This window comes from Pseudomonas sp. zfem003, from assembly GCF_032621675.1.
Lineage (GTDB): Bacteria > Pseudomonadota > Gammaproteobacteria > Pseudomonadales > Pseudomonadaceae > Metapseudomonas > Metapseudomonas otitidis.
The window spans coordinates 225,139-281,853 of sequence record NZ_JAVYJG010000008.1 but is presented as its reverse complement, the minus strand read 5'-3'; the positions used below and the strand labels follow the sequence as shown (position 1 = coordinate 281,853).

The following is a 56,715-nucleotide window of genomic DNA, read 5'->3' as shown; positions in this document are numbered from 1 at the left end:
GGCAACCAGGGCCAGGCGGGCTTCTTCGCGGGAGGCGACCAGCGGAGCAGCGTCGGTCAGCTTCTCGTTGTAGGCCTGCTCGACGGAGGCGGCAACGAAGGCCTTGAAGTCGTCCTGCAGAGCCAGGAAGTCGGTCTGGGAGTTGACTTCGATGATGACGGCAGCCTTGTTGTCGTCGGCAACCTTGACCGCGATGGAGCCTTCGGCAGCGATGTTGCCGGACTTCTTGGCGGCCTTGATGGCGCCAGCGGCGCGCATGTCGTCGATGGCCTTCTCAATGTCGCCGTCAGCGGCGGTCAGGGCCTTCTTGCAATCCATCATGCCCAGGCCGGTACGCTCACGCAGTTCTTTCACCAGGGCTGCAGTAATCTCTGCCATGTCGCAATCCTCTTGAATAGGTTTTCAACCATTCAGCCCGGCAACCCGGGCAAACAATTCTGTGAGGTGGCAAAAAGGGGGCCTAGCCCCCTTCCTGCGCACCGGGTAACGCTGGAGCGCTCCGAAATCAGCCTTCGGCTGCCTCGGAAGCGGCTTCCTCGACGAACTCGTCCGGACCGCCAGCGGCGTTCTGACGGCCGCGAATGACGGCGTCGGCCATGGCAGCCAGGTACAGCTGAACGGCGCGGATGGCGTCGTCGTTACCGGGGATGACGTAGTCAACGCCTTCCGGGCTGCTGTTGGTATCGACAACGCCGATGACCGGGATGCCCAGCTTGTTGGCTTCGGTGATGGCGATGCGCTCGTGGTCGACGTCGATCACGAACAGAGCATCCGGCAGACCGCCCATGTCCTTGATACCACCCAGGCTGCGCTCGAGTTTCTCGAGGTCGCGGGTGCGCATCAGGGCTTCTTTCTTGGTCAGCTTGGCGAAGGTGCCGTCCTGGGCCTGGGTTTCCAGGTCGCGCAGGCGCTTGATGGACTGACGGATGGTCTTGTAGTTGGTCAGCATGCCGCCCAGCCAGCGGTGATCGACGTACGGGGAGCCGCAGCGAGCAGCTTCTTCGCGGACGATCTTGCCAGCGGAACGCTTGGTGCCGACGAACAGGATCTTGTTCTTGCCTGCAGCCAGCTTCTCAACGAAGGACAGGGCCTCGTTGAACATCGGCAGGGTTTTTTCCAGGTTGATGATGTGGATCTTGTTGCGCGCGCCGAAAATGTACTTGCCCATTTTCGGGTTCCAGTAACGGGTCTGGTGGCCGAAGTGCACACCGGCCTTCAGCATGTCGCGCATGTTGACTTGGGACATCTCAATTCCTCGATAAGTCGGGTTAGGCCTCCACGTATCCCGATATCCAACCCTTGCGGGCACCCAGGAGACCGTGTCGATACGTGTGTGGGTTTGAGCCTTGCGGGCACCACTGCCCGTAAAGCGGCGCGTTTTATAGCATAAAAAGTGGCGGCAAGCTACATGAAACCGGCAAGCCGGACAGGGCACGCAGCGCCCTCGCGGCTTCTGGCTTGCCGCTCGAAGCTGATAAGATTGCCGCCTTCATACGGATACGCCTGAGAACCGCCATGACCGTCACCATCAAGACCGCCGACGAAATCGAGAAAATGCGCGTGGCAGGCCGCCTGGCCGCCGAAGTGCTGGAGATGATCGGCGAGCACGTCAAGCCCGGGGTGACCACCGAAGAGCTCGACCGCATCTGCCACGACTACATCGTCAACGTCCAGAAGGCGATTCCCGCCCCGCTGAACTACAAGGGCTTCCCCAAGTCCATCTGCACCTCCATCAACCACGTCGTCTGCCACGGCATTCCCAACGAGAAGCCGCTGAAGGATGGTGACACCCTGAACATCGACGTGACCGTCATCAAGGACGGCTACCACGGCGACACCAGCCGCATGTTCCACGTCGGCAAGGTGCCGGTCTGGGCCGAGCGCCTGTCCCAGGTGACCCAGGAGTGCATGTACAAGGCCATCGAACTGGTCAAGCCGGGCTGCCGCCTGGGCGACATCGGCGAGGTGATCCAGAAGCACGCCGAGAAGAACGGCTTCTCGGTGGTCCGCGAGTTCTGCGGCCATGGCATCGGCGCCGTGTTCCACGAAGAGCCCCAGGTCCTGCACTACGGCCGTGCCGGCACCGGCATGGAGCTGAAGGAAGGCATGACCTTCACCATCGAGCCGATGATCAACCAGGGCCGCCCCGAGACCAAGGTGCTGGGCGACGGCTGGACCGCCATCACCAAGGACCGCAAGCTCTCCGCCCAGTGGGAGCACACCATCCTGGTGACCGCCGACGGCTACGAGATCCTCACCCTGCGCAGCGACGACACCCTGCCGCGCACCGCCCCCTGATCGTTCCCTCTATATAAGGAAGGCCGTAGATGCCGCAGGTTGATCCCGAGCTTTTCGACCGCGGCCAGTTCCAGGCCGAACTGGCGCTGAAGTCCAGCCCCATCGCCGCGTTCAAGAAAGCCATCCGCCAGGCCAAGGATGTACTCGACGCCCGTTTCGCCAACGGCCGGGACATCCGCCGCCTGGTCGAGGACCGCGCCTGGTTCGTCGACCAGATCCTGCGTGAGGCCTGGGCCCGCTTCGACTGGAGCGAAGACGCCGACATCGCCCTGCTGGCGGTCGGTGGCTACGGCCGTGGCGAACTGCACCCCTACTCCGACATCGACCTGCTGATCCTGCTGGACAGCGCCGACCACGAGACCTTCCGCGAACCGATCGAAGGCTTCCTCACCCTGCTCTGGGACATCGGCCTGGAAGTCGGCCAGAGCGTGCGCTCCGTCGACGAATGCGCCGAAGAGGCCCGTGCCGACCTCACCGTCGTCACCAACCTGATGGAAAGCCGCACCATCGCCGGGCCGGAATCCCTGCGCCGGCGCATGCAGGAGGTCACCAGCCCGGAACGGATGTGGCCCAGCAAGGACTTCTTCCTCGCCAAGCGCCAGGAGCAGAAGGCCCGCCACGCCAAGTACAACGACACCGAGTACAACCTCGAGCCCAACGTGAAGGGCTCCCCCGGCGGCCTGCGCGACATCCAGACCATCCTCTGGGTCGCCCGCCGCCAGTTCGGCAGCCTCAACCTGCACGCCCTGGTCAAGGAAGGGTTCCTCGTGGAGAGCGAATGCAGCATGCTCGCCTCCAGCCAGGAGTTCCTCTGGAAGGTCCGCTACGCCCTGCACATGCTCGCCGGCCGCGCCGAAGACCGCCTGCTGTTCGACCACCAGCGCAAGCTCGCCGGGCTGCTCGGCTTCCACGGTAGCGACGCCAAGCAGGCCATCGAACACTTCATGCAGAAGTACTACCGCGTGGTCATGGCCGTCGCCGAACTCAGCGACCTGATCAACCAGCACTTCGAAGAGGTCATCCTGCGCAGCGGCGAGAACGCCGTCGCCCAGCCGCTCAACAGCCGCTTCCAGCTGCGTGACGGCTACATCGAGGTGGCCCACCCCAACGTCTTCAAGCGCACCCCCTTCGCCCTCATGGAGATCTTCGTGCTGATGGCCCAGCACCCGGAGATCAAGGGCGTGCGCGCAGACACCATCCGCCTGCTGCGTGACAGCCGCCACCTGATCGACGACGACTTCCGCAGCGACATCCGCAACACCAGCCTGTTCATCGAGCTGTGCAAGTCCCCCCAGGGCATCCACCGCAACCTGCGCCGCATGAACCGCTACGGCATCCTCGGGCGCTACCTGCCCGAGTTCGGCCACATCATCGGGCAGATGCAGCACGACCTCTTCCACATCTATACGGTCGACGCCCACACCCTCAATCTCATCAAGCACCTGCGCAAGCTCAAGTGGCCGGAGCTGGCGGAGAAGTTCCCCCTCGCCAGCAAGGTCGTCGACAAGCTGCCCAAGCCCGAGCTGATCTACATCGCCGGGCTCTACCACGACATCGGCAAGGGCCGCGGTGGCGACCACTCCGAACTGGGCGCCATCGACGCCGAGGCCTTCTGCGCCCGCCACCAGCTACCGGCCTGGGACTCGCGCCTGGTGGCCTGGCTGGTGCAGAACCACCTGGTGATGTCCACCACCGCCCAACGCAAGGACCTCTCCGACCCGCAGGTGATCCTCGACTTCGCCCGCCTGGTGGGCGACCAGACCCATCTCGACTACCTCTACGTGCTCACCGTGGCCGACATCAACGCCACCAACCCGAGCCTGTGGAACTCCTGGCGCGCCAGCCTGCTGCGCCAGCTCTACACCGAGACCAAGCGCGCCCTGCGCCGCGGCCTGGAGAACCCGCTGGACCGCGAAGAGCAGATCCGCCAGACCCAGGTCGCCGCCATCGACATCCTCGTGCGCAACGGCATCGACCAGGACGACGCCGAGCAGCTCTGGGCCCAGCTCGGCGATGACTACTTCCTGCGCCATACCGCCAGCGACGTGGCCTGGCACACCGAAGCCATCCTCCAGCATCCGGACGGCAACGACCCGCTGGTGCTGATCAAGGAAACCGCCCAGCGCGAGTTCGAAGGCGCCACCCAGATCTTCATCTACGCCCCCGACCAGCACGACTTCTTCGCCGTGACCGTGGCCGCGATGAGCCAGCTCAACCTGAACATCCACGACGCGCGGATCATCACCTCCACCAGCCAGTTCACCCTCGACACCTACATCGTGCTGGACACTGCCGGCGGCTCCATCGGCAACGATCCGGCGCGCATCCAGGAGATCCGCGAGGGCCTGATCGACGCGTTGAAGAACCCCGACGAGTACCCGGCCATCATCCAGCGCCGCGTCCCGCGCCAGCTCAAGCACTTCGCCTTCCCGCCGGAGGTCACCATCTCCAACGACGCCCAGCGTCCGGTGACCGTGCTGGAAGTGATCGCCCCTGACCGCCCCGGCCTGCTGGCGCGCATCGGGCGCATCTTCCTCGACTTCGACCTGTCGCTGCAGAACGCCAAGATCGCCACCCTCGGCGAACGGGTGGAGGACGTCTTCTTCATCACCGATGCCGACAACCAGCCGCTGTCCGACCCCGAGCTCTGCCAGCGCCTGCAGGCGGCCATCGTCTCCCAGCTCTCCGAGGCCAGTGGCCAGAACGCCCAGCTCGGTCGCATCAGCATCTGACGCGCCCGACCGCACCACCAGGAACCGCACATGAACGACGCCCTGAACCAGCTGCAGCCCTACCCCTTCGAAAAGCTCCGCGCCCTGCTCGCCGGCGCCCAGCCCCCGGCCGACCACGCGCCCATCGCCCTCTCCATCGGCGAGCCCAAGCACCGCTCCCCGGACTTCGTCGCCAAGGCCCTGGCCGACAACCTCGACCAGCTCGCCGTCTATCCCACCACCCTGGGCATCCCCGCCCTGCGCGAAGCCATCGCCGCCTGGTGCGAGCGCCGCTTCAAGGTGCCTGCCGGCTGGCTCGATGCCACGCGCCACGTGCTGCCGGTCAACGGCACCCGCGAAGCGCTGTTCGCCTTCACCCAAGCCGTGGTCAACCGCGCCGACAACGGCCTGGTGGTCAGCCCGAACCCCTTCTATCAGATCTACGAAGGCGCAGCCCTGCTGGCCGGAGCCGAACCCCACTACCTGCCCTGCGAGGCGGAAAACGGCTTCAACCCCGACTTCGACGCCGTGCCGGTCGAGGTGTGGAAACGCTGCCAGATCCTCTTCCTCTGCTCCCCGGGCAACCCCACCGGTGCCCTGGTACCGGTGGAGCAACTGAAGAAGCTGATCGCCCTGGCTGACGAGCATGACTTCGTCATCGCCGCCGACGAGTGCTACAGCGAGCTGTACTTCGACGAAGCCAACCCGCCAGCCGGCCTGCTCACCGCCTGCGCCGAGCTGGGCCGCAACGACTTCGCCCGCTGCGTGGTGTTCCACAGCCTGTCCAAGCGCTCCAACCTGCCGGGCCTACGCTCCGGCTTCGTCGCCGGTGACGCCGCCATCCTCAAGGCCTTCCTGCTGTACCGCACCTACCACGGTTGCGCCATGCCCGTGCAGACCCAGCTGGCCAGCGTCGCCGCCTGGAACGACGAGGCCCACGTGCGCGCCAACCGCGACCTGTACCGCGAGAAGTACGACGCCGTGCTCGACATCCTCGGCGGCGTGCTCGACGTGCAGCGCCCGGATGGCGGCTTCTACCTCTGGGCCAAGACCCCGGTGGACGACACGACCTTCACCCGCGAACTCTTCGCCCGCGAGCACGTCACCGTGGTGCCCGGCTCCTACCTCTCCCGCGAAGTGAATGGCGTCAACCCGGGCGCCGGCCGCGTGCGCATGGCCCTGGTCGCCCCGCTGGCCGAGTGCGTCGAAGCCGCCGAACGCATCCGCCGCTTCGTCCGCAGCCTCTGACCGGACTGCCCGGTCATCAACCGGGCCAGTGTCACAAAGCGGGACATCCGGGCTTGCCTCCAGGCGCCCGGCCCCCGACTATCCGAGCGTTCATCCAGGGACGGATGGGCAAGCAGCCCCGGCAGGTACCGGGTGCAGCCACCATGGAACGGGAGTCAGCATGAAAGTCTTCGAAGTCACCATCACCGTCGGCGGCGCCGTCGGCCACATCATCATCGGCGGCGGCATCTTCAACGCCAAGGTTCGCGACACCAGCAACAACCGCACCTCGCTCTACACCATCTACATGGCCGGCATCGGCGTTGGCCTGCCCGCCTTCCGCGCCACCTCCAGCACCTTCCGTTTCACCGATGACGACAGCAAGTCCTCCGACAGCTTCGAGGGCTACGGCTACATGGGCGGCGTCTCCGTGGAGGCCGGTGCCGGCGTCAAGATCGGCGGCGGCATCAAGATCCCCAACGGCCCGCTGATCCCCACCACCGTTTCCACCGACTACGGCGGCGTCGACATCAGCGTGTCCCACAACGTCACCCGCTGGGCGCTGTGAAGGAGGCTGCATGGACCTCGCACTCAGACTGATCATCGCCGCGCTGTTACTGGCCCTGGCGCTCTACCTGCTGCTGCGCCCGGCCCAGGCCGGCGCCGCGCTGGCACGGTTCTACGGGCGCTACCCGCTGGTGCGCATGGCACCGACCGAGCAGCTCGCCTCGCGCCCCGCCCTGCTGCGCCTGCTGGGGCTGGGTCTGGCTGTGCTGGGCGCCGCTGCCCTGCTCCTGTAGCACGCTCCCACGCGGCGCCGGGCGTGGCATAATCGCCGACCGACGCCGCGCGGCCCCTCGCCGCGCGCCCCATGGCCCACCGCGAACCGAGCTGCTCAATGACCATTACCCTCTATGGCATCAAGGCCTGCGACACCATGAAGAAAGCCCGCACCTGGCTCGACGAGCAGGGTGTGAGCTACGCCTTCCACGACTACAAGACCGCCGCCATCGACCGCGCCAGCCTGAAGAAATGGTGCGATGAACACGGCTGGGAAACCGTGCTGAACCGCGCCGGCACCACCTTCCGCAAGCTCGACGACGCGCAGAAGGCCGATCTCGACCAGGCCAAGGCCATCGACCTGATGCTGGCCCAGCCCTCGATGATCAAGCGCCCGGTGCTCGACCTCGGTGACCGCACCCTGGTCGGCTTCAAGCCGGACCTCTACGCCGCCGCGCTCAAGTAACCCCGAACACCGAACGGACGTCCGACAGCCAGGCACGCGACCGGCAGCGGGCGTCCGAACCACCCTTTCAGAACGAGGAATGTCCATGTCCCACGCACTCTTCAGCATCGCTTTCGGCGTTGGCACCCAGAACCGCCAGGGCAACTGGCTGGAAGTCTTCTACGCACAGCCGCTGCTCAAGCCCACCGAAGCACTGGTCGCCGCCGTGGCCCCGCTGCTCGGCTACACCGGCGGCAACCAGGCCATCGCCCTCAGCAACACCCAGGCCGCTGACCTGGCCAGCGCCCTGAAAGAGATCGACGCCGCCCAGGCCGCCCTGCTGACCCGCCTGGCCGAGAGCCACAAGCCGCTGGTCGCCACCCTGCTGGCCGAAGATGCCGCGCTGACCTCCACCCCCGAGGCCTACCTCAAGCTGCACCTGCTCTCCCACCGCCTGGTCAAGCCCCACGGCCTGAACCTCACCGGCATCTTCCCGCTGCTGCCCAACGTGGCCTGGACCAGCGAAGGCGCCGTGGACCTGGCCGAACTGGCCGAGCGCCAGCTGGAAGCGCGCCTGAAGGGCAACCTTCTGGAAGTCTTCTCCGTGGACAAGTTCCCGAAAATGACCGACTACGTCGTCCCCGCCGGCGTGCGCATCGCCGACAGCGCCCGCGTGCGCCTGGGCGCCTACATCGGTGAAGGCACCACCGTGATGCACGAAGGCTTCGTCAACTTCAACGGCGGCACCGAAGGCCCGGGCATGATCGAAGGCCGCGTCTCCGCAGGCGTCTTCGTCGGCAAAGGCTCCGACCTGGGCGGCGGCTGCTCCACCATGGGCACCCTCTCCGGTGGCGGCAACATCGTCATCTCCGTGGGTGAAGGCTGCCTGATCGGCGCCAACGCCGGCATCGGCATCCCGCTGGGCGACCGCAACATCGTCGAGGCCGGCCTGTACATCACCGCCGGCACCAAGGTCGCCCTGCTGGACGACCAGAACGCCCTGGTGAAAGTGGTCAAGGCCCGCGACCTGGCCGGCCAGCCCGACCTGCTGTTCCGTCGCAACTCGCAGAACGGTGCCGTCGAGTGCAAGACCAACAAGACAGCCATTGAGCTGAACGAAGCCCTCCACGCCCACAACTAAGCTGCACAGGGAAGCCGGCGTCGGACGCTCCACAGCCTCCGGCACCGGCTTTTCACTTCCCGCCGTCCGGCTTCAGGCCCATCGTCATGCTCCCATCTCCCTGGCGCTCCGACTTCCCCGCCCTCTCGGCCCTCGACGCCGAGGGCCAGACCTACCTGGACAGCGCCGCCACCTCGCAGAAGCCCCAGACGGTGCTGGATGCGCTGCTCGGCTACTACGCCAGCGGTGCCGCCAACGTGCACCGGGCCCAGCACCTGCCGGGCGAGCGCGCCACCCGCGCCTTCGAAGGCAGCCGCACCCGCGTTGCCCAGTGGCTGAATGCCGAGCACCCGGCGCAGATCGTCTTCACCCGGGGCACCACCGAAGCGCTCAACCTCCTGGCCTACGGGCTGGAGCAGCAGTTCCGGCCGGGCGAGCGCATCGTCATCAGCGCCCTGGAGCACCACGCCAACCTGCTGCCCTGGCAGCAACTGGCCCGCCGTCGCCAGCTCGAGCTGGTGGTGCTGCCGCTGGATGCACGGGGTGACATCGACCTCGACCAGGCCCGCCAGCTGATCGACTCGCGCACCCGCCTGCTGGCCGTCAGCCAGCTGTCCAACGTGCTCGGCCGCTGGCAGCCCCTCGGCGAGCTGATGGCCATGGCCCGCCAGCAAGGTGCGCTGACCGTGGTGGATGGCGCCCAGGGAATAGTCCATGGCCGCCATGACGTTCAGGCCCAGGGCTGCGACTTCTACGTGTTCTCCGGGCACAAGCTCTACGGCCCGGAAGGCGTCGGCGTGCTCTACGGCCGCACCGAGGCCCAGGCCCGCCTGGCCCACTGGCAGTTCGGCGGCGAGATGGTGCGCCGTGCGGGCTACCACGATGCCGACTTCCACGACGCCCCGCTGGGCTTCGAGGCCGGCACCCCGGCGATTGCCTCGGTGATCGGCCTCGGCGCCGCGCTGGACTACCTCGGCAGCCTCGACGCCGCAGCGGTCAGCGCCCACGAGACGGTACTCCACGCCAAGCTGATGGCCGGCCTCGCCGCCCGCGACGGCGTGCGCCTGGTGGGCGAGCCCCAGGTGGCGCTGGCCTGCTTCAGCGTCGATGGCGTGCACAACGCCGACCTCGCCCACCTGCTCACCGAACAGGGCATCGCTGTGCGCGCCGGTCACCACTGCGCCATGCCGCTGTACCAGGGGCTCGGGCTCAGCGGCGCGATCCGCGTATCCCTCGGCCTCTACAACGACGGCGCTGACGTAGAGCGCTTCCTCTCAGCCCTGGACAAGGCCCTGGAGCTGCTGCGATGAACCTTCCCCCCCAAGCCACCGAAGCCCTGGCAGCCTTCGGCGCCGCCGGCAGCTGGGAACAGCGCGCGCGCCTGCTGATGCAATGGGGTGAACGCCTGGAGCCCCTGAGCGACATCGAGCGCAGCGAAGCCAACCGCGTGCACGGCTGCGAAAGCCAGGTCTGGCTAGTGGAGGAGATAAAGGAAGGGCACCGCCACTTCCGCGCCGCCAGCGATGCGCGGCTGATCCGTGGCCTGCTGGCCGTGCTGCTGGCGCGGGTCCAGGGCCTGGCGCGGGAGGAGCTGGCCACGCTGGACCTCAGCGACTGGTTCACCCAGCTCGGCCTCTCCCGCCAGCTCTCACCATCCCGCACCAACGGCCTCAACGCCGTGCTCGAAAGGATGCGCAAGGCTGCACCGTGAAAGGCGGGTTAATGAATCCGCTCGCGCCTGTAGGAGCGAGCTCTGCTCGCGAAGCCTCCGGCCCGGTAGCCCGGGCTTCAGCCCGGGAGCGGCGTGGCACGTCCCGGACTGAAGTCCGGGCTACATCAGGCTCACACATGGGGCTGCGGGGGACTCCGATGGTGGGCTGAAGCGGAACGCCGCCCGGCCCCCCCTACGGGGAATGCCCCTGAATCGCGTGGTAACACCCAATGGGAGAGGCGAATTCATTCGCGAAACAGCTCCCGGCGCAAACGCGCTAGCCCGCAGCCCGCTCCGACGGCCGCCGCGCACCGGCTACCAGCTTGTCCACCGTCTTCGCCGCCGCAGCCATGCCGAAGCTGGCGGTGACCATCATCACCGCGCCAAAGCCGCCGGCGCAGTCCAGCTTCACGCCTTCCCCCACGAAGCTCTTCTGCTGGCACACCGAGCCATCGGGCTTGGGGTAGCGCAGCTGCTCGGTGGAGAACACGCAGGGCACGCTGTAGGTGCGCCCCGGCGTGCGGGAGAAGTTGTAGTCGCGGCGCAGCATGGAGCGCACCTTGGCGGCCAGCGGGTCATTGAAGGTCTTGTTCAGGTCCGTGACCTGGATCTGCGTCGGGTCCACCTGGCCGCCGGCGCCGCCGGTGGTGACGATCTGGATCTTGCGCCGCTTGCACCAGGCGATCAGCGCCGCCTTGGCCGCCACGCTGTCGATGCAGTCGATCACCGCGTCCAGCTCCACAGTGATGTACTCAGCCATGGTCTCGCGGGTGACGAAGTCGGCCACCGCATGGACCACACAGGCCGGGTTGATGGCGCGGATGCGCTCGGCCATCACCTCCACCTTGGCCTTGCCGACACTGCCGGCGATGGCATGCACCTGGCGGTTGGTGTTGGTGATGCAGACGTCGTCCAGGTCGAACAGGGAAATCTCCCCGACCCCGGAGCGTGCCAGCGCTTCGGCCGCCCAGGAACCGACGCCGCCGATGCCGACCACGGCCACATGGGCGGCCTGCAGGCGCGCGAAGCCTTCCTGGCCGTAGAGGCGGGCGATACCGCCGAATCGTTCGTCTGTCATCTCGTCACTCCGTCGCCCACTGGCGGGCGGCGCGCATTATAGGAAGGGCCCCGCTCCGCCCCAAGCCCATCCCGGCTGAATGGCAGCCCATAGATTCGCCCTGGGTCGGCCGACGCTATAGTCCCTGCACACCGACAGGGGGAGCCCCATGCGTAACTTCACCTTCTACAACCCGACCCGCATCCACTTCGGCGAAGGCCAGATCGCCAAGCTGTCCCGGGAGATTCCCGCCGGCAGCCGGGTGCTGGTCACCCACGGCGGCGGCAGCATCTTCCAGAACGGCGTGTGGCAGCAGGTGGAGCAGGCGCTGGCCGGCTACAGCCTGGTGCGCTTCGCCGGCATCGAGCCCAACCCGCAGTTCGATACCCTGGTGCGCGCCGTCGAACTGGCCCGCCAGGAGCAGTGCGACTTCATCCTCGCGGTGGGCGGCGGTTCGGTGATCGACGGCAGCAAGTTCATCGCCGCCGCCCTCTGCCATGACGGCGACCCACTGGACCTGCTCACCGGCACCCGCGCCCAGGCCGCCGTGCCGCTGGGCTGCGTGCTGACGCTGGCGGCCACCGGCTCGGAGAGCAATCCCCACGGTGTGGTCACCCACGTCGCCCACCAGGAGAAGCTGCCCTTCTCCAGCCCGCTGCTGTACCCCCGCTTCGCCATCCTCGACCCGCGCACCACCTTCAGCCTGCCGCCCCGGCAGATCGGCAACGGCGTGGTGGACGCGTTCGTCCACACCCTGGAGCAGTACCTCACCTACCCCGCCGACGCGCCCCTGCAGGACCGCCAGGCCGAGGGCCTGCTGCTGACCCTGATCGAGGAAGGCCCCAAGGCCCTGGCCAACCCCGAGGACTACGCCGTGCGCGCCAACCTCATGTGGTGCGCCACCCAGGCCCTGAACGGCCTGCTCGGCTGTGGCGTCCCCCAGGACTGGGCGACCCACATGATCGGCCACGAACTCACCGCCCTCTATCACCTGGACCACGCCCAGACCCTGGCCGTGGTGCTGCCCGCGCTGCTGGACGAACGCCGCGACGCCAAGCGCGAGAAGCTGCTGCAGTACGCCGAGCGGGTCTGGGGGCTGAGCGGTGACGAGGCGGCGTGCATCGACGGTGCCATCCACGCCACCCGCGCCTTCTTCGAGCGCATGGGCGTGCCGACCCGCCTGGCCGACCATGGCCTCGACGCCGACGCCATTCCCCGTGTCCTGGCCCAGCTGGAACGCCACGGCATGACCGCCCTTGGCGAGCGTCGCGACCTGGATCTGGCGGCCAGCGAACGCATCCTGCTGAAGGCGCTCTGACCCCCTTCGCAGCGGTGCCGTGCACACCGCTGCGAAACTTCCGCAGGCGCCGAAGGACAAAGGGTTTGTGCAGCGACGGAGCGGTACGTCTATCGTTCGTACACAATCTATACAGTCGCCGGACGCCGGAGTAGCATGCGCGCCGACCAGCGCTCGCTGGCGCTATCTCCCCCGTTCCACGCTTCGGAACCCGAAATCCCTATGTCATCGCGTAAATTTGGTCTCAACCTGGTGGTCTTCGTGGCGGTCGCCGCGTTGTTCACCGGACTCTGGGCGCTCTACAACCGTCCGGTCAGCGCGCCCGACTGGCCCGAACAGATCTCCGGCTACTCCTACTCGCCGTTCCGCGCGGACCAGAACCCGCAGCAGAACCGCTACCCCACCGACGAGCAGATCCGTGAAGACCTGGAGCTGCTGAGCAAGCAGACCGACAACATCCGCACCTACTCGGTGGACGGCACCCTGGCGGACATCCCCCGCATCGCCGAGGAATTCGGCCTGCGCGTGACCCTCGGTATCTGGATCAGCCCGGACGAAGCACGCAACGAGCGCGAGATCACCAAGGCCATCGAGATCGCCAACACCTCCCGCAGCGTCGTTCGTGTGGTGGTGGGCAACGAAGCCCTGTTCCGCCGCGAGATCAGCCGCAAGGACCTCTCCGCCTACCTCGACCGCGTACGCGCCGCCGTGAAGGTGCCGGTGACCACCTCCGAGCAGTGGCACATCTGGCTGAAGTACCCGGAGCTGGCCAACCACGTCGACCTCATCGCCTCCCACGTCCTGCCCTACTGGGAATTCATCCCCATGCAGGACTCCACCCAGTTCGTGCTGGAGCGCGCCAAGGACCTGAAGAAGGCCTTCCCGAAGAAGCCGCTGCTGCTGTCCGAAGTGGGCTGGCCGAGCAACGGCCGCATGCGCGGTGGCGCCGACGCCACCCAGGCCGACCAGGCCATCTACCTGCGTACCCTGGTCAACGCCCTCAACGCCCAGGGCTACAACTACTTCGTGATCGAGGCTTTCGACCAGCCGTGGAAGGCCAGTGACGAAGGCTCCGTGGGCGCCTACTGGGGCGTCTACAACCTCGACCGCCAGCCCAAGTTCAACTTCGAAGGCCCGGTGATCGCCATCCCGCAATGGCGCATGCTCGCCGTCGCCTCGGTGGTCATGGCCCTACTGGCCCTGGCCCTGACCCTGATCGACGGCAGCGCCCTGCGCCAGCGCGGTCGCACCTTCCTCACCTTCGTCGCCTTCGCCGGCGGTTCCGCCCTGGTGTGGATCGCCTACGACTACAGCCAGCAGTACAGCACCTGGTTCAGCATGACCGTCGGCGTGCTGCTGGGCATCGGCGCCCTGGGCGTGTTCATCGTGTTGCTCACCGAGGCCCACGAGCTGGCCGAGGCCGTGTGGGTCCGCGCCCGTCGCCGGCCGTTCATGCCGGTGCTGGCCGACAGCGCCTACCGTCCCAAGGTCTCCATCCACGTGCCGTGCTACAACGAGCCGCCGGAGATGGTGAAGCAGACCCTCGACGCCCTGGCCAACCTCGACTATCCGGACTTCGAAGTCCTGATCATCGACAACAACACCAAGGACCCGGCCGTGTGGGAGCCGGTGCAGGCCTATTGCGAACAGCTCGGCCCGCGCTTCCGCTTCTTCCACGTGGCTCCGCTCGCCGGCTTCAAGGGTGGCGCGCTGAACTACATCCTGCCGCACACCGCCCCGGACGCCGAAGTGGTCGCGGTGATCGACTCGGACTACTGCGTCAACCGCAACTGGCTGAAGCACATGGTCCCGCACTTCGCCGACCCGTCCATCGCCGTGGTCCAGTCCCCGCAGGACTACCGCGACGGCAACGAGAACACCTTCAAGAAGCTCTGCTACGCCGAGTACAAAGGCTTCTTCCACATCGGCATGGTGACCCGCAACGACCGCAACGCGATCATCCAGCACGGCACCATGACCATGATCCGCCGCAGCGTGATGGACGAACTGCAGTGGGCCGACTGGACCATCTGCGAGGACGCCGAGCTGGGCCTGCGGGTGTTCGAGAAGGGCTACGCCGCCGCCTACGCCCACGACAGCTTCGGCCAGGGCCTGATGCCCGACACCTTCATCGACTACAAGAAGCAGCGCTTCCGCTGGGCCTACGGCGCCATCCAGATCATGAAGGGCCACGCCCGCAGCCTGTTCATGGGCAAGGACTCCGAGCTCAAGCGCGGCCAGCGCTACCACTTCATCGCCGGCTGGCTGCCGTGGATCGCCGACGGCCTGAACATCTTCTTCACCGTCGGTGCCCTGCTCTGGTCGGCCGCGATGATCATCGTGCCGCAACGGGTCGACCCGCCGCTGCTGATCTTCGCCATCCCGCCGCTGACGCTGTTCTTCTTCAAGCTCGGCAAGATCGTGTTCCTCTACCAGCGTGCGGTGGGGGTCAACCTGAAGGACGCCTTCTGTGCCGCCATCGCCGGCCTGGCGCTGTCGCACACCATCGCCAAGGCGGTGCTGTACGGGTTCTTCACCAAGACCATCCCGTTCTTCCGCACGCCGAAGATGCGCACCAATCACGGCCTGCTGATGGCCCTGGCCGAAGCCCGCGAGGAAGTGTTCATCATGCTGCTGCTGTGGGGGGCCGCCATCGGCATCGCCATCGTGCAGGGCCTGCCCAGCTCCGACGTGAAGTTCTGGGTCGCCACCCTGCTGGTGCAGTCGCTGCCCTACGCTGCCGCACTGGTCATGGCACTGCTGTCCTCGGCGCCGAAACCGGTGGTGGCCGAGCAGCCCCAACCCGCCGCGGCCTGACCTCCGCGAGCGTCCTAAACGGCGGCCAATGGCCGCCGTTTATGTTTTAAGATGTCGCCCTTTTCCGCCTTGCCGCCCCGGAGCCCCTGCATGACCGCCCTCTCCCCCACCCTGGAACTCGCCTGCGACCTGATCCGCCGCCCGTCGGTCACCCCGGTCGACGAAGGCTGCCAGGACCTGATGATGCGCCGCCTGGAAGCCGCCGGCTTCCGCATCGAACGCATGCGCATCGAAGAGGTGGAGAACTTCTGGGCGATCCGTGGCGGCGAGGGCCCGGTGCTGTGCTTCGCCGGCCACACCGACGTGGTGCCCACCGGCCCGGTGCAGGCCTGGCAACACCAGCCGTTCGAGGCCCTGGTGGACGAGCACGGCATGCTCTGCGGCCGTGGCGCCGCCGACATGAAGGGCAGCCTGGCCGCCATGGTGGTGGCGGTGGAGCGCTTCGTTGCCGAGCACCCGGACCACAAGGGCGCCATCGCCTTCCTCATCACCAGCGACGAGGAAGGCCCGGCGCACCATGGCACCAAGGCCGTGGTGGAACGCCTGGCCGCCCGTGGCGAGCGCCTGGACTGGTGCATCGTCGGCGAGCCCTCCAGCACCACCCTGGTGGGCGACGTGGTGAAGAACGGCCGTCGCGGTTCCCTCGGCGCCACCCTCACCGTGCGCGGCGTGCAGGGCCACGTGGCCTACCCGCACCTGGCGAAGAACCCGATCCACCTGGCCGCCCCGGCGCTGGCCGAACTGGCGGCGGAGCACTGGGACGACGGCAACGCCTTCTTCCCGCCCACCAGCTTCCAGGTCTCCAACCTCAATGCCGGCACCGGCGCGACCAACGTCATTCCCGGTGAACTGAAGGCGGTGTTCAACTTCCGCTTCTCCACCGAATCCACCGTCGAAGGCCTGCAGCAGCGGGTCAACGCCATCCTCGACAAGCACGGCCTGGACTACCACGTGGAGTGGGCCCTGTCCGGCCTGCCGTTCCTCACCGAGCCCGGCGAGCTGCTGGACGCGGTGGCCGCCAGCATCAAGGCCGTGACCGGCCGCGAGACCACGCCCTCCACCAGCGGCGGCACCTCCGATGGCCGCTTCATCGCCACCATGGGCACCCAGGTGGTGGAACTCGGCCCGGTCAACGCCACCATCCACCAGGTCAACGAACGCGTCCTGGCCAGCGACCTGGACCTGCTGACTGACATCTACCAACAGACCCTCGTCCGCCTGCTGGCCTGATCATGCTCACCTGCCCCCTCTGCCAGGGCGCCCTCACGGCGCTCGACAACGGCGTCGCCTGCCCCGCCGGCCACCGCTTCGACCGCGCCCGCCAGGGCTACCTCAACCTGCTGCCGGTGCAGCACAAGAAGAGCCGCGACCCGGGCGACAACGCCGCCATGGTGGAAGCCCGCCGGCGCTTCCTCGATGGCGGCCACTACGCCCCCCTGGCCCGCCGCCTGGCAGAACTGGCAGCCGAGCGCCAGCCGGGCCGCTGGCTCGACATCGGCTGTGGCGAGGGCTACTACACCGCCCAGCTCGACGACGCCCTGCCGGAAGCCGACGGCTACGCGCTGGACATCTCCCGCGAGGCGGTCAAGCGTGCCTGCCGCCGTACACCCAGCCTCACCTGGCTGGTGGCGAGCATGGCCCGCGTGCCACTGGCCGATGCCAGCTGCCAGTTGCTGGCCAGCGTCTTCAGCCCGCTGGACTGGCAGGAAGCGCAGCGCCTGCTGGCCCCGGGCGGCGGCCTGCTGCGCATGGGCCCGACCCGCGGCCATCTGATGCAGCTGCGCGAGCGCATCTATGACGAGGTGCGCGACTACGACGACCAGAAGCACCTGGCGCTGATTCCCGCCGGAATGGCCCTGGCCCACAGCGAAACCCTGGAGTACACCCTGCACCTGGACAGCGCCGAGGCCCGTGCCGACCTGCTGGCGATGACGCCCCACGGCTGGCGTGCCAGCGCCGAGCGCCGCGCTGCGGTGATCGCCGAACCGTTCGACGTGACGGTGTCTATCCGCTACGACTGGATCGTCAAGGCCTAGCCCCGGCGGGCTCGAAATAGCGCCCACTCCCCCTTAAACTTGCAGCCTCACGAGTGACCGCCCCGCGCACCGGCCGGGGCCCCGCCAGGACATTCCCATGCGCCAACCCGATATCGAGATCTACCTGAAGGACGCCGAACAGGACGCCGTCACCGCCTGGCTGACCGAAGCCATCGGTCCCTGCAGCGACTGGCAGGCGCGTGGCCAGACCTTCAAGTGCCGCGCGGGCGACATCCCGGTGACCTGGCTACCCAAGGCCGTGGGCAAGTGGCACAGCCTCCTGCTGGAAAGCGATGCAACCCCCTGGGACAGCGACCTGGCCTGCGCCCAGGCGGCCCACCAGGCGCTGGGCGTGGAGATCCGCTGCGCCCCCGGCGGCTGGGACGAAGCCCAGGGCGAGGAAGACGCCGACCGCTGGCTCAAGGTCAATGCCGACGGCGTCAGCGAGATCACCTGGCGTACGGACTGACCCCTCCCGCTGCAGACGAACCCGGCCCCGGCCGGGTTCTTTCATTCCGGCCCCCTTACGCCGCCTTGTTCATGAAGCCTCTGCAGCTTCATCCCCGAATCAGCCGCTGCACATCGTCTTCGGATTCGACACCCCCCGCGCGAAATGACCTACACGCGGAGCAGACGGACGGACTTTGACAATCATTCTCATTCTAATTAGTATCGCCATCCATCGAAGCCAACCACAGGTGCCGGTCCCCATGTACGTCTGCCTCTGCCAAGGTGTCACCGACGGTCACATCCGCGAAGCGATCTACGAAGGTTGCTGCAGCTACCGTGAGATTCGCGAGACGCTCGGCGTCGGCACCCAGTGCGGCAAATGTGCCTGCCTGGCCAAGCAGGTGGTGCGCGAGACCCTCACCGAGGTTCAGAGCAGCCAGGCCGCCCTCGCCTACCCGGCCACTTTCGTACCGGCCTGAACACCCCCTTATGAAGAACCGGACCTCGAGTCCGGTTTTTTTATGCCCGCAAATCAAGCAGTTAGCGACAAGACGCAGACTTGAAGCGTTCGTATTCACATTCAAATTATCTTATATATCAAGCACTTACGTTGACACCTCGGCGGAACTGGTTAAAATTCCGTCACTCAACCCCTTGCGTGGCAGGACCCCCTCATGAAAGGCGACAAGAAAGTCATCCAACATCTCAACAAGATCCTCGGCAACGAACTGGTGGCCATCAACCAGTACTTCCTGCACGCCCGGATGTACGAGGACTGGGGCCTGAAGAAGCTCGGCGAGCACGAGTACCACGAGTCCATCGACGAGATGAAGCACGCCGACAAGCTCATCAAGCGCATCCTCTTCCTGGAAGGCATCCCGAACCTGCAGGACCTGGGCAAGCTGATGATCGGCGAGAACACCAAGGAAATGCTCAGCAGCGACCTGAAGCTGGAGCACAACGCCCTGCCGGACCTGAAGGCCGCCATCGCCTACTGCGAGAGCGTCGGCGACTACGGCAGCCGCGAGCTGCTGGAAGACATCCTCGAGTCCGAGGAAGAGCACATCGACTGGCTGGAAACCCAGCTGGGCCTGATCGAGAAGGTCGGCCTGGAGAACTACCTGCAGTCGCAGATGGACGAGTAAGACACCCGCCCATGAAAAAGCCCCGCATCAGCGGGGCTTTTTCATTTCAGCGGGAGGCTCAGGCGCCGGCCTTGCTCACCGCATCCTTGATCAGTTGCTGCAGCTCGCCCTTCTCGTACATCTCGACGAGGATGTCGCTGCCGCCGACCAGCTCACCCGCCACCCACAACTGCGGGAAGGTCGGCCAGTTGGCGTACTTGGGCAGGTTGGCGCGGATTTCCGGGTTCTGCAGGATGTCGACGTAGGCGAACTTCTCGCCACAGCCCATCAGGACCTGGGCAGCACGGGCGGAGAAACCGCACTGGGGAGCATTGGGAGAGCCCTTCATGTACAGCAGGACGGTGTTGTTGGCGATCTGCTCTTTGATGGTTTCGATGATATCCATGGCTACCTCGGCTGAACTATCCGACTACAGGGTCGGCGCGGTGGCGGCATTGTAACGGAAGTCCGAGCATGTCGCTCGGACTTGCACGGTCACTTTTCAGGCCGCCACCACCTCCACCGGCACGCCATTCAGCGCGGCATTGCCGGACACGACATCGAGGAACCGCTCGTCGGTCAGGTCATTGGCACTGGCCCCTGGCAACTCGGTGGCGATGGCCATCATAACACCGGGCCGCCCATGGCCCCAGCCGTGGGGCAGGCTCACCACACCGGGCATCATCTCCAGGCTCGCGGCCACCTCCACCTCGATGCTGCCGACCCGCGAACGCACCCTCACCCGCTGGCCATCGCTCAGCCCGCGCCGGGCAAGATCGTCCGGGTGCATGAGCAGCTGGTGGCGCGGCTTGCCCTTCACCAGGCGGTGGTAGTTGTGCATCCAGGAGTTGTTGCTGCGGACATGCCGCCGGCCGATCAGCACCAGCTCGCCGGCCACCGGAGCGGGTTGCTCGGTGAAGCGTGCCAGGTCCTGCATGAACAGCGCCGGGTCGGCCACCACGCGGCGCGCCTCGGTCTTGAGGCGGCCGGCCAGGTTCGGCTTGAGCGGCCCCAGGTCCAGCCCGTGGGGGTGCTCCGCCAGGCGCTCGACGGAAAGCCCCCAGCTGGAGCGCTCGCCATAGGGGCCGAAGCGCAGCCCCATGTCGATCATCTGCCGAGGCGGCAGGGTCGGCTTCAGCTCCACGCCGGTGCGCGCCGCGAAGGCCTTCGCCAGCCCGACGAAGATCTCCCAGTCATCCAGCGCACCAGCCGGCTTGGCCAGCACCGGCTCGTTGAAACGGGTGACGTTGCGCACCGCGAACAGGTTGAAGGTGGTGTCGTAGTGGTCGTGCTCCAGCGGCGCGGTCGGCGGCAGGATCAGGTCGGCGTAGCGCGTCGTCTCGTTGATGTAGAGGTCGACGCTGACCATGAACTCCAGCCCGTCCAGCGCCTGCTCCAGGCGCCGCCCATTGGGGGTGGAGAGCACCGGGTTGCCGGCCACGGTGACCAGGGCGCGGATCTGCCCTTCGCCTGGGGTCAGCATCTCCTCGGCCAGGGCCGAGACGGGCAGCTCGCCGCCGTACTCAGGCAACCCGGAGACGCGGCTGTGCCAGCGCCCGAAGTGGCCGCCGGAGGTGGTCGACACCAGGTCCACCGCCGGCTCGGTGCAGAGCACACCGCCGGCCTGGTCAAGGTTGCCGGTGACCAGGTTGATCACCTGGATCAGCCATTGGCACAGGCTGCCGAACGCCTGGGTGGACACGCCCATGCGCCCGTAGCACACCGCCCGTTCGGCAGCGGCGAAGTCGCGCGCCAACTGGCGGATCACCGAGGGCTCGATGCCGCAACGCGGCCCCATGGCCTCGGCGGTGAAGGGCACCACGGCCTGACGCACGGCGTCGAGGCCATCCACCGGCAGGTGGCTGGCCCGGCCGAGCTCCTCCTCGAACAAGGTGCTGAGCATGCCCAGCAGCAGGGCGGCGTCCTGGCCCGGCCGCACGAACAGGTGCTGGTCGGCGATGGCGGCCGTCTCGCTGCGCCGCGGGTCCACCACCACCAGGCGCCCGCCCCTGGCCTTGATCGCCTTCAAGCGCTTCTCCACGTCCGGCACCGTCATGATGCTGCCGTTGGAGGCCAGCGGATTGCCGCCGAGGATCAGCATGAAATCGGTGTGGTCGATGTCCGGGATCGGGATCAGCAGCCCGTGGCCGTACATCTGGTGGCTCACCAGGTGGTGGGGCAACTGGTCCACCGAGGTGGCGGAGAAGCGGTTGCGGGTCTTCAGCAGGCCGAGGAAGTAGTTGCTGTGGGTCATCAGCCCGTAGTTGTGCACGCTGGGGTTGCCCTGGTACACGGCGACCGCCTGCTGCCCGTGGCGGGCCTGGATATCGGCCAGTCGCTCGGCCACCAGCGCAAAGGCCTCGTCCCAACCGATGGGCTGCCACTCGCTGCCCGCCCGGCGCATGGGCTGGCGCAGGCGATCAGGGTCGTTCTGGATGTCTTGCAGGGCCACGGCCTTGGGGCAGATATGCCCACGGCTGAAGCTGTCCTGCGGGTCGCCCTTGATGGAGAGGATGTGCCGCGAGCCGTCCGCCCGGTCCTCGGTTTCGATGGCCAGGCCGCAGATGGCCTCGCACAGGTGGCACGCACGGTAGTGAACGGACTTGGTCATGGCCTTGCCTCATGTTCTTGTTCGAGACGACCGGTCGGGTCGCAATCGCTGAACTATGGAAGCAGGGCTGCCGCTTGACCAGCGGCTTAAGCGATGTGAATCGGCAGGCATCAAGCCTGCCGATTCGGGTGGTGCGGGCTTACTTGATGGAGCGGATGGTGCCCTTGTTGCCCACGACCTTGGCGCTGACTTTCTTGAACACGAAGTAGTCGTCGATGTTCAGCTCGTAGCGCGGGGCGACGATCAGGTCGGCGCCGGAGTTCTTCACGGCCTTGAAGGCAGCAGCGGACTTCACCGCGCCAACCGGATCGGGACCGAACGGCAGGCCGGCGGAGGCGCCGCCGTAGGTGACGCCGTCAGCGAACTGGCTGTCGCCACCGAACTGGATGAAGTTGAACAGGATGTTCACTTCGGACTGCCCGCTGATCGACTCACCGACGGCAACGTCGGCTTTCAGGTCGGTCTGGACTTCGGCTTCCAGGGCGGAAGACGGCTGGCTGATGTGGTAGCTGCTGCAGCCGGTTACCGAAGCAATCAGCGCCATCAGGGCAGCGGGCATCAGGAACTTTTTCATGTGGTACTCCATGTCTGGGAATGTGCCTCGGTCCTGTTCCACGTCTTGATGGACCGAGCCCCGGACCGGGTCCGATCCGGGGAGGCGACACCCTACAGCCCTGGTTTTTTTCCCATCAGTTCATGACTTCCCAAGCTGCCGTCAGGCTACTCCCCGCCGCTTCGACGAAGCATCTGCGGGGCAATTTGCGCCTATGCGTAATTTCCTTATAAGATCGCGCCTTCCCCATTCCGTCGCCCCCGAGCGGCCCAGCCCGCCGGTCCCGCCTGCTTTTCCTCGAAAAACCCGGCCCGGACTTGCGGCCAGCGGCAACAAAAAAGGTAGTCAGCAATGAGCGCAAGGCATTTTCTCTCCCTGATGGATTGCACCCCCCAGGAGCTGAGCAGCCTGATCCGTCGAGCCATCGAGCTGAAGGACCTGCGCCATCGAGGGGTGCTCTACGAACCGCTCAAGAGCCGCGTGCTGGGGATGATCTTCGAGAAGGCCTCCACCCGTACCCGCCTGTCCTTCGAGGCCGGCATGATCCAGCTCGGCGGCCAGGCGATCTTCCTGTCCCCGCGTGACACCCAGCTGGGCCGTGGCGAGCCGATCAGCGACTGCGCCATCGTCATGTCGCGCATGCTCGATGCGGTGATGATCCGCACCTTCGCCCACAGCAAGCTGGTGGAGTTCGCAGCCCATTCCCGCGTGCCGGTGATCAACGGCCTGTCGGACGACCTGCACCCCTGCCAGTTGCTGGCCGACATGCAGACTTTCCAGGAGCACCGCGGCTCGATCCAGGGCAAGACCGTGGCCTGGATCGGCGACGGCAACAACATGTGCAACTCCTATATCGAGGCGGCGATCCAGTTCGACTTCCACCTCAACGTCGCCTGCCCCGAGGGCTACGAGCCCAGTGCCGCGCTGGTGGCCCAGGCCGGCGAGCGTGTCCGCGTGATGCGCGACCCTCGCGCAGCGGTGCGTGGCGCCCACCTGGTGAGCACCGACGTCTGGACCTCCATGGGCCAGGAAGAGGAAACCGAACGGCGCCTGGCCCTGTTCGCGCCCTACCAGGTGAACAAGGAAATGCTGGACCTGGCCGATGAAGCGGTTATCTTCATGCACTGCCTGCCAGCACACCGGGGCGAGGAAATCAGCATGGACCTGCTGGACGATCCCCGTTCAGTGGCCTGGGACCAGGCAGAAAACCGCCTGCACGCCCAGAAGGCGCTGCTGGAATTCCTCGTCGAACACGCGTCCAGAGCATGAGCCACGAACTGCTACTCAACCTGCGTGACCTGAGCTGCGGCTACCAGGATCAGCGCGTCGTCCAGAACCTCAACCTCCACCTCAACGCCGGGGACATCGGTTGCCTGCTGGGCCCCTCGGGCTGCGGCAAGACCACCACCCTGCGCGCCATCGCCGGCTTCGAACCGGTGCTGGAAGGCGAGATCAGCCTCGCCGGCGAGGTCATCTCCCGCGCCGGCTACACCCTCGCCCCCGAGCGGCGGCGCATCGGCATGGTGTTCCAGGACTACGCCCTGTTCCCCCACCTCACCGTGGAAGAGAACGTCGGCTTCGGCATCCGCAAGCACCCGCAGCGCGAGCGCATCGTCGACGAACTGCTGGAGCTGGTGAACCTCTCGGCCCTGGCCAAGCGCTTCCCCAACGAGCTGTCCGGCGGCCAGCAGCAGCGCGTCTCCCTGGCCCGCGCCCTGGCGCCTGAGCCGGCCCTGCTGCTGCTCGACGAACCCTTCTCCAACCTCGATGGCGAACTGCGCCGGCGCCTCAGCCACGAGGTCCGCGACATCCTCAAGGCCCGTGGCACCAGCGCCATCCTGGTCACCCACGACCAGGAGGAAGCCTTCGCCGTCAGCGACCAGGTCGGCGTGTTCAACAAGGGCCACCTGGAGCAGTGGGACACCCCCTACAACCTCTACCACGAGCCGGCGACCCCCTTCGTCGCCAGCTTCATCGGCCAGGGCTACTTCATCCGCGGCCAGCAACTGAGCCCCGACACCGTGCAGACGGAGCTGGGCACCATCCGCGGCAACCGCGCCTACACCTGGCCGGAAGGCAGTGCGGTGGACGTGCTGCTGCGGCCGGACGACATCGTCCCCGCCAGCGATGCCGGGCTGAAGGCCACCGTCACCGGCAAGACCTTCCTCGGCGCCGCCACGCTCTATCGCCTGCAACTGCCCACCGGCACCCAGCTGGAAGCCATCTTCCCGAGCCATGCCGACCACGCACCGGGCCAGGAAGTGGGCATCCGCATCGCCGCCGATCACCTGGTGGTGTTCCCCGCCCAAGGCAGCGTCGCCGCCCAGTTACCGGCACAGGACAGCGGCGTCCGTCGCTACGTCACCGCCAGTTGATCCCGCCGCGCGTCGGCGAGCCGCTCAAGGCTCGCTGACGCCGTAGCGCCCCATCACCTCACGCAGCTTGCCGTTCTCCCGGTAACGGGCCAGACCGTCCTCGAAGATCGCGGCGTAGCGGGCGCTGGCAGTCAGCGCCGGGGAAAAGGCCAGGTAGATGGCCACGTCCGGCGAACGGCAGCCCGCCAGGCGCAGGCGCTCCGAGGGCGGCAGGGTGGATTGCAGGTTGTCCATCACCCAGCTGTTCTCGATGGTCGCATCGAGCCGACCGTGACGGACCTTCTCCATGTTCATGTCCAGCGCCTGGTCGCCCGCCACCACCTGCACCCGGTCCCCACGACTGCGGTGCATGCGGATGTAGGTATCGATTTCCTGGCCGTAGCTGTAGCTGTTGATGCTGCCCAGGCGCACCTGCGGCAGCGAGGGCAGCCCCTGGTAGCGCCAAGTCGCGTCCAGCGCCGTGTAGAAGCACATGCGCGAGATGCCGGGCGCAGTAGGGGTGTAGACGAAATCCGGTGCATCCTGGATGCCGGCACCGATCACCGCGTTGACCTTGCCCGCCCGCGCATCGCTGAGTGCCCGGGCCCAATTGACCACCCGGTACTCCACCTCGATGCCGGACTCGGCAAAGATCTCCCGCGCTAGTTCGACGAAGATCCCCGGCCGGGGTGAATCGGGCTGGCAATTGATCGGGCACCACAGGTCACCGGCAATGACCAGGGTCTCCGCCTTCGACAAGCCGGAGGCGAACAGGGCGACCAAGCCGAATAGCAGGGCCGCGGGGGTTGAACGTGCATCCTGTGTGGTCAAGGCGAACTCCCTTCGTGAGCGGCCGACCAGGCGTGCAACTACCCCTGGGAAGCCTCGCTGCGTACTCGCTGGACGGCATCCAGCCATCCCTCGTAAAGCTTGGCCCGGTGGGCCTCCGCCATGCGCGGCGCAAAGCGCTGCTGGCGGTGCCAGTGACGGGCGATTTCGTCCAGATCCCGGTACAGCCCCGCCTTCAGGCCCGCCAGGTAAGCGGCGCCCAGGGCGGTGGTCTCGGTCACCTCGGGGCGTTCGACCGCCACACCGAGGATGTCCGCCAGGAACTGCATGACCCAATTGTTCTCCACCATCCCGCCGTCCACGCGCAGGGCGCTGGGCGCGGCGGCCCCGTCCTGGCGCATGGCTTCCAGCAGATCACGGGTCTGGTAGCACACCGACTGCAGGCCGGCGGTGACGATCTCCTTGATCCCGGTGTCGCGGGTCAGGCCGAAGATCGCGCCCCGGGCCTTCGGGTCCCAGTAAGGCGCCCCCAGGCCCGTGAAGGCCGGCACCAGATAGACGCCACAAGCATCCCCGGTCTGCTCCGCCAGCGCCTCGGTATCCCGGGCATGGCTGATCAGCTTGATGCCGTCACGCAACCACTGAACCGCCGCACCGGCAACGAAGATACTGCCTTCTACAGCGTAGGTCACCTTCCCATCCAGGCGGTAACCCACGGTGGTCAGCAGGCGGTTGCGCGAGGTCACCGGCGTGTCGCCGGTGTTCTGGATCATGAAACAGCCGGTGCCGTAGGTGCTTTTCACCATGCCCGGCTGGAAGCAGGCCTGGCCGATCAGCGCCGCCTGCTGGTCGCCGGCCATGCCCAGCACCGGGATGGCGCTGCCCAGCAGCCCGGCCTCGGTGATGCCGAACTCGGCGGAGCAGTCCAGCACCTCCGGCAGCAGGCTCGGCGGAATGTCGAACAGCTGGGTCAGGTGATCGTCCCAGCGCTGCTCATGGATGTTGAACAGCAGCGTGCGCGAGGCGTTGGTGGCGTCGGTGCGGTGCACCTTGCCGCCGGTCAGGCGCCACAGCAGGAAGCAGTCCACCGTGCCGAAGCGCAGCTCACCGCGCTCGGCGCGCTCACGGGCGCCCGGCACGTTGTCGAGGATCCAGCGCAGCTTGGTGGCCGAGAAATACGGGTCGATCAGCAAACCGGTACGCCGCGCCACTTCCTCGTCGTGCCCATCGGCCTTGAGGCTGGAGCAGTAGTCGGCGGTGCGGCGGTCCTGCCAGACGATGGCTGGGTGGATCGGCGTGCCGGTCTCGGCGTCCCATACCAGGGTGGTCTCGCGCTGGTTGGTGATGCCGATGGCCGCGATCTGCGATGCCTGCAGCCCGCTCTGGCGGATGGCCTCGCGGCAGACCTTGAGGGTCGTCAGCCAGATTTCCTCGCCGTCGTGCTCCACCCAGCCGTCCTTCGGGAAGTACTGCTTGAACTCCGTCTGGGCGCGGGCGACAGGCAGGCCCTGGGCACTGAATACGATGGCGCGACTGCTGGTCGTGCCCTGGTCGATGGCAAGAAGGTACTGGGCCATTCCGGCTTCCTTGTTGTTATGGAGGGGTCATTCCCGCCCGATGGCGGCGAACTGGGCCTGGGTGTGTTCGGCCAGCACCTGCGCCGCCAGCTCCACTTCCAGGCCACGCCGACCGGCGCTGACATGAATGGTGGGGTGGTCCAGCGCGGAGCGGTCGATGAAGGTGCGCAGGCGCTTCTTCTGCCCCAGCGGGCTGATGCCGCCCACCAGGTAGCCGGTGGCGCGCTGCGCCGCATCGGCCGGGGCCATGTCGGCCTTCTTGGCGCCCGCCGCATGAGCCAGGGCCTTCAGGTCAAGGCTGCCGGCCACCGGCACCACGGCCACCAGCAGCTCGCCCTTCTCGGTGGCCGCCAGCAGGGTCTTGAACACCCGCGCCGGGTCCAGCCCCAGCTTTTCCGCCGCCTCCAGGCCATAGGAGGGCGCCTTCGGGTCATGGGTATAGCTGAGCACACGGTGCTCGGCCTTGGCCTTCTTGAGCAGGTCGATGGCTGGGGTCATGTTCGATAGTGAAAACAATGCGACGAAGTGGTCGTACCTTAGCTGAAAAGTCGCTCTTCGACAGCCCGTCGCTATAATGCGCGTCAAAAATCCGGGACCCCGTTCATGACCCTGGCCCCCCGCCAACAGAACATCCTCGACCTCGCCCGCGAACGCGGCTACGTCAGCATCGACGAACTGGCCCAGGCCTTCGCGGTGACGCCGCAGACCATCCGCCGCGACATCAACCAGCTCGCCGAACAGGGCCTGCTGCGACGCACCCATGGTGGCGCGGCCGCCGATGCCTCGAGCATCCAGAACACCGCCTACGCCATGCGCGCCGGGCAGATGCGCGACGAGAAGCAGCGCATCGCCGAAGCCGTGGCGGCGCAGATCCCCGACCACGCCTCGCTGTTCATCAACATCGGCACCACCACCGAAGCCATCGCCCGCGAACTGATGGGGCACAAGGGCCTGAAGGTGATCACCAACAATCTGCACGTCGCCGCCCAGCTCGCCGACCGACCCGATTTCGAAGTGCTGGTGGCTGGCGGCACGGTGCGCAGCGACGGCGGCATCGTCGGCCCCTCGGCGGTGGACTTCATCCGCCAGTTCAAGGTCGACTTCGCCATCGTCGGCATCAGCGGCATCGACGAGGACGGCAGCCTGCTGGACTTCGACTACCAGGAAGTGCGCGTCTCCCAGGCCATCATCGACAACGCCCGCCAGGTGTTCCTCGCCGCCGACTCCAGCAAGTTCGGCCGCAACGCCGTGGTGCGCATGGGCTCCATCGCCCTGGTGGACCGCCTGTTCACCGACCACGCCCCCTCCCCAGCCCTGGCCCGGCTGATGGCCGAGCACAAGGTCCAGCTCGAACCGGTCTGACCCCGCCTGCCTTTCGTCGCCCATCCCGCCGTGACCGCTCGGCGGGGGTGGCGATTCGCCTTCGCTTCGTCTAGCATTTTTCGGAAACGAACATTCAAAGTTCACTTTCGATTCAGGTGCCTTGCCATGACCGCCTCGACGAAGCGCTCCGCGCCCATTTCCGAAGTCTATGACCTGGCCGTGATCGGCGGCGGCATCAACGGTGTCGGCATCGCCGCCGATGCAGCCGGGCGCGGCCTGTCGGTGTTCCTTTGCGAACGCGACGACCTGGCCCAGCACACCTCCTCCGCCAGCAGCAAGCTCATCCACGGCGGCCTGCGCTACCTGGAACACTACGAATTCCGCCTGGTGCGCGAGGCCCTGGCCGAACGCGAAGTGCTGCTGGCCAAGGCGCCGCACATCGTCCGCCCGATGCGTTTCGTGCTGCCCCATCGCCCGCACCTGCGCCCGGCGTGGATGATCCGCGCCGGCCTGTTCCTCTACGACCACCTCGGCAAGCGCGAGAAGCTGCCCGGCTCCCGTGGCCTGCGCTTCGGCGTCGGCAGCCCGCTGCAGGCCGGCATCAGCCATGGCTTCGAATATTCGGATTGCTGGGTCGACGACGCGCGCCTGGTGGTGCTCAACGCCATGAGCGCCCGCGAGCACGGAGCCCACATCCACAGCCGCACCCGCTGCGTCAGCGCCCGGCGCAGCAAGGGCCTGTGGCACATCCACCTGGAACGCGCCGACGGCACCCTGCTGTCGATCCGCTCCCGGGCCCTGGTCAACGCCGCCGGCCCCTGGGTCGCTCGCCTGCTGAAGGACGACCTCAAGCAGAAGTCGCCCTACGGCATCCGCCTGATCCAGGGCAGCCACATCGTCGTGCCCCAGCTCTACGAGGGCGAGCACGCCTACATCCTGCAGAACGAGGACCGCCGCATCGTCTTCGCCATCCCCTACCTGGGGCGTTTCACCCTGATCGGCACCACCGACCGCGAGTACCAGGGCGACCCGGCGAAGGTGGCCATCACCGAGGAAGAAACCCGCTACCTGCTCGACGTGGTCAACCAGCACTTCAAGAAGCAGATCAGCGCCGACGACATCCTGCGCACCTACTCCGGCGTGCGCCCGCTGTGCGACGACGAATCCGACGACCCGTCCGCCGTCACCCGCGACTACACCCTGGCGCTGGATGCCCACCCGGGCGAAGCCCCGCTGCTCTCGGTGTTCGGCGGCAAGCTCACCACCTACCGCAAGCTCGCCGAGTCGGCCCTGGCGCAGCTCGCACCCTTCTTCCCCGCCATGGGCGGCAGCTGGACTGCCACCGCCACCCTGCCCGGCGGCGAGTCCATGGACAGCCAGGAGGCCCTGGCCGAAGCCCTGTGCGAACGCTACGGCTGGCTGCCCAACAGCCTGGCCCGACGCTGGGCCGGCACCTACGGCAGCCGCGTTTGGAAACTGCTGGAAGGGGTCGCCAACCTCACCGACCTGGGCGAACACCTGGGCGGCGGCCTCTACGCCCGCGAAGTAGATTACCTGTGCCGCGAGGAATGGGCGCAAGACGCCGAAGACATCCTCTGGCGCCGCACCAAGCAAGGGCTGTTCATGACCCCCGGCCAGCAGGAACGCCTCGCCCAATACCTGATCCACCGCGCCCAGGCCGACGCGGCCTGAGGCCTTGCGAGCAGCGCTCGCGCCTGCAGGCACGCAATGAATCGATGCGGTTCGCCGAGCTCACCGCATCCTACGGGCAGCTCCGTCCGTAGGATGGGCTGAGCTGTGCGAAGCCCATCATTGGGGCTGCACAGCGCCACGAGTGAACCTGACGTAGCCCGGACTTCAGTCCGGGAAGCCCCACCCGCTCCCGGGCTGAAGCCCCGTCTACGAAGACCAGAGGCTTCGCGAGCAGCGCATGCGCCTACAGCCCCGCGATGAATCGATGCGGTTCGCCGAGCTCACCGCATCCTACGGCTGCTCCGTAGGATGGGCTGAGCTGTGCGAAGCCCATCATTGGGGCTGCACAGCGCCATGAGTGAACCTGACGTAGCCCGGACTTCAGTCCGGGAAGCCCCAGCCGCTCCCGGGCTGAAGCCCGGGCTACGAGGGGCAAAGGCTTCGCGAGCAGCGCTCGCTCTGAATCGATGCGGTTCGCCGAGTTCACCGCATCCTACGACTGCTCCGTAGGATGGGCTGAGCTGTGCGAAGCCCATCGCTGGGGCGGCACAGCGCCACGAGTGAACCTGACGTAGCCCGGACTTCAGTCCGGGAGGCCCCACCCCGCTCCCGGGCTGAAGCCCGGGCTACGAAGGCCAGAGGCTTCGCGAGCAGCGCTCTCGCCTACCCAGGCAGCACTCACAGCTGCGCGAAGTGCCCGTCCGCCGGCTGTCGGTGGGCCATCAGGTGCGGCAAAACGGCGGCCAGCAGCGGCTCCTTGAAGGCGTCCTGGAAGCGATGGGCGAGCCCGGGGATCAATCGCAGCTCCGCGCCCTTGATATGCGCCGCCACATGCACCCCGTGCATCACCGGCAGCAGCGGGTCGGCGGTGCCGTGCACCACCAGGGTCGGCACGTGCAGGCGGTTGAGCAGTTCCACCCGGCTCGGCTCGGCGAGGATCGCCAGCATCTGCCGCTGCACACCTTCGGGGTTGAACGCCCGGTCATAGGCCCGCGCGGCCTGCTCCAGCAGTTGCGCCCGGTCATCGGTCACCTGCGGGCTGCCCAGGGCGGCCAGCAGGTCGGCCTGCTGTTCCAGCGCCACCTGGCGGTTCGGCGCCTCGCGGCGGGCCAGCAGCGCCAGCAAAGCATCGCTGGGCGCCGGCAGGCCCTGGGCGCCGGAACTGGTCATCACCAGGGTCAGGCTCAGCACCCGCTCCGGGGCCATGTCCGCCAGGTGCTGGGCAATCATCCCGCCCATGCTGGCGCCGAGCACATGAGCCTCGCGCACCTTCAGGGCGTCCATCAGGTGCAGCGCATCGCCGGCCATGTCCCGCAGGCTGTACGGCGCCTCCACGGGGAAGCCGAGGCGGTAGCGGATCACCTCATAGGTCAGGTTCGCGCTGGGCGCCGTCTGGGCCCAGGCGGACAGGCCGACATCCCGGTTGTCGTAGCGGATGACGCGAAAACCCTGCTCGCACAGCGCCGCCACCACCTCGTCCGGCCAATGGATGAGCTGGCCGCCCAGCCCCATGATCAGCAACAGGGCCGGGTCATCGGCATCACCGATGCTCTGGTAGGCCAGGCGCACGTCCCCCAGCGCCACCGTCTCGGTGGGTACGTGGGTGTCGCAACGCGCAGCGGCAAAGGCTGGCAGGCCGCCCAGCAGGGCGACGAGAAGAATGAACAGGCGCATGGTGGAAATCCGGAATGCAGAACCCCAGTGAAGCGCGATTCTGATGAATTCCCGTCGTGCCCTCTGCCACAGAACCGTGACAGTTTGATGAAGGGCGCCCAACGGTCATGGCGCCCTCCTCGCCTCAGCCCCAACGGCGCGTCAGGCGAACTCCGCCCGCAGCTGCCGCGCCGCGGCCACCATGTTCACCAGCGCCGCCTCGGCCTCGGGCCAGCCACGGGTCTTCAGGCCGCAGTCGGGGTTGACCCACAGACGCTGCGGGTCGATGCGCCGCGCCGCCTTGCGCATCAGCTTGACCATCTCGGCGGTGTCCGGCACCCGGGGCGAGTGGATGTCGTAGACCCCCGGACCGATCTCGTTGGGGTAGGCGAAGGCCTCGAAGGCCTGCAGCAGCTCCATGTCCGAACGGGAGGTCTCGATGGTGATGACGTCCGCGTCCATCGCCGCGATGGACTCGATCACATCGTTGAACTCGCTGTAGCACATGTGGGTGTGGATCTGCGTGTCGTCGCGCACCCCGCTGGCCGCCAGGCGGAAGGCCTCGGTGGCCCACTCCAGGTAGTGGGCCCAGCCGCTGTGGCGCAGGGGCAGCCCCTCGCGGAAGGCCGCCTCGTCGATCTGCACGATGCGAATGCCCGCCGCCTCCAGGTCCAGCACCTCGTCGCGGATGGCCAGCGCCAGCTGGCGCGCCTGCACCTCGCGGGGCACGTCCTCGCGGGGGAAGGACCACATCAGCATGGTCACCGGGCCGGTGAGCATGCCCTTCATCCACTTGCCGGTCAGGCCCTGGGCATAGCGGATCCACTCCACCGTCATCGGCGCCGGACGCGACAGGTCGCCGATGATGATCGCCGGCTTCACACAGCGCGAGCCGTAGCTCTGCACCCAGCCGAAACGGCTGAACACGTAGCCGTCCAGCTGCTCGGCGAAGTACTCCACCATGTCGTTGCGCTCCGCCTCGCCGTGCACCAGCACGTCCAGCCCGAGGCGCTCCTGCACCTCCACCGCGTGGCGGATCTCGGCCTGCATCGCCTCGGTGTAGGCCGCCGCCGACAGGCTGCCCTGGCGGTAGGCCTGGCGTGCCAGGCGGATGGAAGCCGTCTGCGGGAAGGAGCCGATGGTGGTGGTGGGGAACGCCGGCAAGCCCAGGCGCTCGCGCTGGCGGGCGATGCGCCGCTCGAAGGGCGACTGGCGCTGGCTGTCCTGCGGGCGGATGGCCGCCAGGCGCGCCGCCACTTCGGGCTTGTGGATGCGGGTGCTGGCCGCACGGGCCGCCAACGCTTCGCGGTTTGTAGCCAGGGCGGTGAGCACCTCGGGGTGCTCCGGTTCGCGCAAGGCGCGGGCCAGCAGCGCCAGTTCGGCGCACTTCTGCACGGCAAAGGCGAGCCAGCCCTTCACCTCGGCGTCCAGGCGATCCTCACGGGCCAGGTCCACCGGGCAGTGCAACAGCGAGCAGGAAGGCCCGACCCACAACCGGTCCCCCAGGCGCTCATGGGCGTGGCGCAGCACTTCCAGCGCGTGGTCCAGGTCGCAGCGCCAGACGTTGCGGCCGTTCACCACGCCGAGGGACAGCACCTTATAGGCCGGCAACCGGTCGAGGATGGTCGGGTACTGCTCGGGGGCGCGCACCAGGTCAATGTGCAGGCCGTCCACCGGCAGGCTGGCGGCCAGCCCGAGGTTGTCCTCGAGGCCGCCGAAGTAGGTGGCCACCAGTTTGCGCAGCGGTTCGCGCTGCAGCAGGTTGTAGGCCCGCTCGAAGGCGGTGCGCCAGTCCTGGGGCAGGTCCAGGGCGAGGATCGGCTCGTCGATCTGCACCCATTCCACGCCCTGCTCGGCCAGGCGCTGGAAGATCTCGCCGTACACCGGCAGCAGTTGCTCCAGCAGGTCCAGGCGGTCGAAGGCACCGCCCTTGGCCTTGCCCAGCCAGAGGTAGGTCAGCGGGCCGAGCACCACCGGCTTCACCGCGTGGCCCAGCGCCAGGGCTTCATCGACCTCCTCGAAGAGCTGTTCCCAACCGAGGTGGAAGCTCTGGCCGGCGCTGAATTCGGGGACCAGGTAGTGGTAGTTGCTGTCGAACCACTTGGTCAGCTCCTGGGCGTGCCCGCCGCAGCAGCCAGCCCCCACGCCACGGGCCATGGCGAACAGGGTCGCCAGGGTGGCGCGGCCGTCGGCCGGACGGAAGCGCTCCGGCACCGCGCCGACCATCAGGGAATGGGTGAGCACCTGGTCGTACCAGGCGAAGTCGCCCACCGGCAGCAGCTCGATGCCCGCCTCGGCCTGCAGGCGCCAGTGCTCGGCGCGCAGGGTGCGGCCCACGTCGCGCAGGCCGGCTTCGTCCAGCTCGCCCTTCCAATGGGCTTCAAGGGCCTTCTTCAGCTCGCGATCGCGACCAATGCGGGGAAAGCCGAGGGAATGTACCCGGACCATGTCTGTCTCCTTGTCTGTGAATGCCGGGCATTCTGGGCACCCACAGAACATGAGACAAACTCATAAAATTCTCTTTCAACTCAAGAAACGCTCATACAGAGCCGAGCACTCAGGTGCCCGACTTGAAGCGTGTGAAGGCCCGGGTCAGGGCGCGATTGAAGGCCGAGCCGTTGTCGTTCTTGGTGTACAGCCGGGCGCGCACCTCGGCCGGCGGGTAGGTGCCGGGGTCGGCGAGGATCGCCGGGTCAACCGTGGCCGAGGCCGCCGTCACCGCGTTGGCGTAGCCGATGCTGTTGGTGATCGGGCCGATCACGTCCGGCCGCATGAGGAAATCCATCAGCGCCAGCCCCTCGCGGGGGTGCGGTGCATCCGCCGGGATAACCATCGCATCGAACCAGATCTGCGCGCCCTCCCGCGGAATCGAATAGCGGATGTGGTACGGCTTGCCGGCCTGGGTCGCCTGGCTGGCGGCCACCGTGGCGTTGCCGTTCCAGGCCATCGCCAGGCAGGTGTTGCCGTTGGCCAGGTCGTTGATGTTGCGGTCGTTGGCGAAGTAGCGGATCGAGGGACGGATCGTCGCCAGGTGCTCGGCGGCCTTCTTCAGGTCGTCCAGGTTCTGGCGGTTGATGTCCAGGCCGAGGTAGCGCATGGCCGCGCCGAACACCTCGTTGGGGTCGTCCAGCAGGCTCACCCCGCAGTCGGCGAAGCGCGCCACCACCGCCGGGTCCATCAGCATCGCCCAGCTGTCCACCGGGGCATCGGCCATGCGTGTGCGGATGGCCTCCTCCTGATAGCCGAAGCCGGTGGTGCCCCAGGCGTAGAGCCCGGCGTAACGGTTGCCCGGGTCGAAGGCCGCCATGTGCTGGACGAATTCATCCCCCAGCCCGGCGAAGTTCGGCAGCGCGCCCTTGTCCAGCGGCTGGATGGCACCGCTGCGGATCGCCCGCTGCAGGTGCTGGCCGGCGGTCAGCACCAGGTCGTAGCCGCTGTGGCCGGTGAGCAGCTTGGTCTCCATCGCCTCCAGGGAGTCGAAGTGGTCGGCCACCACGCGGATGCCCGTCTCGGCCTGGAAGCGCGAGAGGGTATCCGGTGCCATGTACTCGCCCCAGATGAACAGGTTGACCTGCCGGGGCGCGTCCTCGGCCTGGGCACACAGGCCCAGGCCGAGCAGGAGTGCGGCTGCGAGCGAGCGCATGGTGAGCCTCCTAGCGCTGCCGCGCGGCGTATTGCGGCATGGTGATGCAGGCGACGTTGCCGCCCCCCAGGAGGATCTCGCGGGAGAAACCGATGCCGAGGATGCGGTGCTGCGGGAACAGCTCCGCCAGGGTGGCCTGGGCGACCACGTCGCACGGGTCGTTGAACAGCGGCAGCACGATGGCCGAGTTCCCGGCGTAGTAGTTGATGTACGACGCACAGATGCGCGTGCCGGCCTCGCGCAGGTGGGTGCCGTCCACCTGGTCCAGCCCCTCGGCTTCCTCCGCCGTCCACTCCAGCACACGCGGTTGCGGCAGCTTGTGCACCTCCAGCGCGCGACCACGGGCGTCACGGGTGCTGCGCAGGATGTCGTAGGCCTCCTGGTAGATCTCCCACTGCGGGTCGCTGCGGTCGTCGGTCCACTGCATCACCACCACGCCGGGGCGCACGAAGCAGGCCAGGTCGTCGATGTGGCCATCGGTCTCGTCGAACTTGCAGCCACGGGGCAGCCAGATGACCTGGTCGGCGCCCAGGTAGTCGCACAGGCGTCCGGTCATTTCCGTCTTGCCCAGGAGAGCGTTGCGGTTGCGGTTGAGCAGGCACTGCTCGGTGGTCAGCAGGGTGCCCTGGCCGTCGCTCTGGATGCCGCCCATCTCGGCGATGAAGGGGGCGCGGTAACGGTCGTAGCCCTCGATCTCGAGGATCTTCTGGGCGATCTGGTCGTCCTTGTCCCAGGGGTAGTAGAGGCCGCCATCGAGGCCGCCGTAGGCGTTGAACTCGAAGTCCACGCCACGCACCTCGCCGGTGGCGTCGTTGACCAGGAAGGCCGGGCCGCTGTCGCGGAACCAGGTGTCGTTGCAGGTCATCTCCACCACCCGCACGTGCTCGGGCAGCATGCGGCGGGCGTTGGCGTATTGCGCTGCCGAGGCGCAGACGGTGACCGGCTCGCTGCTGGCGATGGCGCTGACGATCTGCACCCAGACCTTCTGCGCCGGCTTGGCGCCGTTGCGCCACACGTCCGGGCGCTCCGGCCAGCCGAGCCAGCAGCGGGCCTTGGGTTCGAATTCACCGGGCAGGCGGAAGCCGTCGGCCTTGGGCAGGGAAGTCAGGGTACGTGCCATGTTCAGGTCCTCGTGGGGGATGGGAATGCCCCGACAGTACCCGCGCCGACGCGGCGGCGACCAATGACCTTTTTCGCTTAACACCTGAATTCAATTCACATATCGGCCAACTGATCAGTGAACCAATCGACGAATTGCGCCACTGCCGGCTTGTCCAGCCGCAGGCGCTCGCACACCAGCGCGTACTGCCCGAGAGACGGCACCTGGGCCGCGAACGGCCGCACCAGCCGGCCGCTGGCCAGGTCCTCGGCGCTGGTGAGGTTGTCGCCGATGGCCACCCCCTGGCCCCGCGCCGCCGCCTCCATGGTCAGCCCCGCGTGGCCCAGGTACAGGTGCCGGGCCGGACGCAGGTCGGCGGCGTGGGTGGCCAGCCAGGCGTTCCAGGTCTTGCCGTCCTGGTCGTCGTGCAGCAGGCAGTGGCGCGCCAGGTCGCGGGGGTGCTTGAGGGGCGACTGGTTGAACAGGCCCGGGCTGCACACCGGGAAGAACTGCAGGGTCGGCAGCGGCCGCACGAAGTAGCCGCTGGCGTCCTCCGGACCGGTGCCGTAGATGATCGCCAGGTCCATCTCCGCACCGGGCAGCTGCGCCTCCAAAGGCTGCTCGTGCAGGTGCAGGGTGATCTGCGGGTGGCGCTCGGCAAAATCCGCCAGCCGCCCCACCAGCCACTTCTGCGCCAGCTCGGTGGTCACCGCCACCCGCAGCTGGGCCTGGGAACCGGGGTCGCGCAGCTCGTCGCAGGCATCGAGGATCAGCTCGAAGGCCTGCTGCAGGCTGTGCAACAGGCGCCGCGCCGGCGCACTGGGGCGAACCTGGCGCCCCTCGCGCTCGAACAGCGTCACCCCGAGCTGCTCCTCCAGCTGGCGGATCTGGTGGCTCACCGCGCTGTCGGTGACACACAGTTCCTGGGCCGCACGGCCGAAATGCGCATGGCGCGCGGCCGCCTCGAAGGTGCGCAAGGCGGTGAGCGAAGGCAGGCGACGCATGGCAGAAGGCTCCCGGAAACGGACGGCGCATGCTGGCGCAAGCCACAGGCTGCGACAAGGGCGCCGCTCGACACCCACACGATGGATGAAGGAAACTCATGGCCCTTCGATTCTTCACCAGTTCCATTCATGGACGGGAGCCCACGCATGCTCGAAGTACGCCACCTCAAGACCCTGCATGCCCTGCGCGAGGCCGACAGCCTGGTGGAGGCCGCCGAGCGCCTGCACCTCACCCAGTCGGCCCTCTCCCACCAGTTCAAGGAGCTGGAGGAGCGCCTCGGCCTGCCCCTGTTCATCCGCAAGACCAAGCCGGTACGCTTCACCAGCGCCGGCCTGCGCCTGCTGCAACTGGCCGACAGCCTGCTGCCGCAGATGCGCGCCGCCGAACGCGACCTGGCGCGCCTGGCCGGTGGCACCGCCGGGCGCCTGCACATGGCCATCGAGTGCCACAGCTGCTTCCAGTGGCTGATGCCCACCATCGACCAGTTCCGCGACGCCTGGCCGGAAGTGGAGCTGGACCTGGCCTCGGGCTTCTCCTTCGCCCCGCTGCCGGCCCTGGCCCGGGGCGACCTGGACCTGGTGGTGACCGCCGACCCCATCGAACTGCCGGGCATCAGCTACGTGCCGCTGTTCACCTACGAGGCACTGCTGGCCGTGGCCAACCAGCACCCGCTGGCGGGCAAGCCCTACGTGGTGCCCGAGGATCTGGAGAGCGAAATCCTCATCACCTACCCGGTGGAGCGCGACCGCCTGGACGTGTTCACCCGTTTCCTCGAACCGGCCGACGTCGAGCCCGCGCAGATCCGCACGGCCGAGCTGACGGTGATGATGATGCAGCTGGTGGCTAGCGGCCGCGGCGTGTGCTGCCTGCCCAACTGGGCGCTGCACGAGTACAGCTCTCGGGGCTACGTCACCGCCAAGCGCCTGGGCGACAAGGGCCTGTACGCCACCCTGCACGCCGCCATCCGCGCCGACATGCTCGACGCCCCCTTCATGCGCGACTTCCTCCTCACCGCCAAGGACACCTCCTTCGCCACCCTCGAAGGCGTCAGCGCCGCACGTTGATGCGCCCCCCACCGACACCCTCCCTGTAGGGCCGACTTCAGTCGCCCAGCGGTGCGCAGCGCCGCCAGTGGCTTCGCGAGCAGAGCTCGCTCCTACGGGCAAACCTCCACCCAAAGCCGCTCCGCTGCGGTAACCCGCCCGTAGGGTGGGCTTCAGCCCACCATCGGAGCCACCCGCCGCACTGCTGCTGGACGTAAAAAACGACATCCACCCAACGCATGCAGTAGCCCGGACTTCAGTCCGGGAAAGGTTTCCCGCTCCCGTGCTGAAGCCCGGGCTACGTGCGCTAGAACAACGCCAGGCTGTAGCTGAGGATCACCCGGTTCTCGTCTAGGTCGCGGCCTTCGCTGGTGCGGTACACGGCGTTGCGCCAGGCCAGCCCCAGGTCCTTGAGCGGGCCGCTCTGGATCACGTACTTGAGGTCGGTGTCGCGCTCCCATTCGTCCACTGCGCGGCCGTTGCCCAGGCGCCCGTCCCAGCCCTTGAAGTAGCGGGTCATCAGGCTCAGGCCGGGTAGGCCGAGGGCGGCGAAGTCGTAGTCGTAGCGCAGTTGCCAGGAGCGCTCGCCACGTTCGGAGAAGTCGTTGTACTGGCCGAAGTTCACCAGGTACGCATCCGCCCCGTGCACGTAGGGGAATGCGGTGTCGCCGTTCATGCACTGCAGCCCCAGGCCCAGGGCGTGGCCGTCCTGGCGGCGGTAGGTGAACAGCGCGCCGAGGGCGCGGTTGTCGATCTCGCGGCGCCAGCCGGTGCCGGCGTCGCGGCTGTCGAACAGGCGCAGGTCCAGCTCCAGGCGGTCGCCGCCCACCGGCACCTGGCCGCGCAGGCCAAGGAAGTCCTGGCGGTAGACCTGTTCCAGGCTGCCGTGGTGGTAGCTCAGCACCCAGCCCGGCGCGGCTTCCCAGTCCACCCCGGCCAGGTCCAGGTGACCGGCACGGGGCGCGGCGGCGAAGCGTTTGTTGCGGTTGAACAGGGCCAGGTCGCTGCGCCCGCCCTCGTTGCGCTGGCTGACGTCATCGAGCCGCGCCAGGGTGAAGGTGAAACCCTCCAGCTCCCGTGCACTCAGCAGGCCGCCATGGAAGGTCTGGGGAAACAGCCGGCCGTTGTTGGGCTGCAGGGTCGGTAGCTTGGGCACCAGCGCCCCCAGGCGCAATTCGCTGCGGGAGGCCCGCAGTTTGAGGGTCGGGTCCAGGCGGCCGTAGCGGTCGGCGGCCTTGCCGCTGTCGCCACTGGGCAGCAGGCCGGTGCCGTCGCGGCCGCCGCCGGAATCCAGCTTCAGCCCCAGGCGACCGGCGAGGTCCAGGCCGACGCCGACGGTGCCCTCGGTGAACCCGGAGCGATAGTCCAGCAGGAAGCCCTGGGCCCACTCCTCCGCGCGCGACACGCCGTGCCCCTCGCGGAAGTCGCGGTTCATGTAGAAGTTGCGCATCTGCAGGCTGGCGCTGCTCCCCTCGACGAAGCCCTCGGCGCCCTGGGCCAGGCCGCTGGTGCCGACGAGCAGCACGGTGATTGAAAGGCAGTGGGTACGTTTCTTGTTGTTGTGCATGGTGCTCTCCAAGGCGGGGCCCGCCGGGGGCCCCGAAGACGGGGCGCTCAGGCGCGCTCCAGGACCATCGCCACGCCCTGCCCCAGCCCGACGCAAAGGCTCACCACGGCGTAACGCTGGTCGTGTTGCTGCAGGGCGCGGGCGGCGGTCAGGGCCAGCCGCGCACCGGACGCGCCCAGGGGATGGCCGACGGCGATGGCCCCGCCCCGGGGGTTGACCCGGGGATCGTCGGCGGCCAGGCCCAGGGCCTTCAGGCAGGCCAGGACCTGCACGGCGAAGGCTTCGTTGATCTCGATGAGGTCCAGGTCCGCCAGGCCCAGGTCGGCCCGCTGCAAGGCCTTGAGGATCGCCGGGTGCGGGCCGATGCCCATGATCCGTGGCTCGACCCCGACGCTGGCGCTGGCCAGCACCCGCGCCAGCGGCCGCAGGCCGTAGCGCTCACCTGCCGCGCGGCTGCCCAGCAGCAACAGGGCGGCGCCGTCGTTGACCCCCGAGGCGTTGCCGGCGGTGACCACGCCACCCGGCTCCAGCGGCGCCAGGGTGGCGAGCTGTTCGAGGGTGGTGTCGCCCCGCGGGTGCTCGTCCCGCAGCACGTCACGGGGCGGCGCCCCACGGCGGCCCGGCAGCGTCACGGGGGCGATCTCGTCGTCGAAGAAACCGGCGGCCAGGGCCGCCTGGTAACGCGCCTGGGAGGCCAGGGCAAACCGGTCGGCGGCGTCGCGCTCGATGCCCATCTCCCGGGCCAGCAGGTCGGCGGTCTGCGGCATGCTGTGGCCGCCGTGGCTCGACACCAGCCGGGGGTTGGCGAAGCGCGCGCCGATGGTGCTGTCGTGCACCTCCAGCCGACGGCTGAAGGCGCCTTCGGCCTTGCCCAGGACGAAGGGCGCGCGGGACATGCTCTCCACCCCGCCGGCCAGGTACAGCTCACCCTCGCCGGCGGTGATCGCCCGGGCCGCGTCGATCACCGCCGCCAGGCCGCTGGCGCAGAGGCGGTTGACCGTCTGCCCGGGCACCTGCCAGGGCAGGCCGGCTGCCAGCAGGGCGTTGCGCGCCACGTTGCGGCTGTCCTCGCCGGCCTGGTTGGTGCAACCGAGGATGACGTCCTCCAGGGCCTGGGCCGGTACGCCGCTGCGCGCCAGCAGCGCCGGCATCAAGGCGCCCGCCAGGTCATCGGGGCGGACACCGGACAGCGCCCCGCCGTAGCGGCCGAACGGGGTGCGCAGGCCGTCGTAGAGGTAGGCATCGAGCATCAGGGTTCTCCTCGGCTGGGTTCTTGGTGAAGCAGGGACAAGCCCAACTGGGCGCGGCGGCGCAGCCAGGGGCTGGGGCGGTAGCGCGGGTCGCCGCTGAGGGCGTGCAACCGTTCGAGGACGCGCAGCACCCGCGCCGGGCCGAGGCGGTCGCCCCAGGCCAGCGGGCCGTGGGGGTAGCCGAGGCCGAGGCGCACGGCGAGGTCGATGTCCGCTGGCGCGGCGATGCGCTGCTGGGCGATGTCGCAGGCCAGGTTGACGATGCCGGCCAGGGTCCGTTGGACCACGAAGCCGGCGCTGTCGCCGATCAGCGTCACCCGCGCGCCATCGGCGCCGAGCAGGGCACAGGCGGCGTCGCGGTAGCGCGCCTCGGTGACCGGGGTCGGCATCAGGCAGCGGTGCGCCGCGCGTTCGGCCAGGCTGTCGAACGCCACCGTGCGCGCCGGGTCGACCCCGAAGCGCAGGGCGGCCTGGGTGGCGTCATCGCCCAGGGGCGCCAGCAGGCACAGGGCCTCGTCAGAGGGCTCCGGGCCGCTTTCCAGCACCACGCCCATCCCGGCCAGCCAGGTGCGGCACTCGGCCTCCAGCTGCGGGTCGTCGGCAGCCAGCCACACCGGCGGCAGCGCCACCCGCGCCGGCAACGGCGGAGGCACCGGCTGCGGCCGGGGGTAGACATGAAAGCCCCGGCCGCTCTTGCGCCCCAGGTGGCCGGCGGCCAGGCGCTGGCGGGCCAGGGGATGGGGGCGGTAGCGCGGCTCTTCGTAGTACTGGTGGTAGATGGACTCCATCACCGGGACGCTGACGTCGAGCCCCACCAGGTCCATCAGCTCGAAGGGCCCCATGGGGAACCCGGCGCCGTCGCGCAGCAGGGTATCCACCTGCTCCGGCGTGGCCACGCCCTCGGCGAGGATGCGCAGGGCCTCGGTGCCGTAGGCGCGGCCGGCGTGGTTGACCAGGAAGCCGGGGGCGTCCTGCACCCTTACCGGCTGGTGGCCGAGGTCGTGCACCAGCGCCATCAGCCGCTCGACCACCGTTTTGCGGGTCATCAGCCCTGGCACCACTTCCACCAGGCGCATGCGCGGCACGGGGTTGAAGAAGTGCAGCCCGGCCACCCGCCCCGGGTCACGGCAGGCGGCGGCGATGGCGGTGATCGACAGCGAGGAGGTGTTGCTGACGATCAGCGCGCGGGCCTCCAGCAGCCCTTCCAACTGGCGGAACAGCGTCTGCTTGGCGGCCAGGTCCTCGACGATGGCCTCCACCACCAGGGTGCACTCCGCCAGCGCCTCCAGGCTGTCCACCGGGTGCAGGCGCTCCATGGCCTCCGCGACCTGCTGGGCGTCGAGGCGTCCACGCTCCACCTGGCGGGCCAGCTCGTAGGCGATGCGCTCGCAGGCATCCCGCGCCGCACCCAGGCGCGTGTCGAACAGGTGGACGTCCCGCCCCGAGCAGGCTGCCAGCTGGGCGATGCCCTGGCCCATGGCGCCGCAGCCCACCAGGCCGATGCGGGGGAAAAGCGTCTCGGCGTTCATCGTCCGCGGTACTCCGGCTGGCGCTTGTCGAGGAAGGCACGCATGCCCTCCTTCTGGTCATGGCTGTCGAACAGCAGCTGGAAGGCCTGGCGCTCCAGCAGCAACGCCTGCTCCAGGGGCAGGTCGGCGCCGGCGTTGACCACCGCCTTGATCTGCGCCAGGGCAAGGGGTGGCAGGCCGGCAATCTCCTCGGCCAGCGCCAGCGCGCGGGGCAAGGCGTCGCCCTCCGCCACCTCGCTGACCAGGCCCATGGCCAGGGCTTCGCGGGCCTCCACCAGGCAGCCGGTGAACAGCAGGCGCAGGGCCTGGTACTTGCCCACTGCGCGCACCAGGCGCTGGGTACCGCCGGCGCCGGGCATGATCCCCAGACGCACCTCCGGCTGGCCGAAGCGGGCGCTGCTGCCGGCGATGATCAGGTCGGCATGCAACGCCAGTTCGCAGCCACCGCCCAGGGCCAGGCCATTGACGGCGGCGATCAGCGGTTTGCGGCAGCCCGCCAGGGCCTGCCAGTAGCGCTCGACGCGGCGCTGCTGCACCTGCAGCGGGCTGGCCTCCACCAGTTCGCCGAGGTCGGCCCCGGCGGCGAACACGCGCTCACCGCCGGTGATGACGATGACCCGCACGGCGGGATCCTCATCGAGCTGCTGCACCGCCGTGGCGATGGCCTGGCGCAGGGCCAGGTCGAGGGCGTTGCGCACGGCGGGCCGGTCCAGGGTCAGCACGGCAACGCCGGGCAGGGGGTGTTCGAGCCGCAGCGAGGGCGGCGGCGGGCAAAGGGTCGCATCGCGAACCGTCATGACGATCTCCAGAACTGCTGGGAGGAAAAGGAAGGCTCAGCCGCGGACGATGCCGCGCTGGATCAGCGCCTCCACGGCGCTGGCATCTAGCCCGAGGTCGGCGAGCACCGCGCGGCTGTGCTCGCCGAGCCCGGGCGGGGGGCTGTGGTAATGGGCCGGCGTGCGGGAGAGCTTCACCGGCGAGGCGATGCCCTGGTAGTCACCCATCTCCACCCGCATGCGCCGGTGGGTGGTGTGGGGGTGGGCCACGGCCTGGTCCACGCTGGACACCGCGCCACAGGGCACCCCGAGGTGGATCAGCGCCTCGGCCAGCGCGCGGCCGTCGTGCCCGGCCAGGTGGTGCTCCAGGGCCTGCTTGAGGGCCTGGCGGTGCACCGAGCGGCTGCCGTTGTCGGCGAAGCGCGGGTCGTCCAGCAGGGCCTCGGCGCCCAGGTGCTCGCAGAGCCGGGCGAACTGCCGGTCGTTGCCCACGGCGAGGAAGATCGGCTCGCCGCCGGTTCGGTAGCTGTCGTAGGGGGCGATGTTGGGGTGGGCGTTGCCGCTGCGCTGGGTCACCCGGCCCGAGCCGAAATAGTTGGGCAGGTGCGGGTGCAGGAGCGACAGGCCGCAGTCGAAGAGGGTGATGTCCACGGACTGCCCGCGCCCGCTGCGCTGCCGCTCGTGCAGCGCGAGGAGGATGCCGGCCAGGGCGTTGAGCCCGGTGACCATGTCCACCACCGGCAGGCCGACCCGCAGCGGCCCGCCGTCGGTCTCGCCGTTCACGCTCATCAGCCCGGCCATGGCCTGGATCGCCGCGTCGTAGCCGGGCAGCCCACCGAGCGGGCCGTCGGCGCCGAAGCCGGAGACCGCGCAGTGGATCAGCCGGGGGAAGCGCTCGGCCAGCACCTCGGCATAGCCGATGCCCCAGCGCTCCAGGGTGCCGGGCTTGAAGTTCTCCAGCAGCACGTCGGCGTCTTCCAGCAGGCGCAGCAGCAGCTGGCGGCCCTCGGGCTGGGCGAGGTCCACCACCAGCCCCTTCTTGTTGCGGTTGATGCCACGGAAGTAGGAGGCGGTGTCGCCCTCGAAGGGCGGGCCCCAGCCCCGGGTCTCGTCACCGGCCGGGGGTTCCAGCTTGATCACCTCGGCGCCGTGGTCGGCCAGGGCCTGGGAGCAGTAGGGGCCACCCAGGACGCGGCTGAGGTCGAGAACGCGGATGCCGTGCAAAGCGCCCCGAGGGGCTGTCGTTGTGGTCATGGTCAGAGCTCCGCGATCAGTGGGGCAGCAGGCGCAGGGCGTCGTCCAGGCTCAGCGGGCCTTCGGCCAGCAGGGCCGGCAACAGCGCCTCGCCGGCATCCGCCTCGGCCGCCAGCGGGTCGCGGGGCAGCACGCGGTGGCGCAGCACCAGCAGGGCCAGGGCCAGGCGCCGGTGGTTGGGGGCCAGGCGCGCGCCCTCCCAGGCCAGGGCGATGGCCGTGGCGACGTGGTAGAGCGCGCTGCCGGCCTGGCGCACCTGCTGGTGGCGGCGGGCTTCGGCGACCTCGGCCATCAGCGCGACGGCCTTGTCCAGGCTGCTGCGCAGCAGCGCATCGGCGGCGGCAGGCAAGGCCGCCTCGTCGAGCAGGCCGCGCAGGTGGCGGGCCAGGGGCTCCAGGGCGCCTTCGCGGGTCACGGCGCGGGCGATGTCCAGCGCCACGATGTTGCTGGTGCCCTCCCAGATCGAGCCCAGGTGGGCGTCGCGCACCAGGCGGGCGTCGCTCCATTCCTCGATGTAGCCGACGCCGCCGCGCACCTCCATGGCGTCGCCGGTGGCACGGCGGGCATCACGGCAGGCGCGGAACTTGATCAACGGGGTGAGGATGCGCACGCACTGCTGCGCCTCGCGGTCACCGGCATCGGCACGGGGCAGCAGGGTGGCGATCTGCATGAACAGGGAACGCGCCTGCTCGGCGGGCAGCATCAGCTTGAGCAGTTGGCGCTGCATCAGCGGCATGTCCACCAGGCGCTTGCCGAAGGCCTGGCGCTGGCGGGCGACGAACAGCGCCTCGTTGAGCCCCCGGCGCATCAGCCCGGCGGCCCGCACGCCGTTGGAAAGGCGCGACATGTTGACCATGTCGGCCATCTGCTGGAAGCCGCGCCCCACCTCGCCGATCAGGTAGGCGGTGGCGCCTTCCAGGGTGATCTCGCCGCTGGCCATGGAGCGGGTGCCGAGCTTGTCCTTCAAGCGCACGATGCGGTACGCGTTGCGGCTGCCATCGGGCCGGTGCTTGGGCAGCAGGAACAGGCTGACCCCGGCCATGCCCTCGGGGGCGTCCTCGGGCCGGGCGAGCACCATGGCGAGGTCGGCGTCGGGGTTGGAGCAGAACCACTTGTCGCCGTGCAGGGTCCAGGCCCCGTCCTTCTGCCGCGCCACGGTGCGGGTGCGCGCCACGTCGGAGCCGGCGGCCTGCTCGGTCATGAACATGGCGCCCTGGTAGAGGCTGTCGAAGTCCCGCGAGGTGAGGCTCGGCAGGTAGCGCTCCACCAGCTCCGGGGCGCCGTACTTGCGCAGGGTGCGGGTGAGGGAGTCGGTCATGCTCACCGGGCAGCAGAGGCCGAACTCGGCCTGCACGAACAGGTAGGTCAGCGCGTACTTGACCAGCGGCGGCGGGCCGTCGGCCACATGGCTCATGGAGGCCAGGCCCAGCTCGGCGTAGGCCACCCGCTCCAGGGCCACGTAGTCGGGGTGCTTGAGGATGCGCTGGCGGTCCTCGCCGCGCCGGGTGCGGCTGGCCAGCACCGGCGGGTTCTTGTCCGCCGAGAGCGCCAGGGTGTCCAGCTCGCCACCGGCGCGGGCGCCGAGGCGTTCCAGCGTGGGCAGCCAGGCCCGGCAGACCGCGTCCGGCAGGTACAGCGCGAGCAGGCGCGCCAGCTCCGGGTCGCAGCCGAAAAGGTTGAGGCCGTGGCTGTCGGGGATGTTCAGGTCATCGAGTGCGGAGGGGTCGAGCGGGGCATTCATGGCGGCTCTCCTTTTGTTGTTGTGGAGCGAGCCTAGGAACCCGTTCGATAAGTATCCAATACAAATAAAAGCACCTACGATAAGTAAAAAATATCGTAGAAGGCGCCCATTCCATGGATCTCAGGCAGCTCCGCAACTTCGTCGCCGTGGCCGAGGAACTGCATTTCGGCCGTGCTGCGGCGCGGCTGTTCATCTCCCAGCCGGCCCTGTCGTTCGACATCAAGAAGCTGGAGGAACTGCTCGGCGTGCAGTTGCTGCTGCGCACCAACAAGTCGGTGGCCCTGACCCCGGCAGGCCAGGTGCTGCTGGACGAAGCCCGCAACCTGCTGCTGCAGGCCGAGCAGGCACGGCGCCTGACCCTGCGCTCGGCCCAGGGCGCACTCGGCCGCGTGCGGGTGGGGTTCGTCAGTTCCATGCTCTACCAGGGCCTGCCGGCGGCGGTGCGCCGCTTCGAGGCCGAGCACCCGGGCCAGGAGGTGGTGCTGCAGGAGATGAACAGCGCCGAGCAGCCCCAGGCGCTGCTGCGCGGGCAGATCGACGTCGGCCTCGCCCACCGGGGCATCGTGCCGGCGGGGCTGGTGTCCGAGCGGCTGCGGGCCGACCCCTTCCTCTGCTGCCTGCCGCCGAACCACCGGCTTGCCGGCCGCGAGCGGGTGGACCTGTCGGAACTGCGCGACGAGCCCTTCATCCTCTTTCCGCGAAACGTGTCGCCGCATTACCACGACCTGATCATCGCCCGCTGCGTGGGGGCCGGCTTCAGCCCGCAGATCCGCCACGAGGCGCGCCTGTGGCAAACCATCGTGGCCATGGTCGCCCACGACATGGGCGTGGCCCTGCTGCCCGAACCGCTGTGCCGCGCCTGGAGCCCCCAGGTGAGCTGCGTGAGCATCGAGCAACCCGGCGGGCCGTCGGAAATCCATGCCCTGCTGATGGAGGAGAATCCGCCCCGTGCTGCACGGCTGTTCCTTGATGTGCTCCGCGCGGCGACAACGGGCGAAGGCGATACGACCCCGCTTATCACGCCATAAGAACAAACAACTATTGATTTGCCGGGGCCCCTCCTAGACTCCGGCTCGACTCGAGTCCAAAGCCGTGCGCGTTTCGCCACCCTGTCCGCCAGCCCCGCTGGCCGGGCACGCCGGCGCGCATCCGACAACAAGAACAAGACAGGTGGACTCCATGCACACGACCTCCCTCCAGGAGCAACATCGCAAGGCCCGCAAGGCCGGCATCGCCTCCTTCATCGGCACCACCATCGAGTGGTACGACTTCTATATCTACGGCCTGGCCGCCGCGCTGGTGTTCGGCAAGGTGTTCTTCCCCGCCGACATGGACCCGGGCGTCGCCACCCTGCTGTCCTTCGCCACGCTCTGGTCCGGCTTCATCGCCCGGCCTCTGGGCGGCATCATCTTCGGCCACCTGGGCGACCGCATCGGCCGCAAGACCACCCTGGTCATCACCCTGGTGATGATGGGCCTGGCCACCACCGGCATCGGCCTGCTGCCCACTTATGCACAGATCGGCGTCTGGGCACCGGTGACGCTGGTGTGCCTGCGGGTGCTGCAGGGCATCGCCGTCGGCGGCGAATGGGGTGGCGCCATCCTCATCGCCAGCGAAAGTGCCCCCAAGGGCAAGGGCATTCTCTACGCCGCCTTCGCCCAGCAGGGTTCGCCCACCGGCAACCTGCTGGCGACCCTGGCCTTCTTCGCCCTCAGCAGCCTGCCCATGCCGGACTTCCTGCAATGGGGCTGGCGCATTCCCTTCCTGCTTTCCGCGGCGCTGGTGATCGTCGGCATGGTGATCCGCCTGACCCTGGAAGAGTCGGCGGACATGCAGCGGCTGATGCGCGAGAAGAAGACTGCCAAGCTGCCGATCCTCGAAGTGCTGCGCAAACACTGGCTGGTGGTGCTGCTGGGCGCGGGGACGCTGCCAGTGATCCACGTCACCTACTTCAAGAGCACCTTCGCCCTGTCCTGGGCCACCAAGACCCTGGGCTACAGCCAGAGCACCTTCCTCAGCATCATCGTCATCGCGCTGGTGGTGCAGTTCATCAGCCAGCCCCTCGGCGCGCTGCTGACCACCCGCATCGACATGCGCAAGGCGGTGGCGATCATGGTGCTGCCGGAGTTCATCCTGATGCCGGCGATGTTCTTCGCCGTGGAGACCAACGTGTACTGGATCGCCGCCGTCGGCATGTGCCTGGCGACCATCCCCCACGCCATGTTCTACGGCGCCATCGGCGGCATCCTGGCCCGCGCCTTCCCGACCCGGGTGCGCTACTCCGGCCTGTCGCTGGCCTACCAGCTGTGCTCCCTGCTGGTGGGCGGTGGCACCCCGCTGCTGGCCCAGTGGATCCTCAACTCCACCGGCAGCATCGTCGGCGTGGCCATCGCCTCGGCGCTCTACGCGGTGGTGTCTTTGGTGTGCACCCTGGCCCTGCTGCGCATCACCGGCCACCGCGCCAGCGAACTCTCCACTGCCGAGCGGGACAACGGCGACCGGGATGCCGAAGCCGAGCCCCGCCGCGACACCCGCATCGGCCAGACCAACCCGGCCTGACCGCCGCCCCCACGACCCGCGTGCACGCCACGCGGGTTGCACCTGGCACATTCCCTGTAGGGGCGACTTCAGTCGCCAAGCGGTGCGCAGCATCGCCAGCAGCTTCGCGAGCAGAGCTCGCTCCTACGAGGAGGCACGCGCCAGCCAAGTAGCCCGGGCTTCAGCCCGGGACCGCGCGCCCCATCCGCCGCTCGTGCTCGATCAGCCAGCGCTTGCGCCACAGCCCGCCGCCGTAGCCGGTGAGGGAGCCGTCGGAGCCGATGATGCGGTGGCAGGGGATGACGATGGCGATCTGGTTGGTGCCGTTGGCACGGGCGACGGCGCGTACCGACGAGGGCGAGCCGATGGCACGGGCCAGGTCGGCGTAGCTGCAGGTGACGCCGAAGGGAATCTCGCGCAGGGCCTGCCACACGCTGCGGGTGAAGGCCGAGGCGCCCATGGCCAGCGGCGTGGCGAAGACCACCGGCTCGCCGGCGAAGTAGCGCGAGAGCTCCGCCTCGATCTGGTCGATGGGGGCGAAGCGGCCGAAACCGATGCGGGTACCAGTGAGCTTCTGCAGGTTCTTCAGCTCATTGGCCAGCGCCGGTCGGTCGAAGAACTCCAGCAGGTGCAGGGACTGCGCATCCGCCACGGCCAGCATCACGCCCAGGGGCGTTTCCAGCCAGTCGGCCTTGAGCAGCTCGCGCCCGCGCAGGTGCGACGGCGGTTCGCTCAGCAGGCGGGTGAAGGCGCAGCGGAAGCCGCTGTCGGAGTCGAAGCTGGCGCTCACCTGGGCGTCCACCACCCGCGCCCCGGCGGAAAGCTGGGCCAGGCCCTGGCCGATGCGGCGCAGGCGGGCCATTTCGAGGAAGGTCACGCCGAAATAGCGCTTGAAGGCACGGCGCACCGTGGACGGGTCGTGGCCGAGGGCGACGAGGTCGTCTTCCAGCCAGCGCCGCTCCTGGTCCTGCTCCAGCAGCGCGACCAGCTCCTTGACCAGCGGCTCCCGGGCGCCCACCTGGTCCAGCGGACGGCAGCGCAGGCAGGGCCGGAAACCCGCCTCGACACAGGCCTTGATGCTGCCGAAGAACACCGAGTTCTCCCGCTTGGGCTTGCGCGCGGCGCAGGTCAGGCGGCAGAACACCCCGGTGCTCTTGACCCCGACGAAGGCAAAGCCCTCATAGGCCGGGTCGCGCTCCAGCAGCGCCTGGTAGAGGGTCTCGTCATCGGGTAGCGAATCGAACAGCGGGGCATCCATGGCCGGCTCCGGAACCGTGGGAAAAAGAGCGCCCACTTTATGCCAGGAAACCGTCCTGTGCCGCCTTGGATCGGGCGTCCATTCCACGGGGCGGGCGAGCAGGGTGCCCGCCCTCCCCGACGTGGCCATCAGGCCTCTTCGAAGTGCAGCTCCGGCGGCTGGCGGCGGAAGCCGCCGGTGAGCCAGGCGAGGTAGATCACGCCCAGGGCCAGCCAGGACAGGCCGAGGATGATCGCCAGGTGATCGAGGCTGATCATCAGCCACAGGGTGGAGACCATGCCGATCAGCGGGCAGACCACGAACAGCAGCGCCTCGCGCGGGCCGCGCTGATCGCTGCGCAGCCAGTAGTGGAAGATCACCGACAGGTTCACCAGGCTGAAGGCCAGGAAGGCGCCGAAGTTGATGAAGGAGGTGGAGGTGGTCACGTCCATCTTCAGCGCCAACAGGGCCACCACGCCGCACAGCACGATGCTGCCCACCGGGGTGCCGAAGCGCTCGCTGAGGCGGCCGAACAGGGATTGCGGCAGCACGCCGTCGCGGCCCATGGCGAACAGCAGGCGCGAGGCGCTGGCCTGGGCGGAGAGGCCCGAGGTGAACTGGCCGACGATCAGGCCGATGAGAAACACCGAGACGAACACATCGCCGCCGATGTTGCGGGCGATCTCGTAGGCCGCCGAGTCTGCGCTCTGGAACTCGATGGACGGGTGCGCCAGCTGCACGAAGTAGGAGGTGGCGATGAAGATCAGCCCGCCGACCAGGGTGATCAGCAGGATCGCCCTGGGAATGGTCCGGCGCGGGTCGCGGGTCTCTTCGGTGAGGGTGCTCACCGCATCGAAACCGAGGAAGGAGTAGCAGGCGATGGCCGCGCCGCTCATCACCAGCGGCAGGTTCAGGCCCTCACCGACGAAGGGCGCCAGGGACCACAGCGGCTTGCTCGCATCGCCCAGCACGTAGTGCACGCAGAGCGCGACGAAGGCCAGCAGCACCAGGAACTGCACCAGCATCAGCGCACCGTTGACGGTCTTGGCCAGCTTCAGCCCGACCACGTTGATGGCCGTGGTGACACCGATGAAGGCCAGCACCCAGAGCGCCTGGGGCACATCGGGGAAGGCCGAGTGCAGGTAGGCCGCGCCGATCAGCCAGATGGCCATGGGCAGGAACAGGTAGTCCAGCAGCACCGCCCAGCCGGCGAGGAAGCCCAGCTTGGGGCTGATGGATTTGCGCACGTAGGTGTAGGCCGAGCCGGCCACCGGGAAGGCGGCGGCCATCCGCGCGTAGCTCAGCGCGGTGAACAGCATGGCCAGGGACGCGGCCACGTAGGCGGCGGGCACCAGGCCCTGGGTGACGTCGGCGAGGATGCCGAAGGTGCCGAGGACGATGATCGGGGTCATGTACGCGATGCCGAACAGCACCACGGACCCCAGCGACAGGGTGCGCTGAAGACGAGCCATTACTGCTACTCCGAATTGTTGGTTGTTATGGCAGAGCCGAAGTCGGCGAAGGTGGAGCGACCGCCTCGAACGGGCGGCCAAGCGGGCGCCCTGCAGGCGCCCGTCAGATCGTGATTCAGGGGATCAGCCACTCGCGCAGGCCGCCCTCGTGCTCGACCAGCCGGCCGGGCAGGTGCAGGCGGCGCTCGTCGAGGTAGCGGTAGTCGCTACGGGCGGCGGCGAGCTGGGCCAGGTCCAGCTCGATGACCTGCCGGCACGCCTCGCGCCCGGCTTCCAGTAGCAGGCGGCCGAAGGGATCGACCACGGCGCTGCCGCCAGCGAACATCAGCCCGCCGTCTCCCTCGCCCACGCGGTTCACCATCACGGCGAAGGCCTGGTTCTCCATGGCGCGGCCCATGATCGCGGTGCGGTGGGTGGGGCCGTAGGGGTCCATGTTGCCGTTGGTGACGATGATCAGCTCGGCACCGAGCTGGCCAAGAGCGCGCGCGCTCTCGGGGAACTCGATGTCGAAGCAGATCAGCAGGCCCACGCGCACGCCCTTGTACAGGCAGGTGGCGTAGCGGTCGCCGGGGGTGAAGATGCCGCGGTCGGAGGCCCACAGGTGGGTCTTGCGGTACGTCAGGGCGATGCCTTCGGGGGTGATCAGCAGCGTGGTGTTGTAGTAGGTGCCGGCGTTGCTCTCGGCGATGCCGATGGCCACGGCGACGTTGCGCTCGCGGGCGGCGCGCTGCACGGCCTGGACGGTAGGACCGTCCAGCGGTTCAGCGACGGCGGCAATGTTCTCGGCGGTGGGGAAGCCCATCAGGTGGGTCTCCGGGAACACCACCAGATCGGTATCGGCGGCGCAGGCGGCGATGGCTTCCAGGGCAGCTGCGAGGTTGTGGGCGGTATCGCCGTCACGACCGGTGAGCTGGACGAGTTCGACCTTCATGGGCACTCCTGATTCAAATCGTTGCGCGAGACCTGCAGGCGCAAAACGGTCAGAATGCGCGCTGCATCGGCCACGGGGTTCATCCAGTATGGAACCCCCGGTGCCTTCGGTGAAATTACGCCCGCGTGGTAACCCATCAGGGGTAGAAGCATGACGTTGAGCCTGCAGGACATCGCCTGGCACCGCTCGGTCGGGCAACTGATCGAATCGCTGGATGCCCCGGGTTTCTGGGTGGCGCTGGTGCGCACCCTCGGCCAGTACGTGCCCCATGACAGTTGGGTGGCGCTGCTGTTCAGCGAAGGCCGGCCCCAGGTGTTCGCCGAATGCCCGGGCGAGGACGGCGAGCCGGACCTGCTGTTCCAGGACTACCTGGACGGCCTCTACCTGCTGGACCCCTTCTACATCCACAGCCGCGAAAGCAACCGTGGCGGCCTGCTGCGCCTGGCCGACGTGGCGCCGGAATGCTTCGGGCAGACCGACTACTACCAGCGCTACCACCGCCTCAACGTGGTGACCGACGAACTGCAGTTCAACGTACCGCTGGAGGGCGGGCGCACCCTGTGCCTGTCCCTCGGCTCGCGCCAGGCCTTCTCCCCCGAGCAGATCGCCCTGCTGAGCCTGGTGGAACCCTGGGTGGTGGGGCTGATGCGCCAGCGCCTGGCCTTCGAGGCCGAACGCCTGGCCAGCACCCCGCAACCGGCGCCGAACTGGGCGATGCAGCTGGAACAGGTGGGCCAGCAGGTGGAAAGCGCCCTCACCGCCCGCGAGCTGGAGGTCGCCCGGCTGATGCTCAGCGGCTGCTCCAGCAAGGAAGTGGCGCGCAAGCTGGCCATCTCGGCGGAGACGGTGAAGGTCCACCGCAAGCACATCTACGCCAAGCTCGGGATCAAGTCGCAGTCGGAGCTGTTCTCGCTGTTCCTCAAGGCACAGCGGGGGTAGACCGCAGGGGCGAGTGGAGCGCTACGCGCTCCTTGGCGAATGAATTCGCCCCTACAGGTACCGTGCCCTGTGGGAGCGAATTCATTCGCGATCAGGTTCGTCGCACGGACTTTCGCGGTTGAAACCGCTTGTATGTCCTAGGGTGAGACCTGTCGGGGGCGGAGGGACTGAATTCGCTTGTATGTCCTAGGGTGAGACCTGTCGGGGGCGGAGGGACTGAATTCGCTTCTGCTAGTCAGACCGTGGGAGAAATCTCCCGCCCCTCACCTCACTGCAAGCGCCGATAAGGAATCCATCGGCTCAGGATCGCCCCCTGAGACCGACCATATCTGCAAGCCTGCGCCAACGTGAGCCCCCGACAGGTCGTTTCATCTTGGCCCTGGGAGCTCACCATGACAATGCACTGCACCGTGATTGGGATCGACGTAGCCAAGGACAGCCTGAGCCTGTATCGCGCCGATCAGGACCAGGCCGGCACATTGGCCAATGAACCACGCGCTATTGCTGCCTGGCTGCGGGGCCTACCCCGGGAATGCAGCCTGGCCATCGAGGCTACCAATACCTACCACGTTGCCGTCGCGGTCCTGGCGCACAAGCGAGGCCATCGCGTCTATATGATCGACGGCTATCGCCTGAGTAACTACCGCAAAGGAATTTGGGGACGGGTCAAGAACGATCTATGTGATGCTCGTTTGCTGGCTCGCTACCTCAGCCATGAGCAGCACCAACTGCAGCCCTGGAGCCCGCCCGGCCGCGCTTACCGGAAGCTCCAAGCCTTGCTGCACCGTCGAGCCACCCTGGTGCGCAACATGACGGCCCTGCGCCTGAGTTTTGCCCAGGACCGCCAGCTGAAAGCCGCCCTGGATACGGTGCTCCAGTCGATGAGGGAACTGGAACGCAAGCTTGATCAGGCCTTGCAGGAAACCCTGGACGAGGCAGGGCTGGCAGCACAGGCCCGACGTTGCCAGGCGATCGAAGGGATTGGTCCCATCAGCGCCGCAGCCCTGAGCTTGGCCTTTCTGCGCGGAACCTTTCGCTCCAGCGATTCGTTTATCGCGTTTCTTGGACTGGATGTACGGGTCAGGGAGTCCGGTCGTTACATCGGCCGACGGAAGCTGACCAAGCAGGGCGATCCGGAAATCCGCCGGCTGCTCTATACGGCAGCAATGGCAGCCAGCCGCACCGTCGCCTGGAAAGACTGCTACCAGGGTTACCTGCAACGCGGCCTGAAGAGAACCGAAGCGCTGGTCATCCTGGCGCGCAAGCTGGCGAGGATCGCCTTTGCCGTGATGAGAAGTCAGAAGCCATATCGACCTCGCGTCGCTACGGCAGATTGACATGGAATCTCCCACATCCCCGTAACGGATCGATGCGGTTCGCCAAGCTCACCGCATCCTACGGGCCTGCTCCGTCCGTAGGATGGGCTGAGCTATGCGAAGCCCATCGTTGGTGGCGGGCTGCGGATCGGTAGGTACCGTGCCCTGTGGATGCGAATGCATTCGCGATCAAGGCCCGGCGCCCTCACCCTTTGCGGTTAAAACCACCCCCACATCCCCGTAACGGATCGATGCGGTTCGCCGAGCTCACCGCATCCTACGAGCCTGCTCCGTCCGTAGGATGGGCTGAGCTATGCGAAGCCCATCGTTGGTGGAGGGCTGCGGATCGGTAGGGTACCGTGCCCTGTGGATGCGAATTCATTCGCGATCAAGGCTAGGCGCCACCAAACTTCGCGGTTGAAACCGCTCCCACAAGGAGCGGGCAAGGCCCACGTAGGATGGGCTGAGCTCGGCGAAGCCCATGCGGTCGGCACGGGCTACCCGGGCTACGGCGCTTTAGCGGAGTTTTTCCAGCATCTGGTAGTACCACATGCCCACGGCGAGCATGGGGTTGCCGAACACGTCGCCCATGGGGACCTTGATGTGGGAGCAGCCGGCGAAGGTGTCGAAGCGCCCCAGGGTGCCGGTCATGGCTTCGGCCATGATCTCGCCCATGATGTGGGTGGTGGCGACGCCGTGGCCGGAGTAGCCCTGGCAGTACCAGACATTGGGCGAGAGCTTGCCCAGCTGCGGGATGCGGTTGATGACGATGCCCATGGCGCAGCTCCACTGGAACTCGATCTCCACGCCCTTGAGCCGGGGGAAAGTGCGCTCGATGGCCGGGCGCAGTTCGGCGGCGATGTCCCGTGAGTCGCGCCCGGAGTAGTTGGCGCCGCCGCCCAGCAGCAGGCGCTTGTCGGCGGTGAGGCGGTAGTAGTCGAGCACGAAGCGGCAGTCGTAGACGGCCAGGTCCTGCGGGTTGATCTGGTCGGCGACCTCGCCCAGCGGGCGGGTAGTGACGATGCCGCCCATGGCCGGGAAGATCATGCCCTTGAGCTTCTTGCGCTCCAGCTTGTGGTAGACGTCGCCGGCCAGCAGCACCTGCCCGGCGTTGACCCGGCCCTGGGCGGTGACCACCGCCGGGCGCGGCCCGTGGACGATCTCCAGCACTTCGGAGTGTTCGAAGATCATCGCCCCCAGGCTCTCGGCCGCGCGGGCCTCGCCCAGGCACAGGTTGAGCGGGTGCAGGTGCATGTTGCGGGTGTTCTTCAGCGCGCCCAGGTACAGGTCGCTCTCCAGGTGGCTGCGCATGCCGGCGGCATCCAGCAGGGTCACCTCCCCTTCCATGCCACGGGCCAGGGCTTCCTCGTAGGAGGCCTTCAGCTCGTCCATGTGCGCGGGCTTCATCGCCGCGTGCAGGTGACCGTGCTTGAGGTCGCACTGGATGCCGTAACGGGCGACGCGCTGTTTGATGATCTCGTGGCCGCGCCAGCGCAGGTTCCAGATGAAGTCATCCACCTCCTTGCCCAGGCGCTGGCGCATCTGCTTGCGCATGGCCTCGTCGCCGGAAAGGCTGCCGGTGACCTGGCCGCCATTGCGGCCGGTGGCGCCCCAGCCGATCTTCTTGGCTTCCACCAGGGCCACCTTGAGCCCGCGCTCGGCCAGCTCGACGGCGGTGGCGACGCCGGTGAAACCGCCGCCGATGATGACCACGTCCGCCTCGACCGTGCCGGTCAGGGTGGGGTAGTCG

Annotated in this window: 49 protein-coding genes (2 of these 49 cut by a window edge); 25 read left to right on the top strand and 24 right to left on the bottom strand. The window is 68.0% G+C overall.

Translation table 11 applies throughout. The annotated features are described in order from the left end of the window. Positions 1-378 carry the 5' end (the start) of a translation elongation factor Ts gene (gene tsf / locus RTK35_RS20755; RefSeq protein ID WP_044414384.1) on the bottom strand. Its footprint begins 492 nt before the window's first position, so only the first 378 of its 870 coding nucleotides appear in the window; its start codon is at positions 376-378; the stop codon falls past the left edge of the window. Between the two features lie 127 nt (positions 379-505). Continuing rightward, a complete protein-coding gene (rpsB, locus tag RTK35_RS20750; RefSeq protein ID WP_044414387.1) occupies positions 506-1,246 on the bottom strand; it encodes a 30S ribosomal protein S2 in 741 nt (246 codons plus the stop codon). Positions 1,247-1,515: 269 nt separating this feature from the next. On the opposite strand from rpsB, the gene map reads away from it, so the two are divergent. The 9 genes from map (at position 1,516) to RTK35_RS20705 (ending at position 10,292) form a co-directional block, all read left to right on the top strand. After that, complete coding sequence (gene map / locus RTK35_RS20745; protein ID WP_044414390.1) at positions 1,516-2,298, top strand: type I methionyl aminopeptidase; 783 nt, start codon at positions 1,516-1,518, stop codon at positions 2,296-2,298. A gap of 29 nt (positions 2,299-2,327) precedes the next feature. Next, on the top strand, positions 2,328-5,030 hold the full coding sequence (locus RTK35_RS20740) for a [protein-PII] uridylyltransferase (RefSeq protein WP_316908870.1): 2,703 nt from the start codon (positions 2,328-2,330) through the stop codon (positions 5,028-5,030). Between the two features lie 30 nt (positions 5,031-5,060). Beyond that, positions 5,061-6,257 (top strand): succinyldiaminopimelate transaminase, encoded by a 1,197-nt coding sequence (dapC, locus tag RTK35_RS20735; RefSeq protein WP_316908869.1) that lies wholly within the window; start codon positions 5,061-5,063, stop codon positions 6,255-6,257. Positions 6,258-6,417: 160 nt separating this feature from the next. After that, on the top strand, positions 6,418-6,804 hold the full coding sequence (locus RTK35_RS20730) for a hypothetical protein (protein WP_044414394.1): 387 nt from the start codon (positions 6,418-6,420) through the stop codon (positions 6,802-6,804). Positions 6,805-6,814: 10 nt separating this feature from the next. Further along, entirely contained in the window at positions 6,815-7,036 is a 222-nt protein-coding gene (locus RTK35_RS20725; RefSeq protein WP_316908868.1) for a hypothetical protein, read from the top strand. A 98-nt stretch (positions 7,037-7,134) separates the two neighbouring features. After that, positions 7,135-7,482: an ArsC family reductase gene (locus RTK35_RS20720; protein WP_069562134.1), complete on the top strand. Its 348-nt coding sequence runs from the start codon at positions 7,135-7,137 to the stop codon at positions 7,480-7,482. 85 nt (positions 7,483-7,567) lie between these two features. Next, positions 7,568-8,602 carry a 2,3,4,5-tetrahydropyridine-2,6-dicarboxylate N-succinyltransferase gene (dapD, locus tag RTK35_RS20715; RefSeq protein WP_074971963.1) on the top strand — a complete coding sequence of 345 codons (1,035 nt, stop codon included), beginning with the start codon at positions 7,568-7,570 and terminating at the stop codon, positions 8,600-8,602. Positions 8,603-8,688: 86 nt separating this feature from the next. Then, positions 8,689-9,891 (top strand): cysteine desulfurase, encoded by a 1,203-nt coding sequence (locus RTK35_RS20710; RefSeq protein WP_316908867.1) that lies wholly within the window; start codon positions 8,689-8,691, stop codon positions 9,889-9,891. After that, complete coding sequence (locus RTK35_RS20705) at positions 9,888-10,292, top strand: SufE family protein (RefSeq protein ID WP_316908866.1); 405 nt, start codon at positions 9,888-9,890, stop codon at positions 10,290-10,292. Before RTK35_RS20710 ends, RTK35_RS20705 begins: the two co-directional genes overlap by 4 nt. Before the next feature lie 277 nt (positions 10,293-10,569). Here RTK35_RS20705 and tcdA read toward each other — a convergent pair whose 3' ends face one another. Next, positions 10,570-11,370, bottom strand: a complete 801-nt coding sequence (tcdA, locus tag RTK35_RS20700; protein WP_044414406.1) for a tRNA cyclic N6-threonylcarbamoyladenosine(37) synthase TcdA — start codon at positions 11,368-11,370, stop codon at positions 10,570-10,572. 148 nt (positions 11,371-11,518) lie between these two features. Here tcdA and RTK35_RS20695 point away from each other — a divergent pair, with 148 nt between their 5' ends. The 7 genes from RTK35_RS20695 to bfr all read left to right on the top strand — a co-directional run bounded on the left by RTK35_RS20695 (position 11,519) and on the right by bfr (position 19,094). Further along, complete coding sequence (locus RTK35_RS20695) at positions 11,519-12,667, top strand: iron-containing alcohol dehydrogenase (RefSeq protein WP_316908865.1); 1,149 nt, start codon at positions 11,519-11,521, stop codon at positions 12,665-12,667. A 201-nt stretch (positions 12,668-12,868) separates the two neighbouring features. Then, entirely contained in the window at positions 12,869-15,463 is a 2,595-nt protein-coding gene (locus RTK35_RS20690; RefSeq protein WP_044414409.1) for a glycosyltransferase, read from the top strand. A 90-nt stretch (positions 15,464-15,553) separates the two neighbouring features. Next, positions 15,554-16,693, top strand: a complete 1,140-nt coding sequence (dapE, locus tag RTK35_RS20685; RefSeq protein WP_142015219.1) for a succinyl-diaminopimelate desuccinylase — start codon at positions 15,554-15,556, stop codon at positions 16,691-16,693. A gap of 2 nt (positions 16,694-16,695) precedes the next feature. Beyond that, the gene (locus RTK35_RS20680) at positions 16,696-17,499 is read left to right on the top strand and encodes a putative RNA methyltransferase (protein ID WP_316908864.1); all 804 of its coding nucleotides are present in this window, start codon (positions 16,696-16,698) and stop codon (positions 17,497-17,499) included. A 97-nt stretch (positions 17,500-17,596) separates the two neighbouring features. Next, positions 17,597-17,968: a hypothetical protein gene (locus RTK35_RS20675; protein WP_044414416.1), complete on the top strand. Its 372-nt coding sequence runs from the start codon at positions 17,597-17,599 to the stop codon at positions 17,966-17,968. Positions 17,969-18,209: 241 nt separating this feature from the next. Beyond that, positions 18,210-18,428 (top strand): bacterioferritin-associated ferredoxin, encoded by a 219-nt coding sequence (locus RTK35_RS20670; protein WP_044414418.1) that lies wholly within the window; start codon positions 18,210-18,212, stop codon positions 18,426-18,428. A 195-nt stretch (positions 18,429-18,623) separates the two neighbouring features. Then, positions 18,624-19,094: a bacterioferritin gene (bfr, locus tag RTK35_RS20665; RefSeq protein ID WP_044414420.1), complete on the top strand. Its 471-nt coding sequence runs from the start codon at positions 18,624-18,626 to the stop codon at positions 19,092-19,094. A gap of 58 nt (positions 19,095-19,152) precedes the next feature. On the opposite strand, the gene grxD is transcribed toward bfr, so the two are convergent. The 3 genes from grxD to RTK35_RS20650 all read right to left on the bottom strand — a co-directional run bounded on the left by grxD (position 19,153) and on the right by RTK35_RS20650 (position 22,258). Then, positions 19,153-19,479, bottom strand: coding sequence for a Grx4 family monothiol glutaredoxin (gene grxD, locus RTK35_RS20660; RefSeq protein WP_044414422.1), 327 nt, complete (start codon positions 19,477-19,479; stop codon positions 19,153-19,155). Positions 19,480-19,575: 96 nt separating this feature from the next. After that, a complete protein-coding gene (locus tag RTK35_RS20655; RefSeq protein ID WP_316908863.1) occupies positions 19,576-21,684 on the bottom strand; it encodes a molybdopterin oxidoreductase family protein in 2,109 nt (702 codons plus the stop codon). Between the two features lie 139 nt (positions 21,685-21,823). Next, positions 21,824-22,258 carry a hypothetical protein gene (locus RTK35_RS20650; protein WP_074973406.1) on the bottom strand — a complete coding sequence of 145 codons (435 nt, stop codon included), beginning with the start codon at positions 22,256-22,258 and terminating at the stop codon, positions 21,824-21,826. Between the two features lie 330 nt (positions 22,259-22,588). Here RTK35_RS20650 and argF point away from each other — a divergent pair, with 330 nt between their 5' ends. Together argF and RTK35_RS20640 are read left to right on the top strand one after the other, a co-directional pair. Next, positions 22,589-23,506: an ornithine carbamoyltransferase gene (argF, locus tag RTK35_RS20645; RefSeq protein WP_142015199.1), complete on the top strand. Its 918-nt coding sequence runs from the start codon at positions 22,589-22,591 to the stop codon at positions 23,504-23,506. Then, positions 23,503-24,612, top strand: a complete 1,110-nt coding sequence (locus RTK35_RS20640) for an ABC transporter ATP-binding protein (RefSeq protein WP_316908862.1) — start codon at positions 23,503-23,505, stop codon at positions 24,610-24,612. The genes argF and RTK35_RS20640 overlap by 4 nt, the downstream gene beginning before the upstream one ends. 24 nt (positions 24,613-24,636) lie before the next feature. Here the strand turns inward: RTK35_RS20640 and RTK35_RS20635 are convergent, their stop codons facing one another. The 3 genes from RTK35_RS20635 to ybaK are packed head-to-tail and all read right to left on the bottom strand — an operon-like array spanning position 24,637 to position 27,455. Continuing rightward, positions 24,637-25,422, bottom strand: coding sequence for a substrate-binding periplasmic protein (locus RTK35_RS20635; RefSeq protein ID WP_232060754.1), 786 nt, complete (start codon positions 25,420-25,422; stop codon positions 24,637-24,639). Positions 25,423-25,460: 38 nt separating this feature from the next. Then, positions 25,461-26,957: a glycerol kinase GlpK gene (glpK, locus tag RTK35_RS20630; protein ID WP_316908861.1), complete on the bottom strand. Its 1,497-nt coding sequence runs from the start codon at positions 26,955-26,957 to the stop codon at positions 25,461-25,463. A 27-nt stretch (positions 26,958-26,984) separates the two neighbouring features. After that, the gene (gene ybaK / locus RTK35_RS20625; RefSeq protein ID WP_044414438.1) at positions 26,985-27,455 is read right to left on the bottom strand and encodes a Cys-tRNA(Pro) deacylase; all 471 of its coding nucleotides are present in this window, start codon (positions 27,453-27,455) and stop codon (positions 26,985-26,987) included. Between the two features lie 105 nt (positions 27,456-27,560). Here ybaK and RTK35_RS20620 point away from each other — a divergent pair, with 105 nt between their 5' ends. Both RTK35_RS20620 and glpD read left to right on the top strand, forming a co-directional pair. After that, a complete protein-coding gene (locus RTK35_RS20620; RefSeq protein ID WP_044414439.1) occupies positions 27,561-28,319 on the top strand; it encodes a DeoR/GlpR family DNA-binding transcription regulator in 759 nt (252 codons plus the stop codon). A gap of 126 nt (positions 28,320-28,445) precedes the next feature. After that, positions 28,446-29,972 carry a glycerol-3-phosphate dehydrogenase gene (gene glpD, locus RTK35_RS20615; RefSeq protein WP_316908860.1) on the top strand — a complete coding sequence of 509 codons (1,527 nt, stop codon included), beginning with the start codon at positions 28,446-28,448 and terminating at the stop codon, positions 29,970-29,972. A gap of 678 nt (positions 29,973-30,650) precedes the next feature. Here glpD and RTK35_RS20610 read toward each other — a convergent pair. The 5 genes from RTK35_RS20610 to RTK35_RS20590 all read right to left on the bottom strand — a co-directional run bounded on the left by RTK35_RS20610 (position 30,651) and on the right by RTK35_RS20590 (position 37,371). After that, positions 30,651-31,646: an alpha/beta fold hydrolase gene (locus RTK35_RS20610; protein WP_044414444.1), complete on the bottom strand. Its 996-nt coding sequence runs from the start codon at positions 31,644-31,646 to the stop codon at positions 30,651-30,653. A gap of 141 nt (positions 31,647-31,787) precedes the next feature. Then, positions 31,788-34,073, bottom strand: coding sequence for a 5-methyltetrahydropteroyltriglutamate--homocysteine S-methyltransferase (gene metE / locus RTK35_RS20605; protein ID WP_316908859.1), 2,286 nt, complete (start codon positions 34,071-34,073; stop codon positions 31,788-31,790). A gap of 109 nt (positions 34,074-34,182) precedes the next feature. Continuing rightward, positions 34,183-35,268, bottom strand: coding sequence for an extracellular solute-binding protein (locus tag RTK35_RS20600; protein WP_044414447.1), 1,086 nt, complete (start codon positions 35,266-35,268; stop codon positions 34,183-34,185). Between the two features lie 10 nt (positions 35,269-35,278). Beyond that, positions 35,279-36,388, bottom strand: a complete 1,110-nt coding sequence (aguA, locus tag RTK35_RS20595) for an agmatine deiminase (protein WP_316908858.1) — start codon at positions 36,386-36,388, stop codon at positions 35,279-35,281. 95 nt (positions 36,389-36,483) lie between these two features. Further along, positions 36,484-37,371: a LysR substrate-binding domain-containing protein gene (locus tag RTK35_RS20590; RefSeq protein ID WP_142015188.1), complete on the bottom strand. Its 888-nt coding sequence runs from the start codon at positions 37,369-37,371 to the stop codon at positions 36,484-36,486. A gap of 147 nt (positions 37,372-37,518) precedes the next feature. Here RTK35_RS20590 and metR point away from each other — a divergent pair, with 147 nt between their 5' ends. After that, positions 37,519-38,436 carry a transcriptional regulator MetR gene (metR, locus tag RTK35_RS20585; protein WP_253122343.1) on the top strand — a complete coding sequence of 306 codons (918 nt, stop codon included), beginning with the start codon at positions 37,519-37,521 and terminating at the stop codon, positions 38,434-38,436. Positions 38,437-38,722: 286 nt separating this feature from the next. Here metR and RTK35_RS20580 read toward each other — a convergent pair whose 3' ends face one another. Genes RTK35_RS20580 through RTK35_RS20555 form a run of 6 tightly spaced genes read right to left on the bottom strand, consistent with a single transcriptional unit; the run spans position 38,723 to position 46,532 of the window. Continuing rightward, positions 38,723-39,982 carry an OprD family porin gene (locus RTK35_RS20580; RefSeq protein ID WP_316908857.1) on the bottom strand — a complete coding sequence of 420 codons (1,260 nt, stop codon included), beginning with the start codon at positions 39,980-39,982 and terminating at the stop codon, positions 38,723-38,725. A gap of 47 nt (positions 39,983-40,029) precedes the next feature. Next, the gene (locus RTK35_RS20575) at positions 40,030-41,232 is read right to left on the bottom strand and encodes a 3-oxoadipyl-CoA thiolase (protein WP_316908856.1); all 1,203 of its coding nucleotides are present in this window, start codon (positions 41,230-41,232) and stop codon (positions 40,030-40,032) included. Beyond that, a complete protein-coding gene (locus RTK35_RS20570) occupies positions 41,232-42,761 on the bottom strand; it encodes a 3-hydroxyacyl-CoA dehydrogenase (RefSeq protein ID WP_316908855.1) in 1,530 nt (509 codons plus the stop codon). Before RTK35_RS20570 ends, RTK35_RS20575 begins: the two co-directional genes overlap by 1 nt. Next, a complete protein-coding gene (locus RTK35_RS20565) occupies positions 42,758-43,558 on the bottom strand; it encodes an enoyl-CoA hydratase-related protein (protein ID WP_316908854.1) in 801 nt (266 codons plus the stop codon). Before RTK35_RS20565 ends, RTK35_RS20570 begins: the two co-directional genes overlap by 4 nt. A 36-nt stretch (positions 43,559-43,594) precedes the next feature. After that, complete coding sequence (locus tag RTK35_RS20560) at positions 43,595-44,791, bottom strand: CaiB/BaiF CoA-transferase family protein (RefSeq protein ID WP_316908853.1); 1,197 nt, start codon at positions 44,789-44,791, stop codon at positions 43,595-43,597. Positions 44,792-44,807: 16 nt separating this feature from the next. Next, a complete protein-coding gene (locus RTK35_RS20555) occupies positions 44,808-46,532 on the bottom strand; it encodes an acyl-CoA dehydrogenase family protein (RefSeq protein ID WP_160482797.1) in 1,725 nt (574 codons plus the stop codon). 113 nt (positions 46,533-46,645) lie between these two features. Between RTK35_RS20555 and RTK35_RS20550 the strand changes: the two genes are divergently transcribed. After that, entirely contained in the window at positions 46,646-47,560 is a 915-nt protein-coding gene (locus RTK35_RS20550; protein WP_316908852.1) for a LysR substrate-binding domain-containing protein, read from the top strand. Positions 47,561-47,711: 151 nt separating this feature from the next. After that, positions 47,712-49,091, top strand: coding sequence for an MFS transporter (locus tag RTK35_RS20545; protein WP_316908851.1), 1,380 nt, complete (start codon positions 47,712-47,714; stop codon positions 49,089-49,091). Positions 49,092-49,251: 160 nt separating this feature from the next. Here RTK35_RS20545 and RTK35_RS20540 read toward each other — a convergent pair whose 3' ends face one another. The 3 genes from RTK35_RS20540 to RTK35_RS20530 form a co-directional block, all read right to left on the bottom strand. Further along, positions 49,252-50,328: a trifunctional transcriptional activator/DNA repair protein Ada/methylated-DNA--[protein]-cysteine S-methyltransferase gene (locus RTK35_RS20540; protein WP_316908850.1), complete on the bottom strand. Its 1,077-nt coding sequence runs from the start codon at positions 50,326-50,328 to the stop codon at positions 49,252-49,254. 128 nt (positions 50,329-50,456) lie between these two features. Beyond that, positions 50,457-51,779 carry an APC family permease gene (locus RTK35_RS20535; protein WP_316908849.1) on the bottom strand — a complete coding sequence of 441 codons (1,323 nt, stop codon included), beginning with the start codon at positions 51,777-51,779 and terminating at the stop codon, positions 50,457-50,459. 115 nt (positions 51,780-51,894) lie between these two features. Continuing rightward, positions 51,895-52,710: a carbon-nitrogen hydrolase family protein gene (locus RTK35_RS20530; protein ID WP_316908848.1), complete on the bottom strand. Its 816-nt coding sequence runs from the start codon at positions 52,708-52,710 to the stop codon at positions 51,895-51,897. Positions 52,711-52,860: 150 nt separating this feature from the next. Here RTK35_RS20530 and RTK35_RS20525 point away from each other — a divergent pair, with 150 nt between their 5' ends. Further along, positions 52,861-53,649 carry a helix-turn-helix transcriptional regulator gene (locus RTK35_RS20525; RefSeq protein WP_316908847.1) on the top strand — a complete coding sequence of 263 codons (789 nt, stop codon included), beginning with the start codon at positions 52,861-52,863 and terminating at the stop codon, positions 53,647-53,649. A 392-nt stretch (positions 53,650-54,041) separates the two neighbouring features. Next, the gene (locus tag RTK35_RS20520; RefSeq protein WP_316908846.1) at positions 54,042-54,986 is read left to right on the top strand and encodes an IS110 family transposase; all 945 of its coding nucleotides are present in this window, start codon (positions 54,042-54,044) and stop codon (positions 54,984-54,986) included. Positions 54,987-55,481: 495 nt separating this feature from the next. Here the strand turns inward: RTK35_RS20520 and RTK35_RS20515 are convergent, their stop codons facing one another. Further along, a protein-coding gene (locus RTK35_RS20515; protein WP_160482809.1) for an NAD(P)/FAD-dependent oxidoreductase crosses the window boundary here: on the bottom strand, positions 55,482-56,715 show its 3' portion. 77 nt of this gene lie beyond the right edge of the window; 1,234 of the gene's 1,311 nt are visible here — the last part of the coding sequence; its start codon lies off the right edge, out of view; the stop codon is at positions 55,482-55,484.

Bases quoted from the DNA above. Each gene is read 5' to 3' on its own strand.
- rpsB (WP_044414387.1), bottom strand. From the start codon at position 1,246: ATGTCCCAAGTCAACATGCGCGACATGCTGAAGGCCGGTGTGCACTTC.
- map (WP_044414390.1), top strand. From the start codon at position 1,516: ATGACCGTCACCATCAAGACCGCCGACGAAATCGAGAAAATGCGCGTG.
- RTK35_RS20740 (WP_316908870.1), top strand. From the start codon at position 2,328: ATGCCGCAGGTTGATCCCGAGCTTTTCGACCGCGGCCAGTTCCAGGCC.
- dapC (WP_316908869.1), top strand. From the start codon at position 5,061: ATGAACGACGCCCTGAACCAGCTGCAGCCCTACCCCTTCGAAAAGCTC.
- RTK35_RS20730 (WP_044414394.1), top strand. From the start codon at position 6,418: ATGAAAGTCTTCGAAGTCACCATCACCGTCGGCGGCGCCGTCGGCCAC.
- RTK35_RS20725 (WP_316908868.1), top strand. From the start codon at position 6,815: ATGGACCTCGCACTCAGACTGATCATCGCCGCGCTGTTACTGGCCCTG.
- RTK35_RS20720 (WP_069562134.1), top strand. From the start codon at position 7,135: ATGACCATTACCCTCTATGGCATCAAGGCCTGCGACACCATGAAGAAA.
- dapD (WP_074971963.1), top strand. From the start codon at position 7,568: ATGTCCCACGCACTCTTCAGCATCGCTTTCGGCGTTGGCACCCAGAAC.
- RTK35_RS20710 (WP_316908867.1), top strand. From the start codon at position 8,689: ATGCTCCCATCTCCCTGGCGCTCCGACTTCCCCGCCCTCTCGGCCCTC.
- RTK35_RS20705 (WP_316908866.1), top strand. From the start codon at position 9,888: ATGAACCTTCCCCCCCAAGCCACCGAAGCCCTGGCAGCCTTCGGCGCC.
- tcdA (WP_044414406.1), bottom strand. From the start codon at position 11,370: ATGACAGACGAACGATTCGGCGGTATCGCCCGCCTCTACGGCCAGGAA.
- RTK35_RS20695 (WP_316908865.1), top strand. From the start codon at position 11,519: ATGCGTAACTTCACCTTCTACAACCCGACCCGCATCCACTTCGGCGAA.
- RTK35_RS20690 (WP_044414409.1), top strand. From the start codon at position 12,869: ATGTCATCGCGTAAATTTGGTCTCAACCTGGTGGTCTTCGTGGCGGTC.
- dapE (WP_142015219.1), top strand. From the start codon at position 15,554: ATGACCGCCCTCTCCCCCACCCTGGAACTCGCCTGCGACCTGATCCGC.
- RTK35_RS20680 (WP_316908864.1), top strand. From the start codon at position 16,696: ATGCTCACCTGCCCCCTCTGCCAGGGCGCCCTCACGGCGCTCGACAAC.
- RTK35_RS20675 (WP_044414416.1), top strand. From the start codon at position 17,597: ATGCGCCAACCCGATATCGAGATCTACCTGAAGGACGCCGAACAGGAC.
- RTK35_RS20670 (WP_044414418.1), top strand. From the start codon at position 18,210: ATGTACGTCTGCCTCTGCCAAGGTGTCACCGACGGTCACATCCGCGAA.
- bfr (WP_044414420.1), top strand. From the start codon at position 18,624: ATGAAAGGCGACAAGAAAGTCATCCAACATCTCAACAAGATCCTCGGC.
- grxD (WP_044414422.1), bottom strand. From the start codon at position 19,479: ATGGATATCATCGAAACCATCAAAGAGCAGATCGCCAACAACACCGTC.
- RTK35_RS20655 (WP_316908863.1), bottom strand. From the start codon at position 21,684: ATGACCAAGTCCGTTCACTACCGTGCGTGCCACCTGTGCGAGGCCATC.
- RTK35_RS20650 (WP_074973406.1), bottom strand. From the start codon at position 22,258: ATGAAAAAGTTCCTGATGCCCGCTGCCCTGATGGCGCTGATTGCTTCG.
- argF (WP_142015199.1), top strand. From the start codon at position 22,589: ATGAGCGCAAGGCATTTTCTCTCCCTGATGGATTGCACCCCCCAGGAG.
- RTK35_RS20640 (WP_316908862.1), top strand. From the start codon at position 23,503: ATGAGCCACGAACTGCTACTCAACCTGCGTGACCTGAGCTGCGGCTAC.
- glpK (WP_316908861.1), bottom strand. From the start codon at position 26,957: ATGGCCCAGTACCTTCTTGCCATCGACCAGGGCACGACCAGCAGTCGC.
- ybaK (WP_044414438.1), bottom strand. From the start codon at position 27,455: ATGACCCCAGCCATCGACCTGCTCAAGAAGGCCAAGGCCGAGCACCGT.
- RTK35_RS20620 (WP_044414439.1), top strand. From the start codon at position 27,561: ATGACCCTGGCCCCCCGCCAACAGAACATCCTCGACCTCGCCCGCGAA.
- glpD (WP_316908860.1), top strand. From the start codon at position 28,446: ATGACCGCCTCGACGAAGCGCTCCGCGCCCATTTCCGAAGTCTATGAC.
- RTK35_RS20610 (WP_044414444.1), bottom strand. From the start codon at position 31,646: ATGCGCCTGTTCATTCTTCTCGTCGCCCTGCTGGGCGGCCTGCCAGCC.
- metE (WP_316908859.1), bottom strand. From the start codon at position 34,073: ATGGTCCGGGTACATTCCCTCGGCTTTCCCCGCATTGGTCGCGATCGC.
- RTK35_RS20600 (WP_044414447.1), bottom strand. From the start codon at position 35,268: ATGCGCTCGCTCGCAGCCGCACTCCTGCTCGGCCTGGGCCTGTGTGCC.
- aguA (WP_316908858.1), bottom strand. From the start codon at position 36,388: ATGGCACGTACCCTGACTTCCCTGCCCAAGGCCGACGGCTTCCGCCTG.
- RTK35_RS20590 (WP_142015188.1), bottom strand. From the start codon at position 37,371: ATGCGTCGCCTGCCTTCGCTCACCGCCTTGCGCACCTTCGAGGCGGCC.
- metR (WP_253122343.1), top strand. From the start codon at position 37,519: ATGCTCGAAGTACGCCACCTCAAGACCCTGCATGCCCTGCGCGAGGCC.
- RTK35_RS20580 (WP_316908857.1), bottom strand. From the start codon at position 39,982: ATGCACAACAACAAGAAACGTACCCACTGCCTTTCAATCACCGTGCTG.
- RTK35_RS20575 (WP_316908856.1), bottom strand. From the start codon at position 41,232: ATGCTCGATGCCTACCTCTACGACGGCCTGCGCACCCCGTTCGGCCGC.
- RTK35_RS20570 (WP_316908855.1), bottom strand. From the start codon at position 42,761: ATGAACGCCGAGACGCTTTTCCCCCGCATCGGCCTGGTGGGCTGCGGC.
- RTK35_RS20565 (WP_316908854.1), bottom strand. From the start codon at position 43,558: ATGACGGTTCGCGATGCGACCCTTTGCCCGCCGCCGCCCTCGCTGCGG.
- RTK35_RS20560 (WP_316908853.1), bottom strand. From the start codon at position 44,791: ATGACCACAACGACAGCCCCTCGGGGCGCTTTGCACGGCATCCGCGTT.
- RTK35_RS20555 (WP_160482797.1), bottom strand. From the start codon at position 46,532: ATGAATGCCCCGCTCGACCCCTCCGCACTCGATGACCTGAACATCCCC.
- RTK35_RS20550 (WP_316908852.1), top strand. From the start codon at position 46,646: ATGGATCTCAGGCAGCTCCGCAACTTCGTCGCCGTGGCCGAGGAACTG.
- RTK35_RS20545 (WP_316908851.1), top strand. From the start codon at position 47,712: ATGCACACGACCTCCCTCCAGGAGCAACATCGCAAGGCCCGCAAGGCC.
- RTK35_RS20540 (WP_316908850.1), bottom strand. From the start codon at position 50,328: ATGGATGCCCCGCTGTTCGATTCGCTACCCGATGACGAGACCCTCTAC.
- RTK35_RS20535 (WP_316908849.1), bottom strand. From the start codon at position 51,779: ATGGCTCGTCTTCAGCGCACCCTGTCGCTGGGGTCCGTGGTGCTGTTC.
- RTK35_RS20530 (WP_316908848.1), bottom strand. From the start codon at position 52,710: ATGAAGGTCGAACTCGTCCAGCTCACCGGTCGTGACGGCGATACCGCC.
- RTK35_RS20525 (WP_316908847.1), top strand. From the start codon at position 52,861: ATGACGTTGAGCCTGCAGGACATCGCCTGGCACCGCTCGGTCGGGCAA.
- RTK35_RS20520 (WP_316908846.1), top strand. From the start codon at position 54,042: ATGACAATGCACTGCACCGTGATTGGGATCGACGTAGCCAAGGACAGC.